This is a genomic window from Bacillus cereus (genome assembly GCF_002567495.1).
Taxonomy (GTDB): Bacteria; Bacillota; Bacilli; order Bacillales; family Bacillaceae_G; genus Bacillus_A; species Bacillus_A cereus_AQ.
On sequence record NZ_NVAP01000020.1, the window covers coordinates 1 to 42876 of the forward strand.

Below are 42876 nucleotides of genomic sequence, written 5' to 3' on the forward strand. Positions count from 1 at the left end.
CTTTCGGGAAATTCGTTAAAATCTAATGTAAAATCCATCGTTCTCGCGAAAAGATGCTGACCGTTTTTAGTCTGTAATGTCCAACTAGTACACATAAGGACCACTCTTTTATATAGTTTTATATACAACTTGTAGTTTTTTGATGAATCTGTAAATTAAAAACTAATTTATTCTCTAAAATATGACTTCCAATCTGCGCTTAGGAATAGACTTTACAATACAATCTAGATAATAGTATCAAACTAAAAAAGTACTCCTTGGGTAAAAAAACATTCTCTTCATACTATTACTCTGTAATATATTAGCCTATAGTTCAACTTGTTTTTTCTTGCTTCTTTTTAGGAAAATCCAAACCACAAACATAACTATAATTATAACCATCGTTGTAAAAAATTTTTGATAGTCTGATTTCGATGATTTTAATTTATACATAAAATTGGCTCTGTCACAACCTGTATCAGAGCCGAACTATTTAGTTTATATGAATAATTTCACTTTTCACAGGTAAAGAATTTAAACCATATACAGAACTAATACTAGAGATGGGAACAGGAAGATTATGGTCAATAAACGAAAATGATTTATATTTTTTCATTAATTCCGTCAATACAATTTTAGCTTCTAATCTAGCTAGGGGAGCACCTAAGCAAAAGTGGATTCCATGACCAAATGCAAGATGAGGATTTCGACTACGATGTATGTTAAAACTATCGGCATCTTTAAAATGAAGAGAGTCTCGATTAGCTGATCCAATCCAACCTGAGATAATTTGATCTACCTGTAGAGTTTTGTCTCTTATTTGAATCTCTTTTTTTACTTTGCGTACAATTCTTTGGGCTGGTGAACGATACCGTAATACTTCTTCAATTGCTTTTGGAACAAGGGATACATCCTGTTGTATTTGCTTGTAAACATCTGGATTTTCTATCAAACAATATATTAAGTTTCCAAGCAAGTTAGTTGTTGTTTCATTTCCTGCTACTAATAGTAGTTTACAAAATGACACTACTTCCTTTCCCGAAATGTTTTTGTCTTCTTCACTTTGAACTAATAAAGAAATAATGTCATTTGAATCCTTTTTGGATTTTCCTCGATTAAGTTCTATGATTTCTTCAAAAAATTCCGCTAATTCACTTTCTGCTTGTAAGCGTGTATGAAAAAATTCTGCTAAATGATCCGGATCATCATCACTGGGTGAACTTACTATAATATCAGACCACTTCTTGAAACTGTTCATATCATTAATAGAAACACCTAACATTTCAGCAATTACTATAACCGGCAAAGGATAAAATAACTCCTGGACAATATCAAAATTTTCACGCTTAGATAATTGAGTAAGAATATCAGTTGTGATTTGCTGGATTCTCGACTCCCATACCTTCAATGCTTTAGGAGTGAACGAACGATTTACAATAGACCGGATTTGCGTATGTTTTGGCGGATCCATCCCTAGGATACTTTGTGGAAAGGGAGATTTTTTCTTCTCCGGCATAATGTTAGAAAAAAACTCTTTATCCTCTAAGACTCTTTTTACATCTTCGTACAAAAAAACATTCCACATGTCAGCCTGAGAATTAAAATAAATGGGTTCTTTTTCTCGCATCTCTTTATACCATGCAAATGGTTCATATGGGTCTCCCAAAGCTTGTTTTCCTAACAGCTTATTTGTAGGAATCATAAAGATTGATTGATAAGGTGTTTTCATATATAACAATCTCCCCTCAAAAAAATAATTTTCATTACACCGAATCACATTCGGTGAATATGATTCGGTGTAATGAAAATTATACAACAATAACCAAAATTTTCAAAATACTTTTTCACTTTCAAGATATCAGTTAATATATAGTTAAGGGGGAATAAGGATTGCATAACAAAAATTTAACCAAAAGAAAACAACAAGCTTTACAAACACAGAGCAATATATTTCTTGTATTTTTAAATTTAACGAAAGAAAAAGAAATTGAAAATATAACTATTGAAGATATTTGTAAAAAGGCAAATATATCTGTTGGCACTTTTTATCATCATTTTTCTTCCAAAGAAGATATTTATCAAAAGTTATTTCAACAAATTGAAGAAAACCTAAATTTAGAATTGAAAAGTATAACTCAACATACGACAATACAAAAAACTATTTTGACTTTCTTCCAATGCATAGCTAAATATACTACTAAATTAGAGTTACATATAAATCTCCTTAACGATTTCAACAAAAAAATATTTGCATATGAACCTTCATTAATTTACAAAACTCTAAATGATCTTGTTAATAAAGGAAGATTTGAAAAAGAATTAACAAATGATATAAGTGTAGAAGACATAACAACGTATCTTTTTACAGTTGCTAGAGGGATTATATTAGACTGGTGTCTTTTAGGTGGAGAATACTCACTAGAGCAGCGAATGGATACTTATATGAAATTAACACTAAAATCTTTAGAAACCTAAATTTTATTCGTACGTTTAGCAAAATTTTATCATTCAGGATTATATGAACATCTGGATTAAAAGAAAAAGTGTAACCCTTCTTTATATTGCAAGAAAGAAGGATTATACTTTTTCTTTTTTTATAATAAAATATATTGAGCCAACATCATTTTCGCGTTTTGTAAGGTCTACTTCCTTGAAATTAACAATTTTTTAACTATCAAAAATTACTTGGTAATAGTTGAAATAGCTTGTTTGTAAATTAAGTGTTGTTTATTATGGGCCATTACAAGAACAGAGTATGTATCCATTGAAAGTATTTGTCCTCGTATCGGAACACCACTTTTTAAAAATATAGTAACCGTTCTTTTCTTATCTATTAGTTCTTTATACATATCTTCCTGTATCATTTTCATATATTTCCCTCCCAGTTCAAATCGTAACATATTTTAGAAATTGATAACATTGGATTAAAGTGATTATTACTTGAAAAACTAATAAGTAAGACCCTTCTACAAGCAGCGGAGCTCTAATCTATTTGTAAATGAATCCAATTTTATGATTTTGAAAATAAAAGTCCAAACAAAAATAAAAGACGCTCAAATGAACGTCTTTTATTTTTGTATAATAAGAGTGCTCTCACATTTACGACAAGAAATTTTCTCTTCTTCAAAAATGAATAGATTCTCAGCATCACATTCTGGGCATACAACTGCAAATGGTGTTTTTATATTTTTATAGCATAGGAAAGACATGGCTGCCAGGAATAGAGCAGGTATAACAAGCATCATAAGTAAGAATAGGCCTGCAAAAACGCCTGCAATTATGGAAAGTGGTTTCATTAGTTTTCTACCCACGGAGTTTACTTGATTATCCTTTTTACGAAAAGCAGTAACAAGATAAGTATTGGTTTTTCTTACCGGCTCAAATACTTTTATCGTATTGTAATCTTGTTCATTCATAGTGGGATAGGAAGTGTTTTGTCTTTGAAATCCTCGTTGTTTATAATAGTTATTTGACTCTGCTATTCGTGGTGTATACGAGATTCCAGTGCCAGGTACATAAGTTGTTACTCTTGATTCAGGCGGGACGGTTCTTCCTCCCGAATCAGTGTATGTAAAGTTAATTTTCACACCCGGAGAAACTTGGATAATTCTACGAAACTTATAACCCATAATATTGTATCCTCTCAATCTAATTATTAGAAATCTTTACTAATTATAACATTTTTAATCTTATCATTAACATATTAAGATTTAAAGAACGAAATGAAAAAGGGGGATACTGCGCTTTACTAATTTAAGGCACCTTAGGGAGTCTTCCTCAGATTTGAAAACCACTTTAACTTTAATAATATGGACTTATGTTAATTACCATTGGTTTAAGTATTTTTTACTTTTCAACATAACCAATAAAAAGAGAGCACTCCCAGTAAGTGCTCTCTCATAAAAAGTATCGGTAAATGTATTTATAGCCAATTTGCACACCGTTTTTAAAATGGATTTACAAAACGGATTCTTTCTAAAATGTTTTTAATGTTTACTTTCTATATACCAAAGAAAAAAACATTCCTTAACGAGCATTTTGCATTACTTTTATTAGGTCATTTATATTTTCAACTTTCTGCTGAAACTGACTAAGTCTACTATGTAGTAATGAAGGATTTTTATCTTCTCTTGAAATAACTTGTTTTAATTCGTGTTCTAATTTATCATACACATCAAAGAAATTATCAAATTCTACACTTGCAAGTTCTTCATTTTCACGATAGAATCTTTTAGCTTCTAAATAAGTTATATATGATTTATTTAAAAATCCTAATGAAATTAGATATTTAGAATTGCTTTCTTGATAAATAGCAATATCACATGCTGTTTTAATATCAGAATAAGTTTTTTGAATGAGTTGTTGTAATTCGTAAATATTATACTTTAGTTCGTTATTCATTTAATTCCCTTCCATCCTATCTATTCTAAAAAATTTTAATTTGATAAAAATAAGAATATATTATTATTACCGTATCCACATTTATTAATTCTTTTTTTGTTCCGTAGTAATAAATCTTGAAAGCAATTCTGTTAATGCTTCTACCTTCTCTTTCATCCTGTTGGATTGAATTGAAATTTCTTTGATTGAAACTGCTTGTGATTGAATTGATTGTACTGTTTGCATTGTTTCTCTTTCTACTTGTGTTGCAGTATCAGATACTAGTGAAAGAGACGCATTTACTTCTTCTGTGCCGGCAGACATCTCTTCTGTTGCTGCAGAGACTTCTTGAATTTGACTTGTAATTTTATCAATATCTCTCATAATAGATGAGAATGTTTGATCCGCTTTGTATGCCGCTTCTTTTCCTTCTGCTGCCTTTTGTTCTCCTTTTTGCATGACTTGAACTGTATCTTGAGTATCTTGTTGAATAGATTTAATTAAATGATTAATTTCATTCGCAGACTCTTTAGACTTTTCAGCTAAATCTCTCACTTCTGCTGCAACCACTGCAAACCCTTTCCCATTCTCTCCAGCACGCGCCGCTTCAATAGCAGCATTTAGAGCAAGAAGATTAGTTTGCTCGGCAATATTAGTGATTGCATCCAGGGCTGTATCAATCTGTTGTGTACGTGTAACAAGTCTATCTATTACTTTTGATGTTTCCCCGACAACATCATGAACACTTTTCATTTGAATAATAGAGTGCTTTATCACTTCACTACCGGTATGTATTTGTTCTGTGGTTGTTACTGCTACTTCAGCAACTACTGCTGAAGATTCAGCTACTGTTTGCACACTAATTGTTATTTCCTCCATTGAAGATGAACTCTCTTGAATGCTAGTTACCTGTCCTGCTATTTTTTCTTTTACTTCAGAAATAGTCTGAACAACCTCATTTGAAATATTAGATGCTCGCTTTGTGTCTTGTAAAACCCCCTCCGTAGAAGAAATCACCTCTTGTGTTGTCACCTTAACGTTCGCAATTAATTGTTGTAGGTTATCTAACATAATATTAAAAGACTGTACAATGATCCCTAACTCATTATTTGCTTTATAAGAAGTACGTATTGTCAAATCACCTGCAGCGACTTTTTTCATATCATTTTGTAATAAAATAAGTGGCTTTCGTATAGAAAGTTTAATGATATATCCAATAAATATAACTATGACAATTGCTAAAATTGATATAACCACAAACATTATCATTTTATTTTGAGCACTGTTATTATTAACTTTCTGTATCTGGTCTGCATTATTACTGTTATATATAATTAGCTCACGAATTGACTGGATTGTTTTTTGCATATTAGGTTCAATTTCTTTTAGATAATAGGCATACGCTTCCTCATTATTAGATTTTCCTAATTCTTGTGCTTTTTTCATCAGAGTTCTTAATTCATTAAACGCTTCATGAAATTTACTATATAGTTCTTTTTCTTTATTAGAAATAACTTTAGTTTCAAACTGCTTTAATAACTCATCGTTTTCCTTTCGAATTCCATCCATTTCTTTTATCAAATCGTTCATCCTTTTTTCATCTTTGGATACCATTATTTCCATAAAATTCATATTAACATGATAAAAGTTAGATTCTACATTTCCTATCCATTCAATTGGCAATAAATTATCTTCATACACATTAGAGGAAGCACTCTTTCCTCTTTCTAGTCCCGAAAAACCTATTAGGGATAATACTATACAGGCGATACTTGATATAGCTATTAATATGTTTAGTTTTGTACCAACCCTACTGTTTCTTAATAATTCCAATTAAAACTCTCCATTCTTATATATAATTCAATTGATATATTGTATAATAATAAGCTAAAATATACGCTATTTATTTTTAAAATATGAAAAAATGTATAATTCTTAAAAATAATAAATATCGAATTTTTCAAGAATTATATACTATTAACGAGATATGTATATACTATCTAATTAATAATCCTCTAGATTTTATAACGTTTGGTTAATCTAATCCTTCGTTGTATGTATAATTAAAAAGACACCTTTAATTTAAGGTGTCTTTCCATTTATTAAACAGCAAAAAAATAGCAAAATAATCATTTTCTATCTTTTCCATATGATATATGTTTCATGGCTATTGTACTTGTATTATGTGACATTGGTAATGGATAGAACTATAAAAATTATTGAATTGGGCCTAATAACCCCATAATTTCTTCAGCTTTTGGATTTTTAATGCTGTAGTAAATTTCTAATCCCTGGCGATTTCCCTTTAAAACCTTCCCTCTCATTTTAGATAAATGTTGGGATACTGTTGATTGTGGAATGTTTAAAATTTCGGTCATTTGGGTTACATTTAGTGTTTTATGTTTAGAAAGCTCACTGATCAGTTTTAAACGCATTGGGTGTGCCATAACTTTTAAAAGCTCTACATCCTCTTCTAAAATTGTATTCTCTACGTTGTAATTTACAAATCTCGTCATAGTATCTTCTCTCCCTTATTTGTTTTATTCTAATGTAGTGTAACTTCCATATTACATAATATTAGTATGTTCGAATGTTTATCATTAAATTTATTACCTGAATTATACAACTTTAGTTTGTGCTATTAGTGGAGTTAATGTGTGGTTCGTATGAAGTTTTTATTTGCTATTAAGCTAGTATAAAAATTATGCATATAATTAAAAAAGACAAACTCTCCAAAATGAAGAGTTTGTCCAAAACCATGATCTCTTTAGTTCAACAATATATAATTCAGTTCCGATAAGAATACCTCTTTTTTCCATATCCCACGATTTTTGCATCAGTACTAACAATAGTGGATTAGAATAATGACTTAATACTTGCTAGGACAGTAAGGATACCTATAATAATGACAAATACATTGCTCGCCTTCCCTTTATATTTAGCAAGTACTGGTACTTTATGGATCGCATACATTGGTAATATACATAAGATAGCAGCAACTAGCGGACCGCTAAGGGCATCAATGATTCCAAGAATACTTGGATTTGTATAAGCAACATACCAGCATGTTAATACGACAAAAGTAAGAATCATAGTCTTAACTGTTTTTTCTCCTATATCTTTCCCACGTTTTTTACCGGACTTGATAATCATGTCACGCATTACCTCATACGCTCCTATATAATGGCCAAGGAAAGACTTTGTAATAGCCACAAATGCAATGATAGGAGCTGCAATAGTGATTACTGGCGAATTAAGCTCATTAGCAAGATATGATAGGATTGACAAGTTCTGTTCTTTTGCCACCTTCAGGTCATTTGGAGTCAAACTTAAGGTACTGCTCCAAACAAAGAACATAACAACAGCAAATGTCATGATATAACAAACTTTTTGTATTTGAGCACATTTGGCATCAGTAGCTTCTATTCCATACGTAGCTCTCTGCTTCATAACAAATGATGAAATCATAGGCGAATGATTAAACGAGAATACAACAATTGGAAGTATCATCCATATTGTTCCTAAATATCCTGTTCCTGATGAAGCAGTAGAAACACTTGAAAAACTAAGCATTGACGTATTCCACTGTGGAATCAAAGATATTGAGATAAAAAGTAGAGAAGCTATGAAAGGATACACTAGCATGCTCATAATCTTTACAGTTATATCTTGACCAAAATTTAGTATAGCGATAAGACCGAGTACTAATACAAGCGATAAAATGGCCCTTGGAGGCTCCGGCATGTGCAATTGATGCACGATAAAACTACTGGCGGTATTTGTAAGTGCGACCGAATACATCAGCACGATCGTATAAATCGAGACGAAATATACAATGTTAAAAATGATACTTGCCTTATTTCCGAAATACTCTCTTATAGTACCTGTAATTCCCTCATCGGCAGAATTCGAAGCGTAAATCATTTTAGCAAGCGCCCTATGTGAGTAATACATAACAGGATATGCAAGTATGGTAATTAACAGCAATGACAATAAACCACCTGAACCTGCATTAATCGGTAAAAAGAGTACCCCTGCTCCAATTGCTGTTCCAAAAAGGCTCAATGCCCAGGTAGTATCCTGTTTATGCCACTTTTTAGGGTCTAGATATTTCTCATTTTTTACTGCAGTGTTATCAGCTTGAAATTCTATGTTTTTTGCCGTATTCCCATTCATATAATAATTCCTCCTTGTGTCCTATTCTTAATTTTCTATTTAAGGTATAGGAATATAGACCGTTCTTGAAAAATAAATAGCTTCTATAGTGCGCCACAACGAATATCCCCCTTCTAAGTTAATCAAAATCAAAAAATTAGCGAAGCATCAACCTGAAGGGTTTGTTACCACTTACAAAACATTTTAATTATATAGTAGTATATTTTATTGATAATTCCTCCAATATACAGGCATCCTTAGGCGAGCAATAGAGTAAAGATTGTTAAATACTTCACAATTTACTCGATAACTTATTGATTTGATTGTTTCTCCCCAAAGATTTTTTTTTAATAGCAATCCCTGTAGGTGTAGCGGCAATTCCGCCTAAACCTGTCTCTCTTAACTCACGAGGCATCTGCCTTCCAACCCTATACATTGCTTCAATAACTTCGTCAGCATTGATGATATTGTTTACGCCGGCTAATGCGATGTCTGCTGCTGATAAAGCATTTGCCGTTCCAATGGCGTTTCTCTTTACACAAGGAATTTCTACCAAACCAGCGACTGGATCACAAACTAAACCGAGTAAATTTTGTAATGCGATTGAAAAAGCTTCCGAAGATTGCTGTGGTGTTCCTCCTGCAGCTTCTACCGCAGCTGCAGCTGCCATCGCTGAGGCACTTCCTACTTCAGCTTGACATCCTCCGTACGCTCCTGAAATACAAGCGTTGTTTGCGACTATCGTTCCAAGTAACGCTGAAGTGAATAGAAAATGAATCATATCTTCATGACTTAACTGCAACGTATCTTTAATACTAAATAGGACTCCCGGAATCGTCCCACTCGCACCTGCTGTTGGAGTTGCACAAATAGCTCCTAATGCAGCATTTACTTCATTAACACCGATAGCACTTTGAATCCCTAACACCATCAAATCTCCAGAAAGAGTTTTCCTATTTTCTCGATAGTTTTTAATTTTTACAGCATCACCTCCGGTTAAACCTGTTGGAGAAAATACACCGTCGCCCTCGATACTTTTATTTATTGCATTTTGCATAGTCGCTAAATTTCGTTCCATTTTACTCCAAACTTCTTCATAAGAAGTTTTAGTTTGTTTGATTTCCTGTTCGATTGCTAATTCATAAATTGGCTTTTGGCTTTTATTAGCTGCATCCACAATTTCTTTTATGGCCATATACATATTTTTCACTCCTTAATGTAATTAAAGAATAATAAGATTAGCTATATTGCTTAAATTTCCTAATTCCTTCTGAACATTACCAGGCAATAGCGAATCCAAAGCGAATGCATATAAATATTTTGTTTTATCTTCCAAACTATGAAAGTTGTTAATTTCCACATCATATTGTTTAAAGATCCTGCGTAAAACAAATTCAAAGTCAGCTCTTTCTGAAATCGCAATAACAACTGGCAATGGCCCCTGCAGATCTAAGCTAAATCCATCAATTTCAACATGTTTGACTTCAATCAACCCACCACCGACCGAAATACCCATCGTTCTAACGCTTCGACTTTCATCCTCTACATATACATCTGCCGTATTTGGATGACCGGCAGGACTATTATCCGATTTTTCAATAAAGGTAATGTCAATTCCTTTAGACTCTGCTATTTTAATAGCATCTGGCACTTTGCTGTCATCGGCAGCAAAGCCTAATATACCAGCAATAATTGCAAAATCAGTTCCGTGACCTTTATGGGTTTCAGCACATGATTCATAATACTTTACCACAACTTTTTTTGGAAGACCTTGAAATAATCTATTAGCAACTGTTCCAATAGCCAAAGCACCTGCAGTATGTGAACTTGAAGGGCCTATCATTATGGGCCCAATCACATCAAAACAACTTTTGTATTTAACAATCTTTTTTTCTTTAATAGAAACTACATTCATGTTCATATAAACGCCCCCATAATTTATTATTTTTAAATTGCAGTTGAATCTAAGTTATTGGAATGACCAATTCAAAATAAAATTTATTTGATAGCGCTTTCTTTATTAAGTTGAATAAACTTCCCTTCTGATCCACTACCCTCCGTATAGTAATCAGATCAGTATGTCCAATTTTAGAACATTACTGGCAAGGTCTTTAGAATTTTTAAACTAAAACGAGGTTTGATATTTTCTCTAGAGGTAATAAATTATGTCTCGACGCCCTCATTATAACTTGTATATTTATAAGTTTAATCTTTTTTTATTTTTAGAAAGATTGAATAGACAGAATTTTGAATGGGTAATAAATTACACTTAGTATGTAGCAATTGTGTCCTTTGTTTGAAGCTGTATTAGTTAGTAGAAAAGCAAAAATGACACAGAGTTCCTTTCATTAACACATTGATTATATTGGAAAATCATTATAAAGATACTTATACTTTCCTTTGTTGAAACATCTTATTTTAGATGTGAAAGCTGTTGCAATAAATAATTCATGCAGATGAAAAGGAATACATTAATGAAATATAAAAACATTTACGTATATTAATTACATAAATAGTATTAATATTAATTATCAGAAAAAATGAACTTCTTTTGTAAATCTTAACATAAAGGATACGTTCCAAATAACAATTAACAATGGGGATTCCTAGTAGAATCCTTTTTATGCCGATTTTATATGAAATATCCTCTTCAAAACGCAAATAAAAAAGGGCTATTTTAGCCCTTTTTTATTTATAAATTCTCTATATCATATTCAGTATATCCCTCATAATAGTAACTAATATCAATGCCTTTCATGAATACTTCACGGCTATTTATTTTATCTACAAGTGCATTTTGGAGTAAATGCTTAATTTCAATATCTTTAATCGGGCTGCGTTCCATTGCCAGTAAATAATCTTCTTTATCAATCCCATTCCAGTCAACCACCTGTTGAATTTCATTCTTAAAGATTAAATCTAACCATATTCTAGTCGCTCTACCATTTCCTTCTCTAAAAGGGTGGGCAATATTCATTTCAACATACTTTTCAACGATTTCATCAAAGGTTGTTTGTGGCATAGTGTTTATATGTTCTAGTGAATGGCTTAGATACATAACAGGAGCAAATCGAAAGTTCCCCTTCGCTATGTTAACCTTTCGAATCTTTCCAGCAAAGAAATAAATATCCTCATATAGGTATTTATGAATGTCAGAAAGACCCTTGAATGTACCAACTGCTATGCGATTTATCTCTCCTGTATCATATAAATCTTTGATTTTCATTTTTGAAAGCCGTTCTTCCACTCGATTCAATTCCAACTGATTTTTGATACCTAATTTATTTTCTAACACAATCATTTCCCTCTTTTTCTGTAATTAATTCTTTTAGCATATTTAAATCTTCCTGTGTGGATAGATTCTTGATGAAACTTCTAGCCATAGTTTTATAATTGAGGTATTTCGCTTGTTTTGGCTTACGTTTTTTATAGTTTTTTGTAGCTTCATTTTACGCCTTGCTGTATGCCATTTCGATTCAATATGATAATGTACATAGGAAAAAACTTGCTCAAGCCTTAAAAATCCTTTTCGCAATAGTAACGCTGCTATTTATCCCTTATGTCTTCTAATATCCATCTTCTGATTTGCGAAAATTTGGGTTTTGACACATCTGCAGTGGCAAGTAAAGATTCCGTATATTTGTATATCTTCACAAGGAATAAACGAACATATACAATATTTAATTATGTAAAAAACATATAATTAAATATTTTTATAAACTATATATAATTCAAACCAACATATCAGCGAAAGTAGATCCAACGTTATTTTTACGCTTCATATGCTTTTCTAAATATATTTTAGTCGTTTGGATATTTTCATGACCAAGTGTTTGCATTAAATGATATAAATCTGCATTGCCTTGTTCTACTGCCATAATTGCAAAAGCATGACGGAATGTATGCGCCGTTACAGGATTTTCACGATACTGTAGAAACTCTAAATTTGTCTTTTTTATCATATCTGTTACCTGATTCGATAACGTTTTTGAATTATAAAAATTACCCCTTTGATTTACAAATAAAGGACTTTCATCTCCCTGGTCCAATACAGTTTGGAATCCTCTTCTTCGTCTCATTTCGCTAATACATTGAAATAAATGTTCAGAAATGAAAAGTTCACGTACTTTATCCCCTTTCCCTGTGACTTTTAACCAATACTTTCCGTCATAATGTAAGTCTTTCACTCTCGCGGTGCACAATTCTTGAATTCTAGCACCGGTACTTGCTAGAGCTAGTAAAATTGTATAGTTTACTAAATGCCCTTGTTCTTTATAAAACCCTAAAATTTTCATCACTTCATCATAAGAAAGGTCCCGATTTGGCCGATCCTGTTCATTTACATTAGCGCGCTGCAGTTCCTCATGAAGAGGCTTCTCAATATATGAAAAAACATGAAGATGTTTTAGAAAAGAACGAATGAGCACTGCTTTCTTCGCAAGTGTTGCGACCGCGTACGTATCTCCATTTCTACCGTTCTCTACCTGCTTCAACCAAGCATTATATTTACGAATATGCCAAGGTTGCAATGTTTTTAATAAAGAGTCGTTTTGCTGCACCTCTTCCCCATCCAATTCAAATTCTTCTGCATGCTGCACCATGCACTGACAAAATGACAAGATTTCGGACACATAACTCTTTTTCGTATCCTCTTTTCTATTTTTCTTTTCATCCATATCTTTTTGTAAATGTACAAAATGATAAATGACTTCTAGGTCACTTAAATACGTATATTTACTCTTCCCCTCTTTTTCTGCAACATCCATCTTCTCTTCAACTTTATCTACATAACGATTGTTATGCATAAATGGTACAATATCATTTATATTCTCTACATATGTATCTATATACTCGCTTTGATTGTTTATAATAGATAAATTTTCTTTTGTATTGTTATTATCCATAATTCGAATTCACCTCTCCTATTGAAGATTATGAATATAATTCTCTTTATTACCTATACTTATTATTTTATTTGACTTTTATCCATTATACAAATGATAAATCACTTTCTTTCTGTAAGAATCCTATATTCTTCTATATTTACTTATACATATATTTTTTTATAATTTATTAGTAAATAGATATAATTTAATAATTTACTATTTAACATTAAAATTATATTTATAATAAAATCAATTATAAAAACCTATTAATATATATAACAACTTACAATTATTTTTAATTTATAAGAATGTATAATAATTTTAATAAATTCTATTTCTTATTTTAAATATAAATCATATTCTGATATGATATATACATACCTAAAATATTAACAAACGATAGTTATGGAGGTGTCCTTTCATGACACAAGATTTATTGTTCATTACAAAACCTACTGTAACGACAAAAGAGGCAGCCGACTTATTAGGAGTAACGGTACAAACAATTTTAAAAAAAGAAAAAGATGGATTAATAGAATGTGTATATAAAGATAACTGGAAGCAATTCGGTAGTAAGATTTTCTATTTAGAGGATATTGAACGTTTAAAAAATAAAAATGAAGTTAAAGGCCTTAGCACGAAAGAAGTAGCTGAAATTCTTAATGTTGCACCATCTACTATCTTTACATACATCAAATCTGGAAAATTACCCGCAACAATGGTAGAAAAACGAGGAAAACAAGTATATATTATCGATGAGGAAGAACTAGAGATTTTTATGCTTGATTATGAAAAAACTAAAACAAAAGAGCGAAAAACATTTATTACTAAGATTCAAGATGAAGATATATATTTATATCAATTATTAAAACATCTACATACCGGAAAAACAGCTAGGGTAATAGAAATCAATGGAGCAGATGGAAAGGTTCTTACAGCGGATGAAGAAATTTTCCCTCTATCCACTTATAAGGAACATGATTACTCCTTTGAACCTTTCAATAAGAAAGCGGTAATTACAAAACGAGGGTATTTATCTTTTTCATTTAAAAAACCTCAACTATTTAATTCTATTACTTATAATCTAATAAATTTATTTTATAAAGAGCTAGGTGTCACAAATATGCGATTAAGTAATTCATCAGATACTATCAAATTAGAAATTAAACCTTTTGTATTACAAGTAAACCCATTGCAGTTTCAAGAAGAAATTAAATACTTACATTCTCATATGAAATCGGGCACGATACTTCCACATGTAGAAGGAATTTACTTTAAAAGTAATGTAGAGCCATTAACTTTTCATGTCGATCATCAATTCAAGCAAAAAGTAGTTCAGATGGCAGCCGGTGCTGGTATGGGACAGGAAGAATTCTTATTGCAAGCTGTAAAATCTTATATAAGAAATTTAGAAAAACATTAAATTTGTTATAAATGAGAAGAAGCGTAGAAATTAAATCTTTCTACGCTTCTTAAATTGTTCAATTTAATCCTTCTATTCTGTGCGAGCTTCATGGCCCGCGACGTTCTTGTTTCCTCATTTTGGTTCTTATTATCCAAATTGCCCACGCATTTTTATTCCCAATGGGTGAACCTGTCTTCTTTTCTGTGTACACTTTTTCTGTCCAATTGGTATCTGTTTTTCTATAATTTTATGGTATTAACACTTACATCATATTTTTCAGCTACATCCTTATACTTCATACCTTGCATTTTATCTTCTTGAGCTAATTCGTGTCTCTGTTTTAATTCATATCACCCACAACCTTCTATATAAATAAGAAGAAACTCGTTATAAGTGCTCTTTATAGTAAGTACCTTTGCAAATCTTTTTATATAAATTCACAACAATACAGAAAATTAAAACACTTTAGATTAAAGTGGACATTTTGAACGCAAAGTATATATTTATATTCCGTAAATAGACAATTCATATAAAATAAGAATGGATTGATAATTAGCTGGATTCTTCTTTATTAATTTTTACTTACTAGTCCATTTAGAGATAATTGGGTAGTGAAACTCTTTTCCTTGTAATACATAAATAATCCCTTTAAAAGGCCCAAAAATTAATAAAATAAATATGATTATATATAATGGTGCTATCCACAATATCATTGACAAACTACTCTCATTCATATCGAAATGGAACATAGAAAACATTAATATCCTTATTACAAAAGCATTCCAGATCAATACAATAATCCAAGTGAATAGCTGATAAACACCTGTTTCAATAGCTATTATACGAAGTTCTTTAGATTTGAATATAAAATAAAAAATGAATGGTACAAAAAAAATTGTAATGCCCAAAAAAGTAAGAATCATGAAAGATAATAAAGTAATAGAATGCATCATTAATTTTAGTTTTTTTTCTTGAGATAAGTTCAATTAAACGCCTCCTAGATATAGATTCGCTTTTCTTAAAGCTAAGGATATTATTTTTCACATAGCAATTGTGGATATAGCTTGTTTATAAATTAATTGTTGTTTTCCATTAACAATCATTAGAACAGTAAAACGATCTGATCCAGCAATTTGTCCTGGTATTCTAACTCCACTTTTTAAGAATAGAGTAATGTTCTTTTTTTCTTTTTTTAGTTGTTCATAGTTTTCTTCTTGTAAATCCCTCATTTTACCCACCCCCTTTTATTGTTAATATATATCTTACCACATTAGAATTGAAAAACTGCCTTGGTAGATATTTCGCAAGAAGTCTATCCAAAACAAACAATACTTTATCCATTTAGCGGATTAATTCAACATAAGATTAAATGTATACTAGTTTTTATTCTGTTGTGTTTTTTATTAATTAATACGATACGTGAAATTCGAAATATTAGCTTAATTGGCATGGGGGCACCATATCAAAAAAGAAAATTGTACATTTAGACAACATTGGGACGCAAATTAATTTTTTACCTGTACGTTAGGTTCAAAATTAATTATTAAAACCAAGTTTTTAGTAGTGTATATAGCCTATAATTAAAAAAGAATCCCCTTCAATTAGCCCTTTTAAAGGAGATTTTTTTCAAATTATTTTTTCTTTACTCGTTACTTATTTTCACCAATTTTTCTCCTTGTTCTAAAAGTGAGTCATAGTCATTGTTTTCTTTAATTTCTTTAATTTTATTTTCAATTGTAGACGTATTATTTATATTAAAGTACGTATTTAATACTTCATAGGGTGTCTTTCCTTGTTTGGTTGCACTATCTTCAATAGCTTCTTTCCATGGAATATTTGCTCTGTCCATACTTAATTCAAGAGCTGAACCAGTCTCATATCTCATATTCCGCTCTAAAAACCTTGGAGATTCTGCCTGTCCATTAGCAATAAAATTGAACGCCTCCATAAAAGTAACATGATATGGCCTCTCTTTCTTTGCAAGTACCATAAGATTCCCACCAGTTAAATTACTATAACGATACTCTAAGTATCGTGCTGAACCCTCTATTGCTTCGGTTTTTGTTTCTCCAATTAATTGTGGCCACTTTTTATAGCGATAGTTACGTACAATTGTCCAATCATATAATGCCTGATTAATACTTTCTGGATTCTTATCAATCATTGCTTTATCTAATAGCTTAAATTCTAATCCCATTAGCGCGTAATTTTCTTTATTTATCGGATATTCGTGAATAGACTCTCCACCATTTGAATCATATGTCCAATCTTTTTGTTTATAAGCATGAAAAGCCTCATGTAATAAGAAAGACGAAAAATCAAAATATAAATCTGGATTAGCAAACATTTTAGAATAATATTTAAAATAAAATACATCCATATCATTAATATTTATTGTCCCAAAGTTCCAAGGCATCCAGGTAGAAACAGTTCTAAAATCAAAACGAGTTAAGCGATAGACTTTAGGTAGATGCAATGAATTTGGGATTTTTATTTCTTTTGCAAAAATACTATTTTCAAATCCTGTTACATTAACTGCATAAGCTTCTTGTCTAAAGAATCCCCCATCTTTATTACTATGTATCAGAATTAATGGCTTTTTTTCGAAATGATAATCTTCATTCCAAAGTTTATTATTCGATTCTTCGAAACTCTTATAAATAGTAGCTAATTCTTTTAACATGTTTTGATCTGTTTCATTTAAAAACTTAAACTCTGTATGATATGTTTTATTTAAAATTATGCTTCCCAACATAATCCCTATAAATATCACCAATAAGATTAGTATTACTTTTAAAATTTTTTTCATCATACACTCCTTTTATATAATGATAATCCTTATTTTGAATAAGTTTTAAAAATTTTCGTTTTATTAATACTCTTTTGGTGCAGACCCAATTTTATTGTCATGGGATAGTGCCAGCGTTTCTACAACTAGGGATAAAGTAGTACCCTATGTAGGAAAGATGCTACTTTATCTCTTCACATTCATTCATTATTTAATATATTTTTTGGCTCATCCCCTCGCAAAGGAGGAATAAGAGATTTTGCCGAGGTACATGAGATTTATTGTCTGGAGGAAGTAATTTGGATACATATACCTCTCCCATTACAAAACATTTTCATTTCAATGTTTCCAGTCATTTTCATAACCTTAACAATAAAGATTTTTCTATGGAATACGCTTCAAATGTGTGTATAATATAGGCTAATTTTCATTTTGGGATACTTTTGAATCCTTAAATTGGTGGGTATGCAGCTATCCATCATAAAAAAAGAACATTGGACATTTATTCACAAGCTACTTCCTGAACATTGTTCCTCATTGGCCAACTTGTTTATGCTTTTTTAAATTTGCAACTGAACCAAAAATTTCCTCATATTACTTATTGTCCATTATTAGCTGGAGCCTCTCCTGTATTCCCATCATTACTTGGTGGCGCTGTATTTCCCTGATCACTACCATTGTTTGATGGCGTTGTATTTCCTCGATCACTACCATTGTTTGATGACGTTGTATTTCTCTCGGTCACTACCATTGTTTGGTGGCGTTGTATTTCTCTGGTCACTACCATTGTTTGGTGACGTTGTATTTCCTCGATCACTACCATTGTTTGGTGACGTTGTATTTCCCTGGTCAAAACCACTTTTTGGCTCACTTTGCTTTTTCTCTTCTGGTTTCTTTTGTTTTTCTTTTTGCTTATTTTCACTCGGCTGTTCAGTTGTATTTGCTATTTTCGTATTTAGAGACGAATCACGCTTCTCACCTTTAATACGTAATTCGCTACCTTCTTGAACCACACTGTTCGGCATTTTAAATTGCGATTTATCTGTAGCAAACTTACTCATCATTTCTTTAAAAATCAATTGAGATATTTTCGTATTTTTACTACTAATATAATCATCTTTACTATCCTTTGTATATCCGGTCCATACAGCCATCGTATATTGTGGTGTATAACCAGCAAACCAACTATCACGAGTTGCACTTTCTGGTAGATTGTATTGTGCTATTTGTTCTAAAGAATAGTTTGTTGTCCCTGTTTTACCCGCTACATCTAAAGAACCTACATTAGCTGCTGTACCCAATCCAGATGAAACAAAAGTACGAAGCATATCAGTAATCATATAAGCTGTAGAATCCTTCATAACTCGTTTTGGCTTTTGCTCAAAGCTTTTTGATTTACCTTCTGGATAAACTATTTTCTTAACAAAATGTGGTTTCGTATACTTACCATCATTACCAAATGCCGCATAAGCGCCTGCAATTTCAGTTGGTGACGCTTCATTTGTACCAATCGCTGTTGATTCGGTCGGTGCTACATTAAATGTAATACCTAGCTTTTCAGAGAAAGCTTTTGATTTATTAATTCCTACTTCTTTTGCAGTTTTAATAGCCGGGATATTTCGGGAAGTTTTCAATGCATCACGCATTGTAATTGGTCCTAAATGCTTTCTATCTGCATTTCTAACTTCTTGTCCTGTTGAATACTTATATGGAGAGTCATCAATTTGATGGTAAGTAGCCCATTTTAAATATTCAATTGCAGGAGCGTAATCAAAAATTGGTTTCATCGTTGAACCTGCTGAGCGATTTAATTCAATCGCTATATTATGTCCTTTAAATACAGCTTTATTTTCACCACGTCCGCTACCAATTGCGCGAACTTCTCCAGTTTTCGTATCCATAAATGTGAAAGCCCCTTGGAATTTCTCATTTGGATAATTAATAATATGTTCATTTAAAAGCTTGTCCGCAAAATTCTGTGCCTTTGTGTCTAATGTTGTATAAATTTCTAAACCGTCAGAACCAATATTAGCATCTGGCAAATCTTTTTCAACTTCTTTCACAACCGCATCCATAAACGCAGGATATGGCATTTCTTGTTTTTCAGTTGCTTTCTTAAGTCCATCTGTTACTGGGATATTTGATGCGTCTTCCATTTCCTTTTTTGTAATATAACCATGTCGATTCATTAATTGAAGTACAACATTTCTTCTTTCTGTTGCCTTTTGAATATTTTGTTCTTTCGTTGGATCATAGTTATTAGGCGCCTTCATTAAACCGGCAAGCATCGCAACTTCTGATAGTGTTAAATCTTTCAATTCCTTACCATAGTAATTTTGTACTGCTGTTGCGATTCCATATGAACGGTTGCCTAAGTAAATTTTATTTAAGTACATTTCTAAAATTTCATGTTTTGAATACTGTTGTTCTAGCTTATAAGCTAAATATATTTCCTGCGCCTTTCTCTTTGACGTTTTTTCCATCGATAAGAAGTAGTTTTTAATAACTTGCTGCGTAATCGTACTTCCACCTTGAGAGCCGTAATCCCCTTTTAGGCTGACTAAAACTGCACGTGCAGTACCTTTAAAGTCTACGCCACTGTGCTCGTAAAAACGTGCATCTTCTGTCGCTAAAAACGCATTTTCTACTAATTTAGAAATTTGACCATACATAATATTCGTTCGTTTTTCTTTCCCATATTCATATATCAATTTCCCATCTTTATCATAAATTTTTGAGGATAACGGATTAACAAGTTTTGCTTTTTCAAGTTTTGGCGCATCCTTGATCATAACGAAAAAAGTAGCACCCCCTGTGACTAACCCTACAATACCAAGTAATAAACAACTAATTAAAAACTTACGAAAAAATGATGTTTTGCCTTTTGGTTTTTGTTTTTTAACAGCTGGCTGTTTTTTCTTTTTAACTTGTCGTCGCTCCTCTCGAGAGCGATAATTTTCTGACATGCTACTTTCTCCTGCCTTTCAATTCTCTTGTTGATTTACTTAAATTTATTGAATTCACCTTCAGAATTATATTTATATTTTTAAAGTGTGCTAACCGGAAACATTAAGTTTTCCCCTAATGTATAGATTATAAAAACATAGATTGACTCTCAATCTAACTATTTCCTCTCTATTTTTTATACTAGTGCTGCCCTTAGAGTAAGAATATTGTTTGCTGTTCCTCATCTCTTTGTTACCCATCCTAAAACTTGGATATTACATTATTTAATAACCAGTATGAATAGAATGTAAAAAAAGATTCTTTTCATGTAAAAAAGAATCGACTTCTATTTTTATCCTAGCTTGAGAGCATCTTAGGATTACATTTAATAGACAATTTAAATAATAAATTTGTTCCACTTTAAAATGAGGAAAAAAATTTGAGCTTGTATAGTAACGGAGCAGAAACGTTAATAGAGATGCATCAATAAAAAGTGGAATTCCATAGAAAATCCACTCTTAGCTTGATATACATGTAAAACCAACAGCATTTTGGAACATTACTATGCTAAGCAAAAAACCTCACTTTTCATCTTTTTTCAGATAAGAAGTGAGATTTTTTTGTTGAATTTATTTTTATAAACTTGATGGAAGGAAGTTTCTACCCATTTAGACGTAATTGTTTACTTTTCTGTAATACTTACAAAATCGACGGCTTTGCTGCCCCCAGCGCCTAAAGCCGTTTTTACTTTATCTATTTCTTTATTTAATTCTGGTTCTTTCCCTTGATTGAGTAAATTAAGATTCCCAAGAGATTTATTAAAAGATAGAAATTGTCTTGTTTTTTCTTTCCCATTTATTTCTTTAAATAATGTATCATCTACAATTAATAGGATTACATTGGATCCACCACGATATGGTGCTAACCATACATCACCTTCGTATTGAGTTCTCATTTTTTTCCCATCATATGTTATTTCTTTTAAGTCCTTATATTCTTTATTTGCAAATAAGATAGTTTCACCTTTTTTTGATTTTGGTAATGAATCCACAGGATCTGAAGATATGTCCCCCTGATTATTATCTCTTTCAAGTATTAGCCCCTTTTTGACCATTTTTTCAGCAGTTGTTCTACTAATAAATAGTAAATTACTAGGAGTATCCGCCCCAGCATCCCCAAACCGTGTCGGGAGCTTTATTTTGAGCTTGTTATTATCTATGCTCCCCTCTTTTATTTTGAACTGGTCTTGTGATATGGTTATATCTTTGTATAGGTCTGTTATAGAATTTCTTGTTTGTTCATTTAACTGCTCCACCTCTATTGAAAGCCCATTTGCTGGAGAGTCTTTTGTACCAAATAATGAACATGCTCCTAACATGGTAATCGAAATGCCAGCTACTATTAATAATCCAAGTCTCTTTTTCAATCTATATTCTCCTTCTTTTAATTATATTTGAATTAAAAAATCGTCTTATACATTTTTTTCAAGTACTGAGAACGAACAAAGTAAAAGTATATAATTTGCAAAACTAAGAAACAAATTAATACCATAACTGAACTACCCAAGACTGAAAAATCGGCTAACTCTTGCAAGGCCGTAAAAGCTACTGCACTATGTGTAATTGCTATTACAATGGGTAAAAAGAATAGTAATGCAAGTTGACGTGACACAATTTTCTTTAATTCCGGTTTACTTAAACCAACTTTTGCTATCATTTTATATTGCTGCTGATTTCGTTCTAAGTCTGTGTATAATCGGAAATATAAAAAACTTGCAGCAAATGTAAAGAAAACAATACCTATTAATACACTCATGATAGATGCAAGTCCAAAACCTTGCTTCATAGCTATCCATGTAAAAATTAAAGCCGAAAATTGATAAGATTCGTTGTATACCCTAGGATCATTTATATCTTTATTCCCTTTCTGTAAGGAAGCCAAGATTTTTTCAGCAACTTTTTTTGTTTTCTCCCAATCCTTCACAATAAAACCATTAATAGTAGATTCACCATGATGATTCTCTGGATCCACTATCATTTGTTTATATACAGCGTCTGGTACAATAATTGTCGTGACGGTTGTATCTTGTAGTTCTTTCGGAGTTAGTATTTTATCTACATGCATATCTATTTTTATATTTTCATGCAACAATTGAAAGTTATTTTGATTCGATTTCGTATTTGCGAATTTTCTTGCAGGTATGACAAAACTATCATTTTCTTCTTTTAAGCTTTCTTTTTCAAAACCAAATGCCTCAGCTAATTTATTATAATCACTTAGTTTTATAACGCTTAATAATATATTACTGTTATAAAGGGTATCTGGAATTTGTTTTATGGAATAAGCTACTTGTTTGGATTTAAACCCACCATTATTGAGTTCGCTTTCTATTCTTTTTAGATGCTCTTTTTCTAAAGGATTATTATTAAAAGACTGATAAGAAAATGCGAAGGGACTATTTGATTCAGCCATGGATGAGTTACCTAATCCCATACAAGTTCCCACTGCAGTGAAGGAAACAGCAGATATAATAGTGACCATAAAAAACATTTTTGCATTATCTTTTAATTGATACACTAAATCTGAGATGGTAAGTATGTTTGTTTTCTTAAAGAAAATATTTTCCCTTTTCTTTAATACACGTAACACATACACACTGAGCTGTGTAAATAAGAAGTACGTGCCAAGTACAACAAAGCTCACCCCTGTCGCCATCATGAATAATACATATTTCACATCCTTATAATGAATTGCGTTAACACTATGGAAAACAGCTGTATATCCTAATCCAATACAAATTAGTGCGAACAAAGATAGCCACAGGGATGCTTTTGGTTCAGGCTTTGGCTTTTCTTCTGCTTTTATCAATTCTACTAAATGCTCTACATTTACTAGTCGCGAAGTGAAAAGTGAAATAAATAAAAACAGTAATAAGAATGCTCCAAATGTTATCCCAATTGCTTTAAATGGCATGTAAAATGGGAGTCCTTTATCAATCATTAGCAGATTGTTGCTCATAATTAAGATAAACTTAGAAAACGCCATTCCAATTGTAATTCCTGTTAAAATAGAAGCGATTCCAATTATTATATTTTCAATAAATACTAATTTATTCAACTGTGAACGTGACATCCCATGTAGCATTAGAATTCCAAAATCTTTTTTTCTTGTTTTAAAAAATGCACTTACAGAATATAGGATAAAGAAGAATGAGAAGAAAAATATTAACCCCTGCGATATCTGTAATCCTGACTTTGCAAATGTATTGATTGTTACACTGGCAGCAAGATCGCCTTGTAAATTAGGATGAAATGCAAGTAATGCATAAGTAAAGAAAATCATAATAGCAAACGTACTACTTAAAAAATGAGCCAAATATGTTCGTTTACTTCGAAGGACGTTATTAAATGCGAACTGTCGAAAAGTCATTTGCATTTCCTCCTAATAATGCTAGAACCTCTAGAATTTTTTGATAGAATACTTTGCGATTATCGCCACAATAAATCTCATTGTATAACTGTCCATCTTTGATAAACACAATCCGATCACAATAACTTGCAGCCATTGCATCATGTGTCACTAACATCATCGTTGTGCTATTATCTTTATTAAGCCTTGTCAATAATCCCATCACATCACAAGCAGATTTTGAGTCCAGATTTCCTGTAGGCTCATCCGCAAGTAATAATTTCGGATTATGAATAGTAGCTCGTGCGATTGCTGTTCTTTGTGCCTGCCCACCAGAAATTTCATACGTACGTTTATCTAGTATTTCTGTTATCCCTAGTTTTTTAGCAATAGCTTCCACTTTCCCTTCCATTTCTCTAGGGCTTACACCATCAAGTGTAAGTGGAAGAACAATATTTTCTTTCACTGTCAATGTATTAAGGAGATTAAATGATTGAAAAACAAACCCTAATTCACGTCTTCGAAATAAAGACAACTGATCTGGAGATAACAGATATGGATTTTCTCCATGAATTAATACTTCTCCTGATGTTGGAGCATCTATAGTAGACACCATATTTAATAGCGTTGTTTTACCACTCCCAGATGGTCCCATAATTCCTACAAATTCACCTTTGTTTATTTTTAAATCAATATGGGATAATGCTGTATAAGAAATTTTCCCAGGATAAACCTTCCCTAAATCTGAAACATGTAGTATCTCCACAAGTATTTCACCTTCCATTTCTCTTTTCGATACATGAAGTGTAACCTGTATATAGTATGTCTCCTATCGATTTTCCTAACATTTATCTAACAAGTTTGTAAGATTCAAAAGAAAAACCGATGAAAAGTATACCTTTCATCGGTTAACGAGATGCATACGGGAATATGATTCTAACTTTTGTTCCCTTACCTACCTCAGATTCTAGCTCAATCTTATGATTTAATTTTTCACATACTTCTTTAACAAGGTATAATCCCATTCCCGTAGATTCTTTAAATTTCCTACCATTTTCTCCAGTATAAAATGGATTGAAAACACGTGGTAAATCAGCAGTAGGAATACCAACCCCATAATCTTTTACTTCCAAAATAATCGCCCGTCCTTTTGAACACGCCGATAATATCACTTTTTCTTTCTTACTTGATGAATATTTAATTGCATTTGACAGTACTTGATTGAGTATAAATCGAAACCATTTCTTATCTGTTTCTACAATAAGATTCGGATCTACTTTTACCACTGGATACACATAACTACGTATAAATAGACGTTTATTTTCATGAATAGCAGAATCAATCATTTCCAATAACTGCAATCTGTCCACATGAAAATCCTGTTCAAATGTTTCTAAACGAGCAACATATAAGACCATTTCTAATCCTTTTTTGATTCTTTCCGTTTCTTCATTAATACTGTCAAATCGAGAGTCATCTGCATCTTGTGTAATTAACTCAATAACAGAAAGAGGTGTTTTCATTTGATGAACCCATTGATTCATAAAAGTCATTTGTTCTTGTTGTTTTCGTTCCCATTTTTTTAATTGGTTTTGATAATATTGATATTGCGTTTGTAGTAATGTTTCTAAGGCCATTGATAACGGAGTCAAATCACTATCTTTTATTGATTCATTTAACGTTTCTATTGGTGTGGATAGACGCTTGTAGAATGAACGATGACTATAATAACGATATATTAAATAGCCCATTAATAAAAAAACACCCAAAAATACAGAATATAATGCTGTCAAAATATGTGGATAACCATCAAACCAATATATAAAAAGAATGATAAGTAATTGGGCAAATGTATAACAAATGAGAGGAATATGTTCTTGTAAAAATAATTTCATTATTCCTTTCCTTCCTCCTCCCAAGTAGCATGCAATCGATAACCAGCACCACGAACTGTTTCCAGTGCGTTTTCAATACCTAAATCCTGCAATTTCCTTCTAATTCTACCTATATTTACACTCAATGTATTCTCGTCTATGTATGAACTATCCCATAGTTGTTCTAAAATCACTTCACGTTTTACAAGGAGCGGAGACTTTGTTATCAATATTTCCAATAAAGTTGTTTCTTTTCTAGTAAGTAAAATTGTCTTATTATCTAGTTGAAGTTCCATTCTTTCTGGAAACAGGTGTAGTCCTGATTGCTCAACTATTCGTTCTTTTACTTTGGGAGCATATTCACCGTATGCTCTTCTGAGTTGACTACGGATTTTAGACATTACAACTTCATAATAAAAAGGTTTCGTAATGTAGTCATCACCACCATTTTCTAAAGCCATAACTTGATCCATTTCTCCACTCCTTGCAGATAGAAATACAATTGGACATGTAGAAATAGCTCGTATTTGGCGACACCAATAGTAACCGTCAAAATTAGGTAAATTTACATCTAATAGCACTAAATCTGGTTTTATCTCTTGAAATATTTCTAAGATATTTTCAAAATCCTCTATAATAACACTTTGGTATCCATATTTTTTTATATGAGTTCCCAGTAATTCAGCGATTTTCATATCATCTTCTACAATCATGATTGTATTCATATCGTAATCTCCTTTAATTTAGGTGTAATTTTTAAAGTTCGTTTAGTGTTTTATATTTTATTTATTTAAAAAAGATGATATCTTATATCCCCCCTAAAATGCAATAAGTATCCATTAAAGTGTATATTTATTGTTTCTAAATTAATAAACGTAATAGAGATGGTATCCATCTTTTTTTCTTTACTTAAAATAATATGTTGATTCTCCAATTGGATGAGTAGGATATAATTGAAAAAGCACCCTGTTTACAGGGTGCTTCATTAAATATAGCCACTGACAACTGATTAAGCCAAGAAGATCAAAATGAATCGGAACAAATACATATTAACCTTGGTATATTTTTAACATTCTAAATGTGCATAGCCAACCATAATTAGTAATTGAGTATGCACATTTAATTTTTTTCCTATCTTTTTTATGTATACATTTTTGTACATATACGTTTTAAATAGTGATGTCTAATAATAAGAAAGTAAATCATTTGCATACAAATAAAGCTTACTAATACAACAATTGAGCTTTTAATAACGGATATTTCCTTGCTTACTGTTTGTCCTAATTGATGAAACGTTAGAAAAGCAAAACTGCTGTGGGCCATAGCCACTACAATCGGTAAGAAAAATAGTAACATCATCTGTCTTGTCACGATTTGCTTTAACTCTTTTTGGCTTAAACCTAATTTTGAAATCATCTGATATTGCTCTTGATCACGTTCTAAATCAGTAAATAGACGGAAATATAAAAAACTAAGCGTAAATACGAAAAATACAATCCCCACCATTACACTTGAAATAGAAAGTAATCCGTTTTGTTGTTTCAATTCAATCCATTTTAAATACAAGGATGAAAAGGTGTAATAATCCTCTTGACTCGTACCAATGAACTTTGTAAGCTTTGTAGAAATCGCACTTGTTTCAGACCAATTTTTAACGATAAATCCGTAAATCGTGTAATCTCTGAGTGGGCCTTCTTGTTGAACATTTAACATCTTATTGTAAACAGCATCAGAGACAATATAAGGGTTTTCAAGTTTGTTCGTTAATTCTGGGATAAGAACTACTTTTTGAACAGAAAGTGATACTTCTAGTTCACCATTTAATAATTCAAAAGGATTTAGATTCTCTACCGTTTTTTGATTTTTATTTGATATTATAATGATACTTTCATTTTCATTTGTTAATTTCTCTATGTCATGTCCTAATTTTTCAGCGTATTCATTATACGTAGAAAGATTAATTAACGGTACTCCATTTACCCTTTTAAATTCTGTTGTTACAAGCTTATAAGAAAATCCAGATTCTTTTAATTGTTTTTTTATCTCTTCAATATGGGATTTTTCTAGAGTATTCCCTTTATCCGATAGATAGGTAAATGCATATGGGGTCTCATGTTTCGCCAATTCAGGGTTTGCGATAGCCGTACAAACTCCGATTGCTGTAAAAGAAGCTGCAGAAATAATTGTAACGATAAAGAACGTTCTTGCGTTATCTTTCATGCGATACTTTAATTCTGAAATAACAAGGAGATTGGTTCTTTTAAAGAATGTAGTTTCTCTATTTTTTAAAGCGGATAACACATATACACACAATTGAGTAAAGAAAAAATAGGTCCCACATACAATAAATACGACTCCCACTCCTACGAGTAGGAATAATTGATTTAAACGCATGTAATCTACCGCGGCGATACTGTGGTGAACGCAGAAGTAACCCGCTCCAAATAAAATAATGACCAACAAGGAGATCCAAACAGACACTATTGGCTCAGGTTTTGGTTTTTCCTCTGATTTTATGAGTTCTACAAGCTCATTCATTTTCACCATTTTTGATGTGAATAATGAAATAAGTAGAAATAAAACCAAAAAGGACATTGCTGTTACTACCATTGCCCTGAATGGAAAATAAAATGCTAACCTTTGCTCTACTCCTAATAAAGACCCACTAACTAGTAAAAACAATTTAGAAAAAACCATCCCAAGTCCGATACCTACTACTATAGAAGGGATGCCAATCAACATATTTTCGAAAAAAATTAATAAATGAAGCTGTTGATAAGACATTCCATGTAACATTAATAATCCAAACTCTTTTTTTCTATTTTTTAAAAATGCACTAACAGAATAGAAAATAAATAAGAATGAAAAGACAAAGATTAAGTAATAAGATAATTGAAATCCTATTCTCCCAAATGTACTCATGATGGCACTTACATGAGTCAGTTCGCCTTGTAGGTTCGGATGATAGATAAGTAGTCCATAAGTGAAAAAAATCAATACCGCAAATGTACTACTAAAAAAATGACCAAGATATATTCGTTGATTCCGTAAAACATTATTGAATGCGAGCTGTCGAAAAGTCATGTTTATTCCCCCTAACATAGAAAGACTATCCATAATATATTTATAAAATAATGGGCGATCACCATTGTAGCAAACTTCATTGTATAACTGTCCATTTTTAATAAAAATTAATGCGGTCATAGTAGCTTGCCGCAACTGAATCATGCGTAACTAACATCATTGTCGCCTTTTCTTCTTTATTTAATAGTGTTAATATCTCCATTACGTCTTGAGAGGCTTTGGAATCTAAGTTTCCTTTCTGCTCATCCGCAAGAACCAATTTAGGAGAGTGAATGAGTGCAAGGGCAATCGCTGTTTGCTGCGCTTACCCTCCTAATATTTCATATGTTCATTTATTTAAGATTTCGTTGATTCCTAATTTTTTCGAAATAGATATTCTACTCGCTCATTTATTCTCTTCACATTCATGCCATCTAATATGAGTGGAAGAGCCATATTCTCTTTTACTGTTAATGTATGCAGCTGATTAAAGGATTGAAAGACGAATCCTAATTCCTGTTTGCGAAATAAGGACAAATCATTGGGTGAGAGTTGATTCGGATTTTTATTATGAATGGATACACTGCCTGATGTTGGCGAGTCAATAGTAGAAGCCATATTCAATAACGTCCCGAAGGGCCCATAATTCCAACAAATTCCCTCTCTGTAATTGTTAAATTAATATTTGAAAGTGCTATATGTGAAACCTTTCCTGTGTATTCTTTACTAAGTCTTTTACTTTTACTATTCTCATATGAGAAATCCCCTCCAAAATTAAACATTAAGTATGAGAGTTGATTGATGATGCCCTTATCCCCTGTACATGCACTATACATAGAAAAAGCGAAGTCTTCAAACCGACTCCGCCTTTTCTATGTATCATGAATTATAGACAGTACTAGTAGCCTCTTCATAATATTTCCTCATACATTCATGTCTCTGTTTATTTCTTAAAAAATTTGCAACAGAACCAAATTTTCGTTATTTTCTTGCGGAAATAGGTTGAGACCAACTATCTTCATCATTTTCATTTAAATGTACTTCAAAAACATATATAGGTTGAGAGAAACCTTTTGTATCAGTGTAGTAATCTATATTATATTTTGTAATGAATAATGTATCACCTGCTTTGAAAGATCCTATAGGATCAAATTCTCCTTGTTTCAGTTTTTGAAATGCTTCCTTTGGAGAAAGAATTTCGACATCTCGAACATGTGATTTTTTTGTAACATAATCTTTGTAAACAGGCATTTTTTTCCCTTCGTCTTGTAACTCAATTGATGTTTTTATAGTAATATGAGACATATCAGTTTTTGTAATGGGATCAATAGGCATATTTCCAAATTCCTTCATTTGATACGAAATCATTATTCCGATTGCGACAAAACTTACTGTAATGGGAAGGTATAAATATTTAATTATTTTTGTATCTGTTTCATTTTTTTTCAAAAATATAAGAACTATATTTAGCACAGAATATCCTAGCATCATGCCTAAAGTATTATGAAGTAAATCGGCTAGTTCCATACTTCCACGTTGCAGTGTAAATTCAAGAATTTCAATTAATAAACTTGCTATAATTGAGATAATTAACATCCATTTTATTTTTCGAAAAATCTTACTAAATAAGGGGAATAAAATTCCTAACGGAAACAGCATACCTATATTTAAAATAATATGGAAAAAAGAAGAAAACGAAAAGTTATTCCATGCTTTTTTATAAACACTAAGTACATCGAAATCAAACGTTCTTGCAAAAACCATATCATCTGAACGACCAAATGAAGTAGCTGATAATGCTAAGGAATAGTATCCTGTTATTAATACAAACAATATAATTTGTTGTACAGTAATTTTTGTTTCTCCTTTACATATCTTTTTGTATACTACAAAATAGCTAAAAACAAATACAAGTAATAACAAGAATGTGAGTAGTATCGTAGGAATCGCATAACTAGCGATTAGATCGAAAATAAAGTTCATTTTACACCTCTGTTTTTATGAATAAAATATTTAATAGTTTTTATATACTATTCTAGATAGATTGTTACTCTTATTAAAAATTAACATAGGATTTTATACTGGTATCCTGACTCTATTGATTGCATATGTCCTTTCCTTTTAGAGTTATCTTTTTTAGGAATGTAATTTTGTACATATGCGTTTTATATAGTGATTTCTAATAATAAGGAAGTAAATAATTTGCATGCAAATTACTCTTACTAATATAACAATTATGCTTTGAATAACGGAGATTTTCCGATTTGTTTTTTGCCCTAATTGATGCAAAGTTAGAAATGCAAAACCGCTGTGAATCATAGTAACTACAATCTGTAAAAATGGAATCATCATTTGTCTAGTCATTATTGATGGTCTAGTTTTGTATTTCCTCATTTAAACTGTAATACTTGGTCGAATATTTTAAGAACTAAAATAACTTGATATCCCAACACAGGTTTTTTTCGTGAATGTATCTGTTATTCATTGTAGTAGTGAGATTGTTTTTCTCATATTGAATTACCTTACATCTTTCTTACACGCTCGTAATGTTTCAGAAAATACAGTTTATATATCTCATAGTAACGACTCTTTTTGGGAGATATAGCAAAGAGAGGTTTTTTATATGTATATCACTATACCGAACTAGATTTCGGTATTTTTTTGCGTTTTCTTTACCAAACACGTATAAAAATCAATATCATGAACGTAAACTACTGGGCAGAAATTTACTTTTGTTTTTATTTAAACATCAAGTTCTTCCTCATATTAAATGTGTTCCTAAAATTGGATGTTCAATTTAGATACAATAAATCCCGTTTGACATCTATTTTTATGTATTACAAAAATATGAAAGGACTTTTTATTTTGAAAAGGAAAAGGATGCAAAAGAAGGATGAGTATTTAAGAGGTACAAGCTTAACACTTTTACAGGTAACGCATTGCAAGTGAGATTAAAGAAGGAGTAACTCAAACAATAGCTTATCAATCATATAAACATTTTACATGTGCTTTAAACTATAAGATTTTAGCTGCAGAAGTATTGTTACCCCATATTCTCTTTACTTACACCAGTATGAAAAACCTAGGAAAAAACCATATATTCTTGAAAGAGGTTGAAAATTTATGTTCATATTAAGCAAGTTCTTTAACATTACACATTACAAAAAGATTGTACCTGTCGTATTACTCTCATGTGTAACACTAATAGGCTGTTCCAATAGTAATACTCCATCTGAATCACCTAAAAAAATCCAATTAAACAAGAAAATACTGGTGATGATTCTTTTGCTAAACTTGAAAAAGAATATGATGCCAAGCTTGGTATTTATGCACTGGATACTGGTACGAATCAAACTGTTTCTTATCGATCAGATGATCGCTTTGCATTTGCCTCTACATCTAAATCATTAGCAGCGGGCGCTCTTTTACGCCAGAACTCAATAGAAGCTCTTGATGAAAGGATTACGTATACGCGTGAAGACCTTTCTAATTATAATCCAATTACTGAAAAGCATGTGGGTACGGGAATGACATTAAAAGAACTTGCAGGTGATACTGTTACTAATTCCGAGCGATTTGAACCTGAATTAAATGAAGTAAATCCAAGAGAAACGCATGATACGAGTACACCAAAAGCAATCGCTAAGACACTTCAGTCTTTTACATTAGGAACTGTACTACCATCTGAGAAACGCGAACTATTAGTAGATTGGATGAAGAGAAACACGACTGGGGATAAATTAATTCGTGCGGGCGTACCTTTTGATGTATATTGATAATCCTAAAGAAATGAATAATTCTTATCATAAAGGGTAGTTAATCTTAATTTGTTTTTGCAAAAGTTTTGATAACGTATTTAAGCGTTATATAATAAGAAAATTATGAATTCAAATTTTCTATTTTTGGTACGTTTAATTTATAGAAAATAGATAATAACATAATTTTCTCAATAAGTAATATTCTTATTTCAATACAAAATTCTTACAATTGATGCTATACCTGTATTTAGGGGAGCGTTTTAGTTAATTAGGGAGAAAAATTGTAAAATTGATATGGGAGGAACAAAAAATGTCATTGAAAAAGAAATTAGGTGTTGGAGTGGTTTCAGCTGCTCTTGGTTTATCTTTAATTGGCGGGGGAACATATGCATATTTTAGCGATCAAGTTGTATCAAATAATAAATTCGCTGCAGGTACATTGGATTTAGCTATGCAACCAACTACTTCACTTAACTTAGAAAATTTAAAACCTGGGGACAAAATATTAAAGAAATTCAATTTAAAAAATAGTGGTACATTAGACATTAAAGATATCATGATGAAAATAGACTATACTGTAAACGACTTAAAACAAAATAATACTACAGAAGATTTCGGTAAACATATTAAAGTACAATTTCTTTTGGATTGGGATCCTGCAAAAAACCCTGCATACGAGACAACCCTTGCAGAACTAAAATCACAAAGTTCAGAGATTGCCTCCAAAAAAGTATTTTATTCTAAGTGGAATGAAACAGGGGGATTAAAACCTGGGAAAATGGATTGGTTTTGGATAAAGTTTATATTTGATGACAACGGAACAGATCAAAACGTTTTCCAAGGGGATAGTATAGCGCTAAAAATGGAGTTCCAAGCCAATCAAACAGAGGGAAAAGAAAGATAATATTACAAAAATATTGTTGTAAAAATGTAAAACTGAGCTTGTAATTTTTTATAATTTGTAAAATTGACCATCAAATATCCATATAAAAAACCAGTGATATCAGTACATGTGTATAATATCACTGTTTTTTTTGAGTTTAACATTTTGTATGTTTTGTAAAACTACTTTTCTTTCGGAAGTACAATTCTTTTATACAATTGAACTGTAATCAAGTAGTAAATCAAGTAAATCACTACGAAAATGACAAGTGGCAACCAAATTCGGAAATACGGATCAATCAAAAGCGGACCGAACATGTTCATACCAACTAATATATGAGCAATACCCACAATTGCCGGTACTACGAATATGAAGAATAACTCTTTATAAATCGATTGTGTTAATAACCCCCGGCGGACACCAATTTTACGAAGCATTTGATAACGTGTGCTGTCTTTCGATGCGCCAGATAGAATTTTAAACATTAGGCAACTTGCCATCATTGCTAAGAACGCAATTCCAACGAAGAAGCCCATAAACATAAATCCACTGGCCATACCATGACTCAGATTATACATTTGATACGTACTACCTAATTCCTCTGCTTTCACATTTTTATATTTCGCTACTTGTAATTCATCAAGTTTTTTCCATTCTTTTAAATGTGCCCCAAAATCATCTGTTTTCCCAATAAACACAGTATTTTCTTTATCCCTCATACTATCGTATATGCTTTGGTCTATAATTTTTATTTCATGATTAGGATACATATAAGTTGGCTGGATTGTGAAGAAAGCTTCTTTCCATTGTTTTGTTTTCGTATCATCGTTATACAGTTTATACAGTTGTTTTGGCAATGTAAATGCATCCTTAGGAAATTCTTCTGAAACTTTCATCATCTTCCTATTTTCACTATCTTGTGCTAAAGGACGATTTTTCTCTACATCTTCTTTTATATAATACACATACTGATCATCTACTTTGTAGCGATATTCAAACTTCTCTTGAAATAAGATGCCACTCAAAATTTTCTTTTCTTCCGCTGTTGGATTATGAACGACTGAATCGTAAACTTTTTCTTTATCAGTCGTCTTTAGAACGTTATTTTTAAATGCCATACCACACGCAATTCCACCAGCGCCAAGAGCCACTAGGATTGCTACCGTGGCAAGCACCCGTGTTAGGCTATTAATTCGGAAATTCAATTGTGCAAAAGTAAAAGCATTCAACCCTTTTTCACGACGTTTTTTATTACTCTTTATCTTGTTAAGCATAACTGGGAGAAGTGATCCAAATAACATGTAAGTACCGACTGTTGCTGTGATTAATCCAATACCCATGAATTTAGGTACGGTTAATAGCTCTTTTTCCTGTAAATGTGCTATATGGATTAGTGATGCATACCCAATACCTAGCAAAATCAGACCAAGAAATGCAACTACACCTGTCATTTTTCCTTTTACAGCGATACGCTCTGTTTTTGCATCTGCATGTACAAGTTGTAATACAGAAATACGAGATAATTTCATACTATTCATGATTGCTGATACTATAAATAGTGCAAAGAAAAAGAAACAAGTAACAGTCATAGATGGAATATAAAATGCTTTATAATTTTCACCAGAGAATTCCAACTGCTTCATTAATAACTGACCAATACCTTCTGCAAGCCCTACACCAAATGCGATTCCGATTGCAAGAGATGCGACACCTATTACGACTGTTTCGGTAAACATAAGTAAGGTAACTTTATGCTTTTTTGCCCCTAACATCATGTACATACCAAATTCTTTTTGGCGAAGAGATAATAAGAAAGAATTTGCATATAAAATATAGAAAAACGTTACAATCGCTAATAAAAAGGAACCGATTTGGAATGCAATTGCAACCGTATCAGCATATGGATTGGATTCAAGGAACGCTTTATTTAGTGATAACGTTTGAAACATATAAAAAGTAGAAATAGATACGATAAGACCAACAAGTAAGACAATATAGTCTTGTAACTTACTTTTTAGTCCTGACATGGAAAGTTTAAATAACATACTTGAGCCTTCTTTCTTACGCTTTTTGTGTGCCTAAGTCTGCAAGCACGTCTAAAATTTCTTTATAGAACTCTTCACGTGAACCACCACGGTGAATTTCTTTATATAGCTCACCATCTTGAATGAATAAAATACGCTGACAGTAACTTGCACTGTACGGATCATGCGTAACCATCATGATAGATACACCTTGCGCTTTATTTAAGTTTGTCATCGCATCCAGTAAACTTGTTGCATTTTTAGAATCAAGAGCTCCTGTTGGCTCGTCCCCTAAAATAATTGCTGGTTCATGAACTAACGCGCGCGCTGCTGCAGAACGTTGCTTCTGTCCACCAGATACTTCAGATGGATACTTTTTAAGTATTGCTGAAATGTCTAACATATCAGCTACTTTTTCTACTTTTGGTCCAATATTTCGTGATGAAACACCTTGAAGGGAAAGTGGAAGAGCGATGTTTTCGTAAATAGATAAGTTCTCCAATAAGTTAAAGTCTTGGAAAATGAATCCTAACTTTTGTGAACGGAAATCAGAAAGCTCACCTTGTTTCATTTTCGTAATATCTGTTCCTGCAATTTCAACAACGCCGCCCGTTGCTGTATCTAGCGTTGAAATTACATTTAATAATGTCGTTTTACCAGAACCAGATGGTCCCATAATTCCGACAAACTCACCCTCTTGAATTGAGAATGATACACCTTTTAACGCGTGTGATTGGTTCTCACCTTTTTTACCGTACACTTTTTGGATGTTTTTCACGTCTACAACTGGTTTCGTCATATATATCCTCCTACGTTTTTTCATTTCTTTAAAATAAGTTGCTATTCTTATTTGCTACTAACAAAATAGTCATGTTACATCTACTTTTTTCATGAGGTTGTCACGATATATCCACTTGAAAGCTGTTAAGAAAATTTTCTCTTTAATTTCTCCTCTCTCCTCATCGCTTTGAATACGTACATGATAAACTATGAAAATTAGGAAACACCCCGTAAAAACCTTAAGAATTCTTAAGGTTTTAAAAAAAGCTTATGGAACCTGTAGTTCCATAAGCTTTCTATCTAATTGGATGTTCAACAATAAAGGACATCCAGCCGTCTTTATATTTTGCATATATGTTACCATGATGAAGTTCAACAATTCTTTTTGAGATAGCAAGTCCTAGCCCATTTCCCCGGTCATCTTTTCTTTCCTTGTCCCCCCTGAAAAACCTTTCAAACAATTTATTTGGATCGCTAACAGGCGGTCTCTCGACTTTATTTGATACTTTCAAAATTGCTTTGTTATCCATTAATTCAAGACATACGGATAATTCGGATGGTTTTATGCTGTACTTTATCGCATTCATAAAGAGATTTTCATATACACGTACCATTTTTTCTACATCTATGAAGATAGGTATTGTTTCTTCCGTGATAGATTTTTGAACGATTAAACTTTCCTTTTCAATTATAGGAATGTATTCTCCAACTATTTGCTCTAACAAACCTGATAAATCAACTTCATTAAGGTTTAACTTAGCATCTATGCCCGATAAACGAGTATATTCAAACAGCTCATCAATTAAATATTTCAGTCTCTTTGACTTTGAATAAGTGGTTTCAAGGTATTCCTGTAATTGTGTGTTACTGTTGTATTGCCCTCTTTTTAATAAATCTATATAGCCAATAATAGATGTTAGTGGGGTGCGTAAGTCATGAGATACATTGGTTATAAGTTCATTCTTTGTACGTTCCAATTGCCTTTCCTGTTCAAATGTATGCTCCAATTCCTTAGACATATAATTTATATTTTGAGCAAGTTGGGTCAATTCGTCCTTCCCATTAATCCCAATTGTCAAACCCAGTTTTCCATTGGCAATATCATTCACATTATCCGAAATGAGCTTCAAATATACTATTTTCTTTCGAACCAATATCAAAAAAATTATTATAAAGTTACAGATTGCTAACGCAAATAAGAACATCAATGCCAAATTGGCTTCAAACATACCAAAATCTGCGTGTTTTATAAATAATGGATCTATGACGTATTGCAAAATGAGGATTGTTAAACCAAATGAAATAAAAAAACTAACTGCAACAGCACCAAGAAGTTTTATAATTATTTTATTTCTAAAGCTAACACTCTTCATATTTTATACCCAATTCCCCAAACAGTTTTAATATAAATGGGATGTTTAGAAACCTCTTCAATTTTGTCTCTTATTTTTGTAATATGCACCATAACTGTATTATCTGATTTATAAAAAACTTCTTTCCAAACTGCTTCATATATTTTTGCTACACTCAGGACACTCCCTTTGTTACGGGCAAGTAGTTCGAGAATAGCAAACTCTTTTGGCGTTAACCTTGTTTGCTTTCCTCTTACCCATACTTGACGTGTATCTGTATTCACAGTTAAGTCACCAATTTCTAGAATGTTTTTCTTATGTTCTATTGACGTATTATATTTTTTAAACCTTCTTAATTGGGACTTTATCCTAGCGATTAATTCCAATGGGTTAAACGGCTTTGATAAATAATCGTCTGCACCAGAGGCTAGACCCTGAATTTTGTCTATATCCTCAGATTTTGCAGATAGCATGATGATAGGTATATTGCGGTCTTCCCTAATCTTCATACACGCTTCAATACCATTCATATTAGGCATCATAATATCTAAAATAATCAAATCAAACTCCTTTTCTTCTAACAGTTGTAAAGCTTCCATAGCATCTTCAGCTTTTTGAGTTTTCAGACCTTCATTTTCCAAATAAACAGAGATAAGATTTCTAATCTCTTTATCATCATCGACAATAAGAATTTTTGACTCCATATGATTCCTCCATATTTTTTCTCGCATTAAACAGCTAAGGACATAAGCAGGTGAGACATTTGTATCTTGTTTTTTTCTTAAGCTTGCAAACGGAAGCAAGAAATAACGTAATGTATATACGTAATATCGTTCTCCCTAATATATTGTTCAATATTTACTACTGATCCATATACAATTAATAAGTTCCTTTTTTCTTTAAATTTTGCTCATAGTAAAAAAATAAAATTCCTTATTATTTTCCACTAATAAAATAATTGTCTTGAGATTTCTTCTTTTAATTAATTTTTCTGTGAATACACCTATACTCAGTCCATATTTGACGATGTAATTTACTTTCTTCAAATCAATTCCTTGAATTATTTTGCCGCCAAGAAACCTTGAACTTGGAATGGCTGTACCAATTGATTTTTAGTGCATTATATACAGAAATAAGATGATATAATAAAAATGAAATAAACACCCTACTTATTTTTAAGGCAAGTAAGTAGATTATATTTCATTAGTTTAAAGCTATGTACAAAAAATAACCCCTAGGGGTTATTTTTTGTACATAGCTTTATTTTTCAAATTCTTTAAAAGTATCTTTTAAATCCTTATCTGTTATTTTTATATCTGCTTTCTTGAATAAATCTTTAAAGAATTGTTGTTGCCATTGTTGATCTTGTGAACGCTTCTGTTCTAGTTCCTTACGAATAGTATCTTTTTCTTGATCAAAAGGTTTTAACTCTTTTTTCTCTGTTAATTTAATAATATGGTAACCATGAGAAGATTTTATTGGATCACTTACTTGTCCAGCTTCTAATTTATAAGCAGCTTCTTCAAATTTAGAATCCATTTCACCTGGACCAAAATCAGGTAATTCTCCACCCTGTTCTTTTGAACCAGGATCTTCTGAATATTGTTTTGCTAATGCTGCAAAATCTTCTCCATTATTTAATTTTTCTTTTATTTCTTTCGCTGTTTTTTCATCTTTTACTAAAATATGACTTGCCTTTAATTTTGGTTTATAGTAATCTTTCATTTCCTTTTCCGTAACTGAAGCTTTAACAGCTTTTTCAAAGGCTATTTGCGTTTTTATTTTTGTTTTAAGATCATCTTCATCTTTAGCACCAGCTTGTGTTAAATAGGATTTAAAATTATCGCCCATTTGTTTTTTTAATTCTTCAACTTTTTTCTTTGCTTCATCATCTGAAACTTTATATTTATCTAATAAAATCTTGTCTAACATTACTTGTTGTAAAACAGGTTTTCCTGCTGTCTCTTTTAACTTTTTATTAAATTCTTCTTGTGTTAAATTTCCTGATTTAGATGTAACAAGAGTATCTGAATTACCACATGCGGATAATAATAAAATACTGCTCATTGCAGCACCTATAAAAATGTTTCGTTTATTCAATATTTTATACCTCATTCTATAAGTTAATTTATAGTCTAGTATATTTTATTTTCTAAATAAAATAAAATATTTATACGATATAGATTTTGTTTATTTTCATTGAATATGTCATATAGATTCAATGAAAACAACGGTAAGAAAGCCTTGTAAGATCAATTAGGTATTGATAAATCTGTTTAATTTTATTAGTGCGTCAAATGACGGACTTTTGTTGTAGGAGGAAATGTTAGCTAAGTAAGGAGTACCGTCGCCTATCAAGCTAACATTTTAATAAATGCTCATTTCTTTTGATGTTTCGATTTTTCTTCAATAGGAATTTGCATATTCATAATTATCTGTCCCTTTGGATAAAACAGATTTAATTCATGTAAATCTGTTTCAATTACTTTACATGATCTAAACTGTAAATCATTTCTCTCTATATAGTCTGTAATTTTTGTATATATTTGACGTCTTACTTCATCCATATGCTCCTCTGTACATACGTAATCAACACAAAGATAATTACCTGCAGGTATACTAAGAATATCAACATGCTCTATCTCTGTATCATTCAAAACAGGATAATAAACTGATAGTCCCAGATCATCATTGAATACATTCTTAATAGGACACATTGTTATAAATTGTTCTTGAAAAAATTCACCTTTCTTAAAAATAGAACGGAATTTATCAAAAAAGGATTTTACACTATTAAAATCCTCTCCTTTGATGTGATAATATTTTCTTTCCTCAAAATAGACACTCTGAATTTCATTGAAGTTTCTACTTCTATTTTGAAGGAGATCAAGGAGCCTAGTAATTTTCTTTTGCATTTCCATAAATCGATAAATTTCAGTTTCAATATCATCTTTTTTGTTCTGTAAGATATTTATATTGTTTATTATATTTCTCTTATTTAGTACTAAATCAATTTCTTCAATTGAAAAACCTATATCTTTACAAAACAAGATTTGGCTAATTCTCTGTAGGTCTTCATTTCCATAAAGTCTATAGTTATTTTTCCCTACCTTTGGTTGAACTAATCCTTTTTCTTCATAGAATCGAAGTGTTTCTTTCGTTGTATTAAAAATCTTAATTACATCACTTTTAGTTAACTTATAGCTATCCATCTAATTATATTGCCTCCTATTAAGGAATAATATTAACACTATAAACCATGTGGTTACTGCATAGTCAATAAATAAAAAGAAATTCTTTTTACACCAAAAATGATTGTTTAATGAACTTTATTTATATCTATCAAAACCGACTGAAGTATGTTTAAAATCCAGTCCCAAAACTCATTATCCAAAGCAAAGTATCATAACAAACATCAAATACCGTTTATAGAACCTTCTTAAAGTACAGGGAATCGATTGATTTATGTCTAAATTGTATCTAAACGTACAATTTTCTTGAAATGATATGGTGACTCCATTACCATCAAGCTAAGAAATGCAATTACCTCAAAACGAAAAAATGAGCATTTTGTTACAAGTGAGTACAAAATTTCGTTCTAGGGATACTATAAAATTTTAGCTTGATAGCGCTGTGGTGCTATCCCTTATTACAGAAGCGTTATAAAGAGGTTTAATCGGATGGCAATGAAGCGATAAAGAATAATTGTATTGGGAATTGTGCCGTCAGTTTTACTGATAGCCTTTTTAAATAGTTTCATTACCTGTTCTGCTTTGCTATCTACGTGTTCTAGCATACATTATTTTGTTCTTCTAATGCTTCTGAGAGTAATTGCAGAGCATCCCAGTAATTATCCATTGCCTGTTTTATCTTTTCTTGCTCGAAGCCAATTCATCTCCCACGTATTCACTGGGCTGTGATCCTTCACGCTCCTTGAAGAAGGAGTCTTCTTGGCTAAAACGATAAAGTATGTATAATTGCATATTTTATATTTGATTATCACGTTATATTTATCTGTGTTTTATTACTATTTTCATCGCAAGGAAGGAATGAAGATTTTTGAAAGAAAAAGAAGCGAAAAACACAGACAACAAAGGGAAAATAGGTATTATACTATTTCTTGTCATTGTACCAACTCTGATCATATCTTCCTTACTAAATTATTTTCATGTAATGTATATTGAAGGTACAGTAACTGATAAATATATAAAAAAAGTTGGAAAATCGGATAAATTTTATATCGTCGTCCAACAAAATAACGGTACAGAAAAGGTTATTGAAAATACAAATAGTATTCTCATGATGAAATTTAATTCGGCAGATATACAAGCAAATGTTAAAACAGGAGAAAAATACAAGTTAACTTTACGGGGGTATAGAGTCCCCATTTTATCTTTGTTCCCTAATATAGATGAGGCAACAAGAGATTAAAATTTAAATTAATATTTTGCATAAGTGCGTTTCACAATTTTCACCACATAAAATACGCTATTCTTTCTTNNAGAAAGAATAGCGTATTTTTTGCATTTAAAGGATATTTTGCTTTGTTAGCTGATAGCAATGTGACTGTCCTCCTACTTAGGAGAACTACTTGGATTCACTAAAGAGTACATTGAACAAAAATGTTACTCCAAGATTTTTCGTTAAACTAAAAGCAAGTTCAAATATAGGATCATATTTATTATTTTCTATTGTATTAATCGTTTGTCTTGAAACTCGACATAATTTAGGTAAATACATTTCTATTATTTATTTTACCACTTGTACAGATGCTGGTTTCCATCCCTGATTCTCTACCCAATCAATATTAACCTTATATTTTTTATTACTTTGCTTATCTCGTACATTACCGTAGGCTTTATTATTACCATTATTTCCAATAAAGTCGAAAATCAATTGGCTCTCTGGAACATCAACAGCATAAGAGATTGCTTTTTTCATCTCACTCCAATCTACTGTTCCTTCTTTAAATTTCATTTCAGGTTTTGCTCCTTGCTCTGTACCAATTGGCTTCCATGAAGGATTAGTTTGAGAATCCTTTTCTTGAGATACCGTTTTTTCTTCCTCTTTATTATCATTTCCGTTCGTTTTTACCGATTTTTCTATTTTTTGTTTCCCTTCTAACTGTGCTGCTTCTTTATCTCCACTTTTATTTTCTTCTATCTTTGTTGCTTCTTTATCTTCAGTTTTCTTCT

33 protein-coding genes and 6 pseudogenes are annotated in these 42876 nt (G+C 31.5%); 5 read left to right on the forward strand and 34 right to left on the reverse strand.

Annotated features, from left to right (window positions below; all coding sequences use genetic code 11):
• Both COK05_RS30885 and COK05_RS09165 read right to left on the reverse strand, forming a co-directional pair.
• The coding region (locus COK05_RS30885) for a linear amide C-N hydrolase (RefSeq protein WP_141538969.1) at nucleotides 1-95 on the reverse strand (95 nt) is incomplete at its 3' end.
• Between the two features lie 377 nt (nucleotides 96-472).
• The gene (locus COK05_RS09165; protein WP_098612328.1) at nucleotides 473-1708 is read right to left on the reverse strand and encodes a cytochrome P450; all 1236 of its coding nucleotides are present in this window, start codon (nucleotides 1706-1708) and stop codon (nucleotides 473-475) included.
• Between the two features lie 161 nt (nucleotides 1709-1869).
• Between COK05_RS09165 and COK05_RS09170 the strand changes: the two genes are divergently transcribed.
• Entirely contained in the window at nucleotides 1870-2454 is a 585-nt protein-coding gene (locus tag COK05_RS09170) for a TetR/AcrR family transcriptional regulator (RefSeq protein ID WP_098612329.1), read from the forward strand.
• A 206-nt stretch (nucleotides 2455-2660) separates the two neighbouring features.
• On the opposite strand, the gene hfq (COK05_RS09175) is transcribed toward COK05_RS09170, so the two are convergent.
• The 10 genes and pseudogenes from hfq (COK05_RS09175) to COK05_RS09225 form a co-directional block, all read right to left on the reverse strand.
• Nucleotides 2661-2849, reverse strand: a complete 189-nt coding sequence (gene hfq / locus COK05_RS09175; protein ID WP_098612330.1) for an RNA chaperone Hfq — start codon at nucleotides 2847-2849, stop codon at nucleotides 2661-2663.
• A gap of 198 nt (nucleotides 2850-3047) precedes the next feature.
• A complete protein-coding gene (locus COK05_RS09180) occupies nucleotides 3048-3608 on the reverse strand; it encodes a DUF4236 domain-containing protein (protein WP_098612331.1) in 561 nt (186 codons plus the stop codon).
• 397 nt (nucleotides 3609-4005) lie between these two features.
• A complete protein-coding gene (locus tag COK05_RS09185; RefSeq protein ID WP_098612332.1) occupies nucleotides 4006-4380 on the reverse strand; it encodes a hypothetical protein in 375 nt (124 codons plus the stop codon).
• Between the two features lie 84 nt (nucleotides 4381-4464).
• Nucleotides 4465-6192, reverse strand: coding sequence for a methyl-accepting chemotaxis protein (locus COK05_RS09190; protein ID WP_098612333.1), 1728 nt, complete (start codon nucleotides 6190-6192; stop codon nucleotides 4465-4467).
• Nucleotides 6193-6575: 383 nt separating this feature from the next.
• Nucleotides 6576-6875, reverse strand: coding sequence for an ArsR/SmtB family transcription factor (locus COK05_RS09195; protein ID WP_098612334.1), 300 nt, complete (start codon nucleotides 6873-6875; stop codon nucleotides 6576-6578).
• Between the two features lie 340 nt (nucleotides 6876-7215).
• Complete coding sequence (locus tag COK05_RS09200) at nucleotides 7216-8535, reverse strand: aromatic amino acid transport family protein (protein WP_098612335.1); 1320 nt, start codon at nucleotides 8533-8535, stop codon at nucleotides 7216-7218.
• Nucleotides 8536-8825: 290 nt separating this feature from the next.
• Nucleotides 8826-9715 (reverse strand): annotated as a pseudogene (gene sdaAA / locus COK05_RS09205) (L-serine ammonia-lyase, iron-sulfur-dependent, subunit alpha).
• A gap of 21 nt (nucleotides 9716-9736) precedes the next feature.
• Nucleotides 9737-10435, reverse strand: coding sequence for a serine dehydratase beta chain (locus COK05_RS09210; protein ID WP_098612336.1), 699 nt, complete (start codon nucleotides 10433-10435; stop codon nucleotides 9737-9739).
• A 771-nt stretch (nucleotides 10436-11206) separates the two neighbouring features.
• Nucleotides 11207-11815: a protein adenylyltransferase Fic gene (fic, locus tag COK05_RS09215; RefSeq protein WP_440898749.1), complete on the reverse strand. Its 609-nt coding sequence runs from the start codon at nucleotides 11813-11815 to the stop codon at nucleotides 11207-11209.
• Between the two features lie 430 nt (nucleotides 11816-12245).
• Nucleotides 12246-13418, reverse strand: a complete 1173-nt coding sequence (locus tag COK05_RS09225; RefSeq protein ID WP_098612337.1) for a tyrosine-type recombinase/integrase — start codon at nucleotides 13416-13418, stop codon at nucleotides 12246-12248.
• Between the two features lie 403 nt (nucleotides 13419-13821).
• Here COK05_RS09225 and COK05_RS09230 point away from each other — a divergent pair, with 403 nt between their 5' ends.
• Nucleotides 13822-14823, forward strand: a complete 1002-nt coding sequence (locus tag COK05_RS09230; protein ID WP_098612338.1) for a helix-turn-helix domain-containing protein — start codon at nucleotides 13822-13824, stop codon at nucleotides 14821-14823.
• A 90-nt stretch (nucleotides 14824-14913) separates the two neighbouring features.
• Here COK05_RS09230 and COK05_RS32145 read toward each other — a convergent pair.
• The 14 genes and pseudogenes from COK05_RS32145 to COK05_RS31690 all read right to left on the reverse strand — a co-directional run.
• Nucleotides 14914-15113 (reverse strand): annotated as a pseudogene (locus tag COK05_RS32145) (hypothetical protein); the annotation flags it as partial.
• 270 nt (nucleotides 15114-15383) lie between these two features.
• Entirely contained in the window at nucleotides 15384-15791 is a 408-nt protein-coding gene (locus tag COK05_RS09235; protein ID WP_098612339.1) for a hypothetical protein, read from the reverse strand.
• 54 nt (nucleotides 15792-15845) lie between these two features.
• Nucleotides 15846-16034, reverse strand: coding sequence for an RNA chaperone Hfq (hfq, locus tag COK05_RS09240; protein ID WP_098612340.1), 189 nt, complete (start codon nucleotides 16032-16034; stop codon nucleotides 15846-15848).
• Nucleotides 16035-16447: 413 nt separating this feature from the next.
• Nucleotides 16448-17614 carry a hypothetical protein gene (locus COK05_RS09245; RefSeq protein ID WP_098612341.1) on the reverse strand — a complete coding sequence of 389 codons (1167 nt, stop codon included), beginning with the start codon at nucleotides 17612-17614 and terminating at the stop codon, nucleotides 16448-16450.
• Between the two features lie 577 nt (nucleotides 17615-18191).
• A pseudogene (locus COK05_RS09250) lies at nucleotides 18192-20559 on the reverse strand (PBP1A family penicillin-binding protein).
• A 662-nt stretch (nucleotides 20560-21221) separates the two neighbouring features.
• Nucleotides 21222-21965 carry a lipoprotein BA_5634 family protein gene (locus tag COK05_RS09255; protein ID WP_098612342.1) on the reverse strand — a complete coding sequence of 248 codons (744 nt, stop codon included), beginning with the start codon at nucleotides 21963-21965 and terminating at the stop codon, nucleotides 21222-21224.
• A gap of 32 nt (nucleotides 21966-21997) precedes the next feature.
• Nucleotides 21998-23968 carry an FtsX-like permease family protein gene (locus COK05_RS09260; RefSeq protein ID WP_098612343.1) on the reverse strand — a complete coding sequence of 657 codons (1971 nt, stop codon included), beginning with the start codon at nucleotides 23966-23968 and terminating at the stop codon, nucleotides 21998-22000.
• Nucleotides 23943-24713 carry an ABC transporter ATP-binding protein gene (locus COK05_RS09265; RefSeq protein WP_098612357.1) on the reverse strand — a complete coding sequence of 257 codons (771 nt, stop codon included), beginning with the start codon at nucleotides 24711-24713 and terminating at the stop codon, nucleotides 23943-23945. Before COK05_RS09265 ends, COK05_RS09260 begins: the two co-directional genes overlap by 26 nt.
• Before the next feature lie 142 nt (nucleotides 24714-24855).
• Nucleotides 24856-25842: a sensor histidine kinase gene (locus tag COK05_RS09270; protein WP_098612344.1), complete on the reverse strand. Its 987-nt coding sequence runs from the start codon at nucleotides 25840-25842 to the stop codon at nucleotides 24856-24858.
• Nucleotides 25842-26546 carry a response regulator transcription factor gene (locus COK05_RS09275; protein WP_098612345.1) on the reverse strand — a complete coding sequence of 235 codons (705 nt, stop codon included), beginning with the start codon at nucleotides 26544-26546 and terminating at the stop codon, nucleotides 25842-25844. Before COK05_RS09275 ends, COK05_RS09270 begins: the two co-directional genes overlap by 1 nt.
• 415 nt (nucleotides 26547-26961) lie before the next feature.
• Complete coding sequence (locus tag COK05_RS09280) at nucleotides 26962-28905, reverse strand: FtsX-like permease family protein (protein WP_098612346.1); 1944 nt, start codon at nucleotides 28903-28905, stop codon at nucleotides 26962-26964.
• Nucleotides 28877-29638, reverse strand: a pseudogene (locus COK05_RS32045) (ABC transporter ATP-binding protein). Before COK05_RS32045 ends, COK05_RS09280 begins: the two are co-directional and overlap by 29 nt.
• Before the next feature lie 227 nt (nucleotides 29639-29865).
• Nucleotides 29866-30867, reverse strand: a complete 1002-nt coding sequence (locus COK05_RS09290; protein ID WP_098612347.1) for a VanZ family protein — start codon at nucleotides 30865-30867, stop codon at nucleotides 29866-29868.
• Between the two features lie 153 nt (nucleotides 30868-31020).
• A pseudogene (locus COK05_RS31690) lies at nucleotides 31021-31251 on the reverse strand (ABC transporter permease); the annotation flags it as partial.
• Nucleotides 31252-32007: 756 nt separating this feature from the next.
• On the opposite strand from COK05_RS31690, the pseudogene COK05_RS09300 reads away from it, so the two are divergent.
• Nucleotides 32008-32645, forward strand: a pseudogene (locus COK05_RS09300) (serine hydrolase); the annotation flags it as partial.
• 307 nt (nucleotides 32646-32952) lie between these two features.
• Nucleotides 32953-33546 (forward strand): TasA family protein, encoded by a 594-nt coding sequence (locus tag COK05_RS09305; RefSeq protein WP_098612348.1) that lies wholly within the window; start codon nucleotides 32953-32955, stop codon nucleotides 33544-33546.
• Between the two features lie 161 nt (nucleotides 33547-33707).
• Here COK05_RS09305 and COK05_RS09310 read toward each other — a convergent pair whose 3' ends face one another.
• The 6 genes from COK05_RS09310 to COK05_RS09340 all read right to left on the reverse strand — a co-directional run bounded on the left by COK05_RS09310 (nucleotide 33708) and on the right by COK05_RS09340 (nucleotide 40893).
• Nucleotides 33708-35570 (reverse strand): FtsX-like permease family protein, encoded by a 1863-nt coding sequence (locus COK05_RS09310; RefSeq protein WP_098612349.1) that lies wholly within the window; start codon nucleotides 35568-35570, stop codon nucleotides 33708-33710.
• Between the two features lie 16 nt (nucleotides 35571-35586).
• A complete protein-coding gene (locus tag COK05_RS09315; RefSeq protein WP_098612350.1) occupies nucleotides 35587-36348 on the reverse strand; it encodes an ABC transporter ATP-binding protein in 762 nt (253 codons plus the stop codon).
• Between the two features lie 277 nt (nucleotides 36349-36625).
• Nucleotides 36626-37702, reverse strand: coding sequence for a HAMP domain-containing sensor histidine kinase (locus COK05_RS09320; RefSeq protein WP_098612351.1), 1077 nt, complete (start codon nucleotides 37700-37702; stop codon nucleotides 36626-36628).
• Nucleotides 37699-38385 (reverse strand): response regulator transcription factor, encoded by a 687-nt coding sequence (locus COK05_RS09325; protein WP_098612352.1) that lies wholly within the window; start codon nucleotides 38383-38385, stop codon nucleotides 37699-37701. Before COK05_RS09325 ends, COK05_RS09320 begins: the two co-directional genes overlap by 4 nt.
• A 556-nt stretch (nucleotides 38386-38941) precedes the next feature.
• Nucleotides 38942-39781: a peptidylprolyl isomerase gene (locus COK05_RS09335; protein WP_098612353.1), complete on the reverse strand. Its 840-nt coding sequence runs from the start codon at nucleotides 39779-39781 to the stop codon at nucleotides 38942-38944.
• A gap of 278 nt (nucleotides 39782-40059) precedes the next feature.
• The gene (locus COK05_RS09340; RefSeq protein WP_098612354.1) at nucleotides 40060-40893 is read right to left on the reverse strand and encodes a MerR family transcriptional regulator; all 834 of its coding nucleotides are present in this window, start codon (nucleotides 40891-40893) and stop codon (nucleotides 40060-40062) included.
• A gap of 847 nt (nucleotides 40894-41740) precedes the next feature.
• Between COK05_RS09340 and COK05_RS09345 the strand changes: the two genes are divergently transcribed.
• On the forward strand, nucleotides 41741-42112 hold the full coding sequence (locus COK05_RS09345; RefSeq protein WP_098612355.1) for a hypothetical protein: 372 nt from the start codon (nucleotides 41741-41743) through the stop codon (nucleotides 42110-42112).
• Between the two features lie 156 nt (nucleotides 42113-42268).
• Here COK05_RS09345 and COK05_RS32050 read toward each other — a convergent pair whose 3' ends face one another.
• Together COK05_RS32050 and COK05_RS09350 are read right to left on the reverse strand one after the other, a co-directional pair.
• Nucleotides 42269-42421: a helix-turn-helix transcriptional regulator gene (locus tag COK05_RS32050; RefSeq protein ID WP_369680717.1), complete on the reverse strand. Its 153-nt coding sequence runs from the start codon at nucleotides 42419-42421 to the stop codon at nucleotides 42269-42271.
• Nucleotides 42422-42430: 9 nt separating this feature from the next.
• Nucleotides 42431-42876 (reverse strand): YrrS family protein (locus tag COK05_RS09350; protein WP_141538973.1); only part of this gene is annotated, 446 nt, incomplete at its 5' end.

Bases quoted from the DNA above. Each gene is read 5' to 3' on its own strand.
- COK05_RS09165 (WP_098612328.1), bottom strand. From the start codon at position 1,708: ATGAAAACACCTTATCAATCAATCTTTATGATTCCTACAAATAAGCTG.
- hfq (WP_098612330.1), bottom strand. From the start codon at position 2,849: ATGAAAATGATACAGGAAGATATGTATAAAGAACTAATAGATAAGAAA.
- COK05_RS09180 (WP_098612331.1), bottom strand. From the start codon at position 3,608: ATGGGTTATAAGTTTCGTAGAATTATCCAAGTTTCTCCGGGTGTGAAA.
- COK05_RS09185 (WP_098612332.1), bottom strand. From the start codon at position 4,380: ATGAATAACGAACTAAAGTATAATATTTACGAATTACAACAACTCATT.
- COK05_RS09195 (WP_098612334.1), bottom strand. From the start codon at position 6,875: ATGACGAGATTTGTAAATTACAACGTAGAGAATACAATTTTAGAAGAG.
- COK05_RS09200 (WP_098612335.1), bottom strand. From the start codon at position 8,535: ATGAATGGGAATACGGCAAAAAACATAGAATTTCAAGCTGATAACACT.
- COK05_RS09210 (WP_098612336.1), bottom strand. From the start codon at position 10,435: ATGAACATGAATGTAGTTTCTATTAAAGAAAAAAAGATTGTTAAATAC.
- fic (WP_440898749.1), bottom strand. From the start codon at position 11,815: ATGATTGTGTTAGAAAATAAATTAGGTATCAAAAATCAGTTGGAATTG.
- COK05_RS09225 (WP_098612337.1), bottom strand. From the start codon at position 13,418: ATGGATAATAACAATACAAAAGAAAATTTATCTATTATAAACAATCAA.
- COK05_RS09230 (WP_098612338.1), top strand. From the start codon at position 13,822: ATGACACAAGATTTATTGTTCATTACAAAACCTACTGTAACGACAAAA.
- hfq (WP_098612340.1), bottom strand. From the start codon at position 16,034: ATGAGGGATTTACAAGAAGAAAACTATGAACAACTAAAAAAAGAAAAA.
- COK05_RS09245 (WP_098612341.1), bottom strand. From the start codon at position 17,614: ATGAAAAAAATTTTAAAAGTAATACTAATCTTATTGGTGATATTTATA.
- COK05_RS09260 (WP_098612343.1), bottom strand. From the start codon at position 23,968: ATGACTTTTCGACAGTTCGCATTTAATAACGTCCTTCGAAGTAAACGA.
- COK05_RS09270 (WP_098612344.1), bottom strand. From the start codon at position 25,842: ATGAAATTATTTTTACAAGAACATATTCCTCTCATTTGTTATACATTT.
- COK05_RS09275 (WP_098612345.1), bottom strand. From the start codon at position 26,546: ATGAATACAATCATGATTGTAGAAGATGATATGAAAATCGCTGAATTA.
- COK05_RS09280 (WP_098612346.1), bottom strand. From the start codon at position 28,905: ATGACTTTTCGACAGCTCGCATTCAATAATGTTTTACGGAATCAACGA.
- COK05_RS09290 (WP_098612347.1), bottom strand. From the start codon at position 30,867: ATGAACTTTATTTTCGATCTAATCGCTAGTTATGCGATTCCTACGATA.
- COK05_RS09305 (WP_098612348.1), top strand. From the start codon at position 32,953: ATGTCATTGAAAAAGAAATTAGGTGTTGGAGTGGTTTCAGCTGCTCTT.
- COK05_RS09310 (WP_098612349.1), bottom strand. From the start codon at position 35,570: ATGTTATTTAAACTTTCCATGTCAGGACTAAAAAGTAAGTTACAAGAC.
- COK05_RS09315 (WP_098612350.1), bottom strand. From the start codon at position 36,348: ATGACGAAACCAGTTGTAGACGTGAAAAACATCCAAAAAGTGTACGGT.
- COK05_RS09320 (WP_098612351.1), bottom strand. From the start codon at position 37,702: ATGAAGAGTGTTAGCTTTAGAAATAAAATAATTATAAAACTTCTTGGT.
- COK05_RS09325 (WP_098612352.1), bottom strand. From the start codon at position 38,385: ATGGAGTCAAAAATTCTTATTGTCGATGATGATAAAGAGATTAGAAAT.
- COK05_RS09340 (WP_098612354.1), bottom strand. From the start codon at position 40,893: ATGGATAGCTATAAGTTAACTAAAAGTGATGTAATTAAGATTTTTAAT.
- COK05_RS32050 (WP_369680717.1), bottom strand. From the start codon at position 42,421: ATGTATTTACCTAAATTATGTCGAGTTTCAAGACAAACGATTAATACA.